The sequence below is a fragment of the Aetokthonos hydrillicola CCALA 1050 genome, assembly GCF_017591665.1.
Classification (GTDB): domain Bacteria; phylum Cyanobacteriota; class Cyanobacteriia; order Cyanobacteriales; family Nostocaceae; genus Aetokthonos; species Aetokthonos hydrillicola.
This window is the reverse complement of the sequence record NZ_JAAKGC010000018.1, coordinates 1-57,671: the sequence shown is the minus strand read 5'-3', so window position 1 is coordinate 57,671 and position 57,671 is coordinate 1. Positions and strand designations below refer to the sequence as shown.

Sequence of the window (57,671 nt, the reverse complement as noted above, 5' to 3'; positions counted from 1 at the left end):
ACAAACTGCAACAGTTGCTAGGATTGTGAGGATCATCTGAGCAGCTCCCCCTCCAAGAGCGATCGCCTGAACTTTTTTGAGTTCATTTAACGAAAACTCTACTCCTAGGGCAAATAATAAAAAGGCAACACCGAACTGAGCAAGAGTTTCTACCTGAATTAATTCTTTGATCAGCCCAAGTCCAGTAGGTCCAATGACCATACCACCAATCAAGTATCCTAATAATACAGGTTGTCGCAAAAGTGCCGCGACTAGCCCCCCGCAGGCTGCAACCCCAAAAACCGAAACTAAATCGACTATTAGTCGAAAATCTTCTTGCACAGGTTTAAAGACAAACTATACATAACATATAAACTTAGCTTAAACCAAAATTCATCCCACACTGCCACTTCGTGGTCAGATGTGGGATGAATTTTGGGGTGATGACGAATTGACTATTAACCAAATCAAACCGCAGGTTTGACAGGACGAATAGTCGATGAAGAATCACCATTCTCAAGTTTAAGCGAGTCTATAAAATCCTCGATTATTGCGGTCATTGTTTTATCCTTCTGCGCCGCATATAACCTAAACTTATTTAATCTTCGTTCGCTAATCCGAATTTGTAAATATTTACTTTTCATATTGTTATGTCAACGTCACTACAATAATGTTATACTAATTCCAGCAAGAAAAACAAGGAGGTGATTCCTACGCTGCTAAATTACCAATACAGAGCTTACCCGGATACTAACCAAAAACTAGAATTAAATAGCTGGCTAAGAACCTGTCAGTATTGGTACAACTGGCAGCTAGGAGATAGATTCAATTGGTGGGAATTAAACAGGAATTATGTAATTCTTCCACAAGGAGAATTCTGCTTAATCTCCTGCACTGTCACCCCTCCAACTCTGAGAGACAATCCGGATTTTTACAGCCAGAAAAAGCTGTTACCAGAATTCAAAAAAGACTTAATAAAAGTTGGTCACTCTGGAGAATTACTAGATTTTAAATCTGTACCATCTCAAACCCTGCAAGATGTCTCAGATAGAGTCAAAAAAGCGTTTGATAGGTTCATTGTTGGCGACAGCAACGGGAAAAAGAGCGGCAAGCCTAGATTCAAAAATACGGCTAGTTTCCGCACCATGAAAATTGAGGGTCAAGCCCTAACCATTGAACGAGTAGAAAAAGACTGGTTATTTCTGTCAATTTCAAAACTTTAACCCGGCGCATTTATGCCGGGGATGAAAGCTAATCATAGAAGAAATTTTCACATTCCTGATGTAGCATTGATGAAACCGCGAGGAGATTCAGTGATGGTTCAACCGCTACGAGTAGTAGTTGTGGGTGGTGGTGCAGCAGGCTTTTTTGGGGCAATTACTGCTGCACAAACCAATCCCCAAGCTAAAGTGACTTTACTAGAAGCCAGTCGCGAGCCTTTGGCTAAGGTTCGCATTTCAGGTGGCGGACGTTGTAATGTCACTCACGCTTGCTTTGAACCATCAGAATTGGTGCAAAATTATCCAAGAGGTGGAAAAGCTTTATTAGGCGCTTTCACTCGCTTTCAGGCTAAAGATACAGTATCTTGGTTTGCTACTCACGGAGTACCGTTAAAAACGGAAGCTGACGGGAGAATGTTTCCCATTACAAATACCTCACAAACAGTAGTCAATTGTTTAAGAGATGCAGCCTTTTCCAGTGGAGTCGAGTTACGTACAGGTATACCTGTTATTTCAGTGAAATTGCTGAATATTGAAGATGCTGAAACCACTACTCGCTTTGAGGTAGTGCTGAAGTCAGGAGACAAATTGACGTGTAATCGCCTACTCCTAGCTACAGGTAGTAATCCAGTAGGTTACAAAATCGCCCGAGATTTGGGACACACTATTGAACCACCAGTTCCCTCTTTATTTACCTTTAATATTCGTGATGAAAAGCTCAGAGCATTAGCTGGTGTAAGCGTTGATTCTGTGCGCTTACGCTTAACTTTACAAGGATTACCTCCGCTAGAACAAACTGGACCATTGCTAATCACCCATTGGGGTTTAAGTGGTCCGTCTGTGCTAAAACTTTCTGCTTGGGGTGCTAGAGGACTGCACTCCAGCAATTATCAAGCCAATTTACTGATTAATTGGCTACCTTATCTTACAACGGAACAAGTGCGGCAGAAACTCTTAGCCATCAAGAATGAATGGGCAAAGCGACCCATGATGTTACATCGTGGCGTTTATTTACCCCACCGTCTTTGGCAATACATTGTTTCCCGTGTAGGGATTGCAAAAGAAGACCGGTGGGCAGAATTATCTAATAAAACTCTCACTCAATTGATTCAAGAGCTTACACAAGGACAATACTTAATTAGTGGTAAAGGAGTATTTAAAGAAGAGTTTGTCACCTGCGGTGGTGTCAACCTCAAAGAAGTCAACTTTAAAACAATGGAAAGTCGGTTAGTTGCTGGTCTTTATTTTGCTGGAGAAATCTTAGATATCGATGGTGTCACTGGTGGCTTTAATTTTCAAAGTGCTTGGTCAACGGGTTATTTAGTTGGTAAAGCAATCGTAAATAGAAAGACTTAATAACCAAATACAGCACATTCAGAGTTTATGAGGCGCAATCTTTGCCCGTATGGAGTATACTTGGAGTCTGCTTTGTACGTTATCCTACTTATGAGTAACCAAAAAATGCTAGAATGCCGATTTTCCGAAAAAAAACTTGATTACTATGCAAATCAAGGATTGAGAAAAGTTCAGGGATGGTTTGCTGCGGATAGTGCTTTAGTGATAAGACAACTGGCTACAGCACAGAATCACTTCATGATTACTGGTGGTGTCGGTGAAATTGGTGTACATCATGGCAAATTGTTTATCTTACTTCATCTGATGCTTAGAAAAAATGAAAGGTCTTTTGCAGTAGATATATTTGATAAGCAGGAATTGAACATTGATAAATCTGGTAAAGGTAATTTAAATATATTTCTGAAAAATGTTAGAGATTTAGGTGGAAACCCAGATTTAATCGATATTTTTGAAAAGTCTTCTCTTAACGTTTCTGCTGAAGAAATTATCAGTAAATCCGGCAAAATAAGGATATTTAGTGTTGATGGTGGACATACAGCAGAATTAACACTAAATGACTTACTTATTGCAGAGCAATCTATTTGTGATGGAGGGATAATCATAATAGATGATTATTTTAATGCTCACTGGCCAGGTGTCTCTGATGGCGTATTTCAATTTTTTCAGAAAAAAAAATCAGATTTGATACCTATAATTATTTCACCTAATAAAATTTTCTTGACCCATACAAAGTATGCAAAAGATTATCAAAGTTTTTTAAAAGAAAAGCTGTTTCATATGTATGAAAAGTCATCTATCTTTTTCGGAAGCGAAGTTTTAATTTTTGACAGTCCTAAGTCTCGGTTGGATGAGATAAGAAAAAGTGCTTTTTATAAGAAAATTAAAAATTATAAACTGTTCAAATCTTTAATTGTACCTTATGCAAAAAGAATTATTAAAAGTCCGTGATCAGGGTTATAGCTTGGACGAGGGCTCACAAATGTAGGTTTTTTGTAATTACATCTAGAAGCAGGTGAGATTGGGTAGACATAGTGGACAAGGAAGAGATTAAAACCTACGTAGGTATACTATTTTTTTATAGTTTTGAAGTAAAAAAACTTCCTTGTCTACGTTCCTTCCTTGTCCTCCGAGTCTTGCCAACACCCAAGAGTAAAAAACCTACCCTTGTGAGCCACTCCCTATCTCTTTTTCAAAACGCCTGGTTCTTGCTGCATGGGCAAAACATCTAAAATATCAGTTTGAGAACAATATTTCAGGTCTTCCAGACTATTCAACCGTAATAAGCGTTTACCATGACTAGCGTGGTGGAAAAGTTCTAGTAAATTATCTTTCCACTGAGAGTAAAGGGCGATCGCGCTCATCACTTCATCGTTACCTGCTAGCTCGTCTAGTGATAAGTTGGTTTGCTGCACAATACTATGAGCGATCGCACCTGCACAAGCCGGTTAGTTCCGGGACTTTATTTTGCTGGAGAAATCTTAGATATTGACGGTATCACTGGGGGCTTTAATTTTCAAAGTGCTTGGACAACAGGTTATCTAGTCGGGTTAGCAATGGCAAATGGAAATTCCTGATAACTAAAACATAACTAATCCATATTTATTCCTTAACCATTAACTATAAATATTCTTAACTTTGGACTATTAAAGATCTTATTAATAAACCTACTTGATTGATTAGACGAATTATGGGTATTTGCTGGACTTTACTCTGATAACATTCAGCGTAAATTCTAAAACAACGGTAACTTTATCTGCGATTGCCATATTAGGTTTGATAGAAAGATCGCCGTTGTTCTGTTAATAGGGATCGAATGGTGTGAGGATAATAGAAAATAATGACTAAAAGGCGGCAGATTTCTCCTCTAGCTTTGGGTGTATTTTTGGCGATCGCTCCCATGATTGGAACACCTGTTTTGGCTGGGGGTGTTAAAAAGCAAAATACTGAAATTCAGAAGACTGAAGCTACTAGTGAACATGGGGTAATTAATCAGCTATCTGAGGAAAACGCTGATACTTCAGAAGAACAAGTGAATTCTGTTTCTCAACTTTCAGATATAAATCCTACAGATTGGGCATTTCAAGCACTACAATCTCTTGTTGAACGCTACGGGTGTATTGAGGGTTATCCGAATCAAATGTATCGGGGTAATCGTAGCATGACCCGTTATGAATTTGCTGCTGGCGTTCATGCTTGCTTGGATCGAATCAATCAACTGGTTTCTACTACAACCAGTGATGTGGTTAAAAAGGAAGATTTAGTAACACTAGGAAAACTACAGGAACAGTTTGCTCCAGAATTGACTGCTTTGCGAGGTCGAGTTGACGCTTTAGAAACTCAAACAGCAATTGTGGAACAGCAGCGTTTTTCTACGACAACTAAACTAAATGGTGAAGCTATTTTTGCTTTGTCAGGATTTGCTGCTGGGCAAGATTCTACTAATCGTGATATTGCCAAAGTCACTACCTTTAACGATCGCATTCGACTTAACTTTGATAGTAGTTTCAGTGGTAAGGACTTACTAAGAGTTCGCCTGCAAGCTCTGAATCTCAATTATTTTTCTAGTAGAGCTGGTACTGCAAGTAGGTTACCAGAAGGCACTTTAGCTTTTAATGCTGAAATTGGTGATGATCCGCCAGAAAATAATGGAGTCACTCTAGATAGCCTTTATTACCAGTTTCCTGTTGGCAAGAAAACTATATTGACTTTATTTGCCAATGAAGGGGAAGTTGAAGATTTTGTCAATACCATAAACCCTTTTTTGGATAGCGATGACGGCGCAAGTGGTGCTTTATCGAGGTTTGGTAGTCGCAATTCAGTCTATTACTTTGTCCCCCCAGGAGCGGGGGTTGGGGTTAGACACAGATTCTCCGACTCAATAGAATTGAGTTTGGGTTATCTGTCTAATACAGCATCAAGTCCTGGTCGAAAAGACGGTTTGTTTAATGGTTCTTATGGAGCGATCGCTCAGTTAACTCTCCAGCCAAGTGACAGGCTGCTTTTTGGTTTGACCTACGTTAATGCTTACGACAACCTCAATGACGACCTTGCAGTTCCAGGAACAGGAAGCAAAAAAGCAAACTTAGGGTTAGTCACTGATAGACCTGTTTCTAGTAACGCTTACGGTTTAGAAGCATCTTTTAAAGTCAACTCACGCCTTTATATTAATGGTTGGGCTGGTTATACTGCAACCCGTGTTTTGAAGGTAGGGGATGCAAGTATTTGGAACTATGCAGTTGGTCTTGCGTTTCCTGACTTGGGTAAAAGAGGTAATTTGGCAGGTATTATCGTTGGGATGGAACCTCGAGTCACTGGTGCTGATAGAGCGATCGCTGGTGCTTTTACTCCGAGAAGAGTTGAACCTCAAAACCGAAATTCAGCTAAAGATCGGGATACTTCAATACATATTGAGGCTTTTTACAGCTACGCCCTTTCAGACAATATCACCATTACCCCTGGCTTGATTTGGTTGACTGCTCCTAATCATGACGCACGTAACAGTGACGCTGTACTTGGAGTTATTAGAAGCACTTTCACCTTCTAACTTGACAGCAATTCCAATCAAGAAAAAACAATTTAAATGGAAGGAACTCTCATGAATAAAACTACATTTCGTACATTCTTCTTAAGAGGGTCTTTGACATCTGTCTTACTGTTAACAACCGTTTACTGCGGCTTTATCCGTCAAGCAAAAACACTTGCTGCATGTCCTACTAATGCTTCAAGAAATCCTTACAACCTGACTACAAGCGCTAGCATTGCAGCACCCCACAAAATTCAGGTTTCTTGGGAAGCGTGTCAAAAAAATGATTTTTACGAAGTTAGCTGGAGTGATAATAAAGAAGACACAGCAAAAATCAACGACCCAGCAGCACGTAGTTGGACATACACCAGAGCAAGAGATTTAGCAAGGTACACATTCAGAGTTCGCGGATGTAACGCTGCTAAAGATACTGCTAAAGAAGCAGATTGCACCCCTTGGTCTGAAGTCAAAGTTCAAGCACCTGATTGGTAGCAGTTGAGTAATGATTTGAGTAAACAAACCTAGAACAGGGAATAAGGGGGAAACAGCTAACAATTTCCTACCCCCTACTCCCTATCGCCTATCCCCTTTTCAAAACGCCTGGTTCTTGCTGCATGGGCAGAACATCTAAAATATCAGTTTGAGAACAATATTTCAGGTCTTCCAAACAATTCAACCGCAATAGGCGTTTACCGTGACTGGCGTGGTGGAAAAGTTCTAGTAAATTATCTTTCCACTGGGAGTAAAGGGCGATCGCGCTCGTCACCTCATCGTTACCGGCTAGTTCGTCTAGTGGTAAGTTGGTTTGTTGCACAATGCTATGAGCGATCGCACCTGCACACGCGGTATCCTCTAAAGAGAAACTGCCTTCCCAACCTGAACCAACTATCCACACTGTTTCCGGTTGCTGTTCCAACAGATATTGGACGACTGCTGCACGATTAGTAAAGGCGGCTGCAAGAACAATTTTTGCATTTTGTACTCGTTGTAAAGCACGAGTGCCATTGGTCGTGCTGATAAACAAGCGCTTTCCCTTCACAAGTTCTGGTGTACAATCCAAAGGAGAGTTACCCAGTTCAAACCCTGGAACTTTTGCTCCACCGCGTTCTCCAGCTCGTAGCCGTTTGTCTTTTGACCAAGATTCGCTAACTTCCATGAGCTGGTCTAAATCGCTGAAGACCTGAACCGCCTCACCACCAACAGCTAAGACTTTAGCCATTGTCGTGGTAGCCCGAAGGACATCGACTGCGATCGCGCATTCTGGCACTTTATCCGTTGGAGTCAATTCTGGCGTGTGGTAAACGAATAGCTTCATGCGCTGGATACACCTTACTTTACATTAAAGACTGTCGAAATTACATTTTACCCAGTTGCGCCCCCATCTAAAATCTTAAATCGCTATGGCACCTTTACCTGACTACCGTCCTAAACAATTATCTGTTGGTCCATTGGAAGCAGAAATCTTAAGTATAATTTGGGAACTTGGTTCAGCTACAGTTAAGGATATACACGATCGCATTCTTGCTGATCCCAATCGGGAATTAGCCTATACTTCTGTAACGACCGTGCTACGACGCCTTACCGACAAAGGTTGGCTTGCTTGCGACAAAAAAAAACGTGCATTCTATTGGCGACCGTTAGTCACAAAGCCCCAAGCCGACGTGATCAAAGCACACGAACAGTTACAGCGTTTTCTAGCTGTGGGTAATCCTGATGTTGTTGCTGCTTTTGCAGATAGTCTTGATGAAGCTGCAAGCGACCAAATACAGGCGATCGCAAAACGCATTGAAGCTGCACGGCAAGCAAGGGAGGAAAAATAATGCATTTGATAATGATTTTACTGGCTTTAGCAGTTGCTTATTGGATAAGGTATGGGCCAACTGATTTTCAAGGCAATTGGAATGTAAAGTGGCGGCGATCGCTATTCTTATTTCTTTTCCCTCCCTTGCTAATTTTCACCACAGTAATTTCCCTTTTGTGTATGGGCCCTCAAGGTAAAATGGGGGGATTACAAACAGGCTGGTTTAGCTATGTATTAGCATTAAGCTGTCTTGCATTTTTCACCATTTTGTGTATTAAACTAGCATGGCAGGGATGGCAGTCTGTAAAATCTGCTCGTGGCTGTCCATTGGTTAATTTTGGAGATAGACAAATCCGACTACTGAACACAAAAGCACTGTTTGCAGGTCAAATTGGTTTTTGGCAACCTGAACTTGTCCTGAGTGAAGGATTACTGCAAACTCTCTCCCCAGAGCAATTACAAACTGTCCTCGCCCATGAGCAAGGGCATTATTATTACCGTGACACATTTTGGTTTTTCTGGCTAGGTTGGTTGCGTTCTTGTACCGCATGGCTACCAAACACAGAGGCTTTGTGGGAAGATCTGTTAGTTTTACGTGAACTACGTGCTGATGCACACGCAGCACTACAGGTAGATCCCTTGGTACTGGCAGAATCTCTTTTATTAGTGGTTAGTACTCCGCCTTTATCCTCAGAAATTTGCTGTGCAGCAATGGGTTCACCCAGCTTAGATCGTCTAGAACAGAGAATAAATGCTTTATTAGCACAACCAGATCCAACGACACAAATTCAATCACAGTCCTGGAGTTACTTTCTTTTAGCGTTATTACCTTTATTCACCATAGTATTTCATACTTAATAATTTGTTCGTAGTTGCGCGCAACTACGAACCAAGATCCGTTAATTGGTTCAACGCTTTGGCCAAATACTCGTAGTGTTCGATGGTATTATAAATCTGTGCCGAAATACGCACCAACAGACCAGATTTTTCTGGACATGGCATGATTGGTACTTCAATACCAAATTTATCAAATAACTCATTATGAAGAGACCAATCAAATACCTTATTATCGGCAGACCAAGAATTTCTCTTTTGTAAAGCTTCCGGCAACGGGACTACAGCCATTGAGCCAATCATCTCTTCAGGACAAGGTAGCGATACACACAGAGCTTCCGAAATTAATTCTCTTGCCTTCAACGCAAGTTGATGATTTCGCTGCATTAACTCCGTCCATCCACCATCGAGCAACGAACCCATAAACTCGATCGCCTCTGGTATGCACAAATAAGCAGTAGGATCATCAGATCCCATCCAATCAAATTCTAGATGAAATCGGCTTTTATCGGTTCGTGGTGAGTTTGCACCGTGGCTAATTGTTAATGGACGAATTTCTGGTTGTTTATCTTGTCGTACATATAGAAATGCTGCTCCCTTTGGTGCACACAGCCACTTATGACAATTCCCAGTATAATAAGCAGCATTAATTTCTGAGACATTGAGAGGAATCATTCCCGGCGCGTGAGCACCATCTACAACTGTATCTATACCCCGTAACTGTAGCTCCTGAACCAATTGCTTAATAGGGAAGATCAATCCTGTCTGGCTAGTAACATGATCTAAAAGCGCTAATTTTGTTTTTGGTGAAACTTGCTTGATAACTGCTTCAACAACCTGCTCTGGTGAGTCAATAGGGAACGGGATCTTTGCCACCACTACCTTTGCACCTGCGCGGCTAGCAACAAAATCAAGTGCATTACGGCAAGCGTTATACTCGTGGTTAGTTACAAGTAATTCGTCACCAGAATTGAAGGTGAGGGAACGTAAGACTGCGTTAACTCCAGTCGTCGCATTTGGGACAAATACTAATTCTTGAGTATCAGCACCAACAAAGGCTGCTAATTTACTCCTTGCATGGTTTAGTAACCCTTCCCATTCTCGAACAAAAAAACGCACAGGTTCTTGTTCTAGTTGCGATCGCAAACGTTGTTGCGTTTCTAACACCGTTTTAGGACAAGCCCCAAATGAGCCATGATTGAGAAATGTGACAGCAGGGTCAAGCTGCCAAAACCTACTCCAGCTTGTTACTGAGAAATCAAAAACTTGGGACATAAATTTTGACAGCTTCCGACCCTTATATTTTATAAGAAAGTAGGCTGAAAACCCTGTGGCTTTAGCCCAGGGGACGCCCTTCTCCTGTCGGAGAGTGTTCATGTTTGTCAGAATTGCGGCTACACAACTGATAGAGATGTTGCAGCCGCTCAAGTCGTCCTCATGAGAGGGTGTGCAGCCGTAGGGCATACGGTTAAGATGCTTGCTGAGGGTAAATTCATTGGAATCCCTGTGAAGCAAGAATCCCCCGGCTTCTAGCCGGTGGGAGTGTCAACGGTAAATGAGTCGAGCAGCGTCACGCCTTTCGTTCCAGACACAATCCACTGTGCGTACTCCGTAGCGTCTATTACGAATACGATAAACATAACGATATCCAATAGTACGTCCATCACGATAAACGGGTCTGCCACCACGAGAAGCAACTACTGAATAACCATTGTTCCTAATAAGTCGATCGCAGGTGATCTCCCCATTTGCAGCATTAGCAGGAAATGTAGGCATCATTCCCATAGAAATAGTGATCGCACTAACTACAGGTAGGAAAATTTTTGTTGTGTGTTTCATTGCTGAATTCCATGTTACGAGATAGGAGTGGTGAATTAGCCCACACTAACCGCAAGCGCTATAGTGTGGGCTTTTAATTTTAATGGTGACTAACTTGTTTCCTTACGAGTTATTGGTCAAACATTTAGGTACAATCTGCGGCATATGCCTCAAAAGCAGCTAAATGATTGGTGACAAATAAAAATCTCACAAGTATCTAAAAGTTTGCTTTTAGATACCATGAATTATCATGCCTCATATAGGATTACTAGATATTAATTACCACTTTTTCAAAAAACTTTCTTGACTCTATGGGTAGAATTTTATGATAAAAAATATGGAATTTGAATTATCTCTATTGATAGAGTTGAGCTTATACCTACAAAGCATTGGTTCGGCAACACGCACAAGACACTAGGCGGTAAGCTAAGCATACCCATTATTGATGATTAATGTATAATCACTCCCTTTATGAAGAACGGAGGATTGACAATACCACAAATGCAAATTCAACTTAAGAAAAGTCAAAACTTGTTGCTAAATATCGACTTACGGTGGTGTCTAGAGAGAGAATAAATATATAGAGAGATTATACGGACAGCTTACAAAAATATAACTCCTACTGTAATTTAGTAAGCTTCATCTGGGATCTCTCACCAATATTTGCAAATGGAGGTGGAAAATGATGTACGATATTCCAATTCCTAACGGGATCACTTACCTCATTGTCAAAATCTGTGTGCTGATTTTGGTAATGCTCTTTTGGTTGAGCGCTACTGCTACCCCAGTTGCATGAAGAATGAAAAACGAGGACTAGAGTTGTGAATACCACTGTTAAATATGACTTAGAGGTGATTAAAGAGGAAGCACGTCAACTGATCGACAAGGGACTTGTTGACCGTCAGCAGCCAATTTATGCTCTCTGTAAATACATCCCTGGTCGTGATTGGGTGTGTGTTGAGGTGGAGTTAGAGAAAAATGACTTTTTGCTTAGAGACCGCATTATAGACTTACTCGGTCGTGAAGACTGGGATGAGGACTAATAGCTGACAGATAACCAGAAAAAAAGGCTTAAATTGCAAGCAGATGAGGCGGGTGTGACTGTTGAAATTGAGCAATGTAGTGGTACTCCAGGTAAAACAATTTGCGATGTTGCTCGCACTTGGAATGCTGACCTGATTATTGTAGGTCGTCGTGGGTATTCGGGAATGAGAGAGATATTTTTGGGTAGTGTCAGTAACTATGTACTGCATCATGCACCTTGCTCAGTTTTGAGCATACAAGGATCTATGCCTGAAAAACTAGAAGTTAATGAAGGGAAAGCAAGCGTAACTTCTCTGTAAGTTTTTGGGTGCAACATCGATATCCTAAACCACCATTAGCCATGTGCCAGATTTTGGCTAAAAATCCTGTCAATCTGGGTCATTTAAGACCTTAAAAATATTGTTCAATAATTCTTGGATAGTATACGGTTTATCCAAAAATGCTTGCACATTAAGACCAGTAGATTCTAAAAGCTTGTAGTTAGATACTCCACCGCTAATGGCAATAATTTTGACTGTGCGATTGATTTGTTGCAAAACGCGAATAGCGCTTAACCCATCGATCAACGGCATCTGTATATCCATCAACACCACACTAATTTCTTGTTTGTGTTGGCTGTAGACAGAGAAAGCTTCAACACCATCACAGGCAGTCAAGACTTTGTAGTTGAACTCTTCTAGTGAGGTTTTGACGATATTTCTAACAGATGCTTCATCATCTACAACCAAAATTAAGTCGCCATTACCTCTAAACAGCAGTGAATCATTAGCTGGCTGTTTTGCTGATGTCTCAGTAGCTCTCAAGTATACCTGGAATTGGCTGCCCCTTCCTACCTCACTAGATACAGTGATAAAACCGCCATGATTTCTGATGATACCCATACTAGTTGAAAGTCCTAATCCCGTACCTTTGCCCAATTCTTTTGTTGTGAAAAAGGGTTCAAAAATACGCTCCAGTACTTTTTGTGTCATACCAGATCCTGTATCTGACACAGTAATAACTACATAGTTACCTACTGTAGCCTCTAGATTCATCCTGGCATAATTTTCATCAACGTAGAAATTTTCAGCAGAAAGACTAAGGGTACCCCCGTGTGCCATGGCATCACGAGCATTAATACACAGGTTCATCAACACCTGATCTATTTGGGTGGGATCTGCCAAAACTGTCCAAAGATTTGGCGTTGGCATGTGAACGCTGATTTCAATTGATTTAGGGAATGTACTTTTAACAATTTGCTCAACTTCTTTCAGCAGATCTTTTGTTTGTAAAGGAATTGGTCGCCTCCCCTCTGCTCCTTGTGCAAATGCTGTAATTTGCTTGACTAGTTCGGCACCACGTTTGGAGTTGTGTTCTAATATTTTCAGTAGTTCTAGTTGCTGCTTATTCTGATTTACATGGGGAATTTTCAATGGCAGTAGTTGAGCGGTTGCTAGAATGGGGGTCAGTATATTGTTCAAGTCATGGGCAATACCACTTGCTAGAGTCCCCAAGCTTTCTAGACGTTGTGCGCGATAAAACTGGGTTTCAAGTTGTTTTTTGTCAGTAATGTCAGTATTAACGGTGAGGATCGATTTTGGTTGTCCTGCATCATCGCGCATGAGTGTCCAGCGGCTAGAAACGATGATTTCTTGTCCAGATTTTGTGATTTTATTGACCTCACCTTCCCATTCTCCATGCTCAATAACGTTTCTGAAAGCCTTTTCTAAAAATCGTGATTTTTGCTTGTACAAAAACTCGCAATCATGTCTACCAAGTACTTCTGCTACTTTCCAACCATATAAACGCTCTGCCCCACAGTTCCAGTATAAGATGCGACATTCTAAATCGCGGACAAAAATGGCATCTCTGGTGACATCAAGCAAAGCAGCTTGTTCGCGAATTTTCTCTTCAGCTTCTTTGCGATCGGTGATATCCTCTGCCGTACCACCATAGAGATACACTTCTCCTGCTTGATTCCGAATCTTAAAACCCCAATCAACTATCCAGCGCACCGAGCCATCAGGTCGCACAATTCGGTATTCTACACGGTTATATTCTCCTTCGCGTCCCTGTTGCAGTATTGTTCGGATGTGATCGCGATCATCTGGATGAATTGCCTCTAACCACGAGTCTGGTTGCTCGCGGAGACTTTGGCAAGAGCGACCCCAAATGGTCTCGTAAGCAGGGTTAACGTACAGATTGTCGAGCGATCTTGGCTTACCAATCCAAACCACAGCATGGTTATTTTCAGCAAAATGACGAAATTTTTCTTCGCTCTGCTGTAGTGCAAGTTCTGCTTCTTTGCGAGCAGTGATATCTGTCAGAGAGCCAATGTAACCAACCAGAGAACGGTTGGTGCCAATTTCAGGGACAATCAAACAGTAAAACCATCGGATGCTGCCATCTGGGCGCACAATTCTAGCTTCATTTTGATAAGGGGTTTTTGGCTCCCCAGTTTCAACCCATTGGTTCCATGAAAGAATAGTAGGTTCTTGGTCATCAGGATGTATAGCTTGTAACCATTGCCTCCCCATCGCTGCCTCTGCTTGCCTACCCGTCATCTCACTCCAACGAGCATTAACATAGGTGCATTGACCTGTGGTATCAAACCAGAAAATGGCAACAGGAGAGGCTTCTATCAAACTCATATACCGATGTTTGCCTTCCTTTAGGGCTGCTTCGGTAGCTTTTTGAGCAGTAATATCCAAAACAAAACCATTCCAAACTACGTCTCCGTTGGACTGCTGTTCTGGTTGAGAAACCGCCCGCACCCATCTTAGACAACCAGAAGGTGGTAGCAACCGAAACTCAATATCAAAGCTTTCTAACCGCTTTGCAGAGTTGAGATTGGCTTGGCGCACTTGTTCCACATCCTCTGGATGGATCATTGCCCATACCCGTCCAAAATCTTCTTGTAACTCCTCTGGTTCTAATTCATAAATATCACGACATTTAGGACTGATGTAGGTAAAGCATTCGGAACCATCGTTATGAAGAACATACTCGTAAAGCATCGCTGCAACATTCGAGCCTAGCCGTTGCAGTTGCCTCTTTAGCTGTACCAGTTCCGCTGATTGGCGTGCTAATAGCAATTCCAATTCGTCACGAGTAGTTTGTAATTGCTGTTGTTTTTGCTCAATCATCTGATAGGCAATCTCCAATTCCTGATTCTTCTGGAGCAGCTGTTCTTTATTTAATTGCAGTTGCTCCACCACTACCTGTAATTCTTCATTCATAGCACGGATTCCTTAACTATTTATTAAGAATTCACAACTTGCTGCAAAACACTTTTGACAAAATCTAAACACCTGCTAGCAGTGTGACAACGAACGTATTCCTGTTGCTACGCATAACAATCACCCGCTTTTCTAAGCTTTATCGAATCTTGAACTTCTTGCAAAGAGAAAAATAACAAAGTTAAACACAAGTATCATGGAAATGTCAAGAATCTTATTGATAACAGGTGCCAGAAAAATCTTCTAAATTTTTAGACTGTAAATTTTGTCTATTGTCTTACTGAGTTTATAAAAAACTTGTGAGGAATTTGTGAAGTCTCACTGCATTACTTTTACATGAAGTTTTACAATCTGTCATAATTCACAGAAAGAATTTCTCTACACACCTTAAATAGTACTTCAGGAAAGGCGCTCACTGGCGATAATATAGAGAAGTTGCTCAGCAAAGTTTTGAAATAAAAATCTCAAGTGTAAAAGCAAAATTATGGAAATCAAATCAGTTGCAATAGATCTCCCTCAAGATACTAATATTATAATTGGTCAAACCCACTTCATTAAAACAGTTGAAGACTTGTACGAGATTATGGTGGGAACTTCTTCTCAAGTGAAATTTGGCATTGCTTTTTGTGAAGCATCTGGATCATGTTTGATCCGAGTTGCAGGTAATGACAAAAATCTTGAAGAAGCCGCAGTGAAAAATGCAGCTAATTTAGCATCAGGACACAGCTTTGTCATTTTGCTACAAAATGCTTATCCCATCAACTTTTTAAATGCGATCAAGCAATGTCCGGAAGTTTGTACTATTTATTGTGCTACAGCTAATCCAGTGCAGGTGATTGTTGCTGAAACAGAACAGGGACGAGGCATTCTAGGTGTGGTAGATGGATTTTCTCCAAAAGGTGTAGAAAGTGCTGATGATGTCAAGGTACGCAAGGATTTTCTACGTAACATTGGTTACAAATTATAATAACTCTTTGGTGACAATCCACTGTGTTACAGGTGCCATAGCTCGCCATCCCAAAAATTTTCCTACAGGCTCAGCACGTTGGATCGCAATCCGAGTTAAATGACCACCTTTGTGCTCGTGCCATTCAAATAACTTCTGCTCACCTTCTACTGTTACAACATTAGCAACTAATCGTCCGCCTGGGCGTAAAGCTTTCCAACACTCCTCTAAAACTCCATCTGCTGTGATTCCACCACCAATAAAGATCGCGTCCGGTGTGGGTAAGTCTTTAAGAGCAGTTGGTGCATTACCCTCTATAATTTGTAGGTTTGGAGTACCAAGGGCAGCAGCGTTATCGGCTATGTACTGTAGCCTTGATGAGTTTTGTTCAATTGCGATCGCGCGACATCTTGAATGCGATCGCATCCATTCTATAGAAATTGACCCACAACCCGCACCCACATCCCATAAAAGTTCACCTGGTATAGGCGCTAAAGCTGATAACGTGACTGCTCGTACCTCGCGCTTGGTTAGCTGTCCATCGTGGTGATAGGCGCTATCTACTAATCCTGGTAGTCTTGGTAAACAGATAGCTTGAGGATCAGCTTGACAATGAACTGCAATTGTGTTCAGGCTTGCAAGTTCTTTTTCACTCCAAGATGAAGCAGTACCTTCTACAATTCTTTCCTGAGTTCCACCCATGCGCTCTAGTACTATAATATGACTTTTGCCAAAACCACGTTGAGTTAACATTTCGGCTACAAGCACAGGTGTTGATTTTCCCTCACTCAAAATTAACAACCGTGCGCCATCATAAATATAAGATTGCAACAGAGAAGGTGGACGACCGTTTAAGCTTAAAGTTTCCACCTCAGTTAAAGACCACCCAAGTCTGGCACAAGCAAGGCTAAAAGCAGAAGGTGCTGGAATAATTGTCATTTCTGTGACTGGAACGAGTCGCGTTAAAGTCACGCCAATGCCATAGCACATTGGATCCCCACTTGCCAACACGCAGATTGATTGACCGTGACGATGGATGATTTCTTCTACCGAAGTGCTAATGGGGGATTTCCAAGCTAGTTTTTCACGCTTATCGTCTATGGGGAGCATTGATAAATGGCGATCGCCCCCAACAATAACTTCGGCTTGATCAACCAACGAACGTGCTACTGGACTTAACCCCAGTAAACCATCTTCACCTATACCTATAATAGATAGCCATTTGTGTTTCATATCAAAAAAGCGTAAACAAATCATTAGTTCGTAGTTGCGCTTTAGCGCAGTAAAGCACAACTACAAGCCCTTTAATTTATGTTACAAAATTTACATAATTTTATTTTTCCGCACCAACCTAATTAACCGTTACATTCCTGTTCTGTTATTGCACAGAAAGATTTAATATTTTACCTTGGGTTGATTCCAGAATGGAGTCTCGGATAAAGGAACTAGCATTAATAATCTCAATCCCAATTAATTCTCCTGCGTCATTCAGTTCAGCAGTAATATTTGGACTAATTTCTACACTGTTAGCTTCCGGTTCATCAGAAATAGGACTTACGCACTATACAAATCTAACATGATGTGTATTAACGGATAATGGTTGTTTCAGACCTGTAGGGGCGCAAGGCATTGCGCCCTTACAATGGACGGGAACACCTTCATTTGTGGAAAAATCTTTGGTTGAGGTGCTATTAATTCATACCCCATATCTGATGATTTCTGTCAATGCGTAAGTCCTAAGAAATAGTCAAGTGAAGAATGTCATCGCGTTTACCCCAGAGAGTTGAGGTGAAATGCAAAGTGATGAAGCGAGTTGAACAGCATCAAAAGCTCTTAGGGGGTAACGACTGACGAGTTGTCCTGCTATTTGTATAACCGATGGCAGTAATTCAACTTTTTGATACTGAGTATCGAAGTGGTAACGAAATGCTTGCAAAATTTGGTTAGCTTGATTACCAGAAAGGCTACCCTCTCGCTGGCGACGAGCCAATGCGCTAAGAACCTCAACCCACGCAATTCGGGCAACGATCAACAAATTACCAGCTTCTTGAGCAGTTAACGACTGAATCCAAGTGGTTCCTATTTCTGAAACATACCGTTTAAGCAAAGTACTTGTATCTAAAAAGATAGCTGTTACCACTCACCTCGATCCTCAATGATTGTTTCTGAAAGTGGTTGACCAGCAACGTGAATAGACTGTACCATTGCTGCGAAATCAGCATCAGAAATCGGTTCTGCATTGCTAGGAGTGGGAGGTGTAAGTAACCCAGACTCATACAGAGGCGCAAGCAACGCTAAGAGTTCAGTCATGGTTTGTTCAGGTAACACTTGCAGCCAAACCGTTTGGCGTTCAGACAAATGCACTGGGACTAGAGGACGTAAAACTCCGTTTTCGTAAATTGCCGGAATCGCCTTAGCCATCGAAATTAATTAACCTTTAATCTAAGGGTATTCTATACTAAAAATGGGAGCCTATTTTGGAATGACAACAACGCACCGCCACAAATTCAAGGTGCGTTACTACAGTCAATTTACATTTCTTCATGTACATTGAATTTTTCTTACCGACTTACTTATAACGATACAACCTGAACAATCTGAAAAACTGGTACTGGCTTACAAAGGATTTAGGGATGGCGTGAAATACCTCAATACCGCCAAATTTTTACCTTTGTTAATGTATGCCTGAAAATGGATCGCGCTCTTTATCAACTTCATTAGGTTGCAAATCTAATTCAGTGCGAAAAACCCGTCCCTCTTCTAAAAGGCATTCTGGAGTATTTGATTTGCATTCCCAATATGGAACTTCACCCACATGCAATCGGAGCATACCTCTTTCATCAAGACTCACACGATATTGGCAAGGGAATTCTGGAATCATATCCGGTTTGCTCAGTTCACCAATTCTAACCCATTTGTGGTCTTGTGTTTGGGTATCACGGATATAAAACGTGTGCTTACTGTTTCTTGGAAAATCGGGTAAAGGCTTACTAATTAAACCGTTTACTGGCGGTTGGTTGCTGTCGCTGCTATAGTGAAACTTTTTGAACTGAGTATTACCCTTGGTAGCCGCAAAGACTAAATGATAAGCAGTTGGCTGATCCACATTAACAGCAATATCCCCATGATTCAATTTTTCTAAAGAAAACAGTGCTTGTGTTTCTCTGCTTAAATTAATTGCTTCCATGATATTATCATTATTATCGTCAATTAAATAATGAGGTTCTTTTCGACAAATTAGAATGCTGATATTCAGCATTAAGTCAATTTCAAACTGAATTTGAATTATCGTTTCAAAAGCTTTTTCGCTCAGATCGGGTTGCCACTGCTGGAGTTCTTTGAACAGATTGTTACCATCGAAGCTACCCCAAAGTTGTAGTTGCCCATGCTCGTAGTCTTGACGGTAAATAATGTTGCTCGACTGGATTTCTAACCAATTATTACGAACCTTTGCTACCTGATCATTGGGAGAGATTTGATAAAGTTCTTGTCCAGCTTTAAATATCTCTAAGAAATCTTCACTAGTTTGGGTTTTACGTTTAAAGTTACAGGGCAGATAATAAGACAAGTTTTGAACATTAATCCGTAGCTGATTAGCTCCCTGACGTAGCAGTGATTTAGCTTTTTCCAGGCTGCTGAATTGCAATTGTCTCATCCTTTCGACGTAGCAAGCTCCTACTGAAGTAGCTAGCTTGGCAAATTCTGGTGCAAAGGCAATACGCTCTGGATTCCACACGAAGTGATCGGATTTGCTAAATTCTTGGTTGATTTCCCGCTGAACTATGTCAAGATTGCAAGTTCTGCTAGATAAAATCAACCAATCAACTTTTTCTTTTTTTGTGCTATCATTATCATCAGTATTATCCTCTCTACTCAAACGACTTTTCATTAGTCCTGACGCAATGCCGATTACTTCTGTAATCACTGAAAATGCCGCCCGGTCAAGTTGCTCGCTGTTAAGGGTGACGGAAAAGTTATTAAAGTTTTGTTCCTTTTGGATGTATTCAATTCCAGTTTGCCTGAGTAGTTCGGAAATTTGCTGCTCAGAGAGAGTGAAGGTTAAGGGAGAACTATTCTCTGGTAGTTTTTTTCCTAGTTTGAGTTTGGCGTCTTCAGCATGATCCCAGAGAGTATAAAAGGTTTGCAAGCGTTGCGGAGCATCTTTCCAACGGGTGGGTAACACTTGCTCTGCTGTATCTAGTGCATCTTTGTAAGCAGCAGATTCACGTTCTGGGTATTGTTTATCTATACATTTTAAAAGTGAGCCTTGCTTGTATTTATCTTTTTCGAGAAAGCGCTCGTTGAGATTAGGAATTAAATCCTTGAGTTTGTCACTTTGCAACTTACCTGTGGCGATCGCACTCAGCAAACAGTCAACTATTGCCACCTTCAGCAATCGAAACATTCGCAGAGTAATTAATTCTCCACCCAATTGTAAATGACCAGAAGAGCCCAGCAATTTAGGAGTTATTTCATAATATCTTCCCCCAAGACCTCGATCTTTACTATCCTTAAATGAGGGAGTTATATCTTCTAAAGTCAGTTTAATTAAAGCTAAGTCAGTTGTTCCCCCACCAATATCCAAAACGAGGACGTTTTGTGACCAATTGCCACCTTCTCGGCGACAACGGGTCTTGAAGTACTCCATATCGATATTGAGACCATCCCAAAACTCTCGCAAAAGGTAGAATATTACTATGGCAGTAGCTTCGTCAACAGTTTGCACATTCCTAATGCCAAGGGGTTCGACAAGCTGCTTTACCTGCTTGCGAACAAGTGGTGGTGCTATTGTTGGGTAAGTGACTACCGCCGTCTGGAACTCTCCTTCAGAAAATTTACGACTTGAATTTTTGCGGTACTCATCGGTTAGCTTAATTAAATGCCCCCAGGTAGCTTGGATCAACTCGTTGACTGTAATTTTTTTTTGTTGTCCATCTACAGTCACTAAGAATTCCCGTTCTTGACCAAAGTAGCGTTTGGGTGAATGATGAAACCTGCTAATAATTTCTTTTGAGGAATTACTTGTACTTTGAGATATCGCTTTGTTTTTGTTCCTCTTTGCTTTTTCACCCATCGTTACCTCTAAAGGATTCAGACTTATAATTTCCAACTCGCTAGGAATTTCTTGACTGCGCTTGTCCAGATCGAGAAGAACCGGAATCAGCTTTTGCGACTCTAGGGTAAATACGCGGAACACCTGATGATATATTTGGTAAAGCTTTTTGCTGACAGATCTACGAAACCGCTCACTTCTGCCTAAACACAGTTCGATTTGGCGAATAGCTTCTAAAGATCTCTGTTGGCTGTCACCTTGAAAAACTTCATGCAACTGACTTGATTCTATTCCCAAATTTTTGCTAATGTCACCAATAAACTTTTCCCACTCGCTAGGGTTGACATCTGGATCTGGTAAAGCAACACTTGCAGATGAACCCAACCATTCTGCTAAACTTTGAAGCAAATGCGTCTGTTGTTCTTTGGGCAAAAGTTCTGGAATTGGTTCTCCAATTGGATCAAACAGTGTCACAGTGGAATAAGATGTGCCTAGATCTATAGCTAACCAACCGGGATACGGTTTTTCGTTTAAATAAAGATAAAGATGGCACTTTCCCTCAATCTGCTTTAGTTGAGACAGCAGTGGGTTGCCAGCAGCGTCGGAATCAAAATACTTGACTACAACCTGCAAAGTACAATCGACTGGCTTTATCAAAGGTTGATTAAGCTTACAAGAACCTTGATTTAATCGCCATGGATAATTAAGGGGTTCTAGTTTTGCTGTTTCAAAGTCTTTGTAAGCTTTTTTAATCTCGGTTGCTAGTTCTTCTGGCGTTCCCTTTATAAAGTAGGTGACACCAGAAATGTAAGGTGTATTCCTCCCTTTGGCAGCAAGTTCAATTATTGGCAGTTCCAAAACAAGAGGGTTATTCTTTTTCGTTCGTAACTGTAATTGATCTATAACCCGAATTTCAACAGGCATTTCTATTGTTCTCAAAGATAGAGTTTAAGTTTTAATATCTGGAAATTATGAATTTGCGGTTGTCAATCACTAACTATTCTCCCTTTCCTCAACTAGAAGTTTCAGGAGCAGGAATTAAGGCAATTTTCGAGAGAACAGGCGATACAGAATCAGCTTCATGAATTTCTTGTTTTTCCCCAGCGATGTATCTTAGTAATTTTTCGTTTCTTAGCAAGAGATCTAATTCAGGAGCCAATGAATTTAATATATTTAAAATCGGCAAATCAACTTTCTTCTTGATTTGGCTTACATATTCGCTTAGATGTAGACTAAGGCTAGTAGTGAACTTATCTCGTAGACGCAGTATTTGAATTAGGTGCTTTCGATCAGAATTAGAACTATTTTGCCTACACTCTATATCCCAATCAAAAATTTGACCACTTTCGTGGTTTTCATCTTTAAGTGCTAGGGGAAATATTGTTTTTGTCTCAATAGAGTTCTCGTCTTTAAAAGTTTGTTCCGTAATATATGCTTGCCATTTTTCCGGGTTGTAAGCTCTATACACTACAGAAAATATCTCAGCTTCTTCTTCACCAATTTTGTTCTCTATTTCTGTTTCCATTGCTTCACTAAAAATTCCTTGAATGTATTGAATTTCTCTAGATAATTCATTTGAAAAATTGTTTAACAAGTTAATGATTGCTGATTGAATACAATCACGAGCAAAGTTTTGTAGCTGATTAACAGTCTGTTCAAATACATCATAAAAGTCATCGCTCCTTGTAGGGATGTTATCAATAGCCTTCCTTTTTCGAGCAAATGAATTGTCCTTATCTTCCTTTGTAGCTGGAAGTACGATTATGCCATTTTGTGCTTGTTTGAACAACAAATTCCACTGCTTCCAGTCAAGGATTCTATAAGTAACTTCATCTTTGATGACCTCGTTAATAGGAATTCCTCTTGCGTCTTTGAGCGTCTCTTTTGCTAAATTATTTTTGAAGCTATTGTAGGTGCTTTTCATTTTTCCAATAGAGGAGCGCAATTCACTCAAAGCTGGACTTTCTTCTAAAGATATACCTAAGTTTGATAATATCGTTTTCAGGTCATTTTGTTGTTTATGCAATTTCTTGGCAGCGCTAGTGGTCTCATCACATAATTGCTTCAGACTGTGAGCAGCTACGTGGTTAAATATCAACTCTTGTAGTTTACCAATACCGCCATCGTATGCAAAGTAACGAAGCTGTTGACCAAGAGAACTGTGTGGGTCTGTTGTTAAAAGACGCTCGCCTATGCTTTGCCACTTGTCACGCATCCGTTTAGACTGTTGTAGAGAAATATCATTTTGATCTCCCAATTTAGCTAAAAACTCTTGAGAGCCTACTTTCACTGAAGGGGAAACTTGTGCTAAATTTGCCAGACCTATCAATTGGTCTAACAAAACGATGCGATCTGGTTTGCTTGTAAATGCTGAGGCTTGGTCAATGATAGTTCTTAAAACAGGAAGTTCTTGGTAAATACTCTTTTCTGTTAAGGGATTGTTGGCAGAATTATCAATCAGTTGGTTGAGTTTTTGTTCTTCTATGGGAAGTTCATTAAATCGACCCACTCCCACTAGAATAAAATCTTTGAGGTTTTGTGTGGGTCTTTTTTGCCTAATCATGTTGACGATTTTATTGGCGTTATCACTTCCTGGTCTTTTCCCATTCAGTAAGATGAGAATCGTCTGCACTTTTTCTAATTCTTGTAGTGACACAAACGTATCTCTGACTCCCGAATCTGCTGCCCCCAATCCCGGAAAATCTAGGATAATAAACTTTGCTGCATCTTGTGTTGTTCCGAGATTCCAAATTTCTTTGGAGATTTTGACATAAATATTTACTCGCCGTATCAGTGAAAAGCTGTTTTGTAATAACTCTGGTGAAGGTTGATTTTTATTCACAGATAGCTTTGCAACTTCAGGTATATCTTCAAATTTGAGAGATTGTTTTACTGGTGATATACTGGTTAACTCTAAACCCTCACGAGCAGTAGTGTGAGTAATTGTGAGACTCTCACCACACAAAGAACCCCCATAGGAAACACAAGCACGAATAAAAATGACTAACTCTCGCAGCAGAGAAAGTAGATCTGTGTTTTGAGTCTGATTCCATGCTGACTCACACCATTTTTCGTAAAGATTGAGAGTTTCCTCATTCAATGTTGTTGAATTTACTTTAGGGAAAGGTGGAAGTTCTGATGCTTGTCCCCGTTTCCTTGCTTCGTCTAACATAAAGCCTACGCATTCTTTCACCTTTTCGTGAGAAAGATACTCTACAGTAAAGTTATCAAACTCTGTGGTTTTGAAGCCCTCTTGCTGAACTAAGTGGATGGCTGTGACGTTGCCTGTGGTAGGTAGTTCACTGAGTGGTAAAGCATCTGCGTAGCCAATGAGACTACCAACCAGCAAGGTTTTACCACTACTAAATTCTCCCATGATGGCGATTTTCACAGAGGAGGACGCAAGTTCCACGGTTTTATTGGCAGCGTCCTCAAGGTTTTTGAGACACTCTTGAAGTTCGCGGTTGTCTAAAACCTCATTTGGTGAGGATGAATTTTTAGGTAACGAGTTTATTTCTCGGAGTACAGCCTCGCCATACTCTTTGTATTTGTATAGGTTTGCTAGTGTAGAATATTCAAACTTAACTTCTTTTGGGAGTGGCTTTTGAAGCTGAAGAATACGTACGATTAATGATTCTTTTTGTGAAGGGCTTTCTATTTTTGACAATTTTTTGAATTCAGATATTGCCAAATTCTTATCATTAAGAACCGAATTAACCATTCCATGAGAGTAAATAAAAAGAGCCTTATAATCTTTTAAAGGTTCTTTTAAGCTTTCTATTAAAGATGTCAGTCGTAGTAGCTCATATTTGTCCTGCTTTTGTTCGTTGTACTCGCTGAGTTTTGAAGCAAGTTCACGGGCTACTCTACCTGGCGCTACAAAAGCTCTTGCTGTGACTTGTTGGGCTTCAGCAAAGCTGCGTTCATAGGGATCCTGACTTTTAAATGTTTGCTCTATGTAAGCTTGCAAAAAATACGACAATTCTTTTATGCGCTGCTGCCCAAATCTTGGAGATTCTTCTAATTTTTTCAGCAGTAAACTGCGTACTGCTCTATCCATCTCGTAAAGTTCATATCCAACCTCATCAACTAAAGTAGACAGTAACAAGTTTGCTACTGCTATCCAAGGAATCTCCAACGCTTTACCATGAACATCTTGCTGAAAGTTTGCCCAGATGCGATAAAGTAAATCCGGTGTGAGTGCTATGGGAAAAGCAGCATGATAAGCTAAAAACAGGATTTTGTCTCCAAAGCGCCCATGAAAAGACTCAATACGTCGTTGAGCAATTTCAGTACTCATATCGTCCGTCCTTCAAAATTTGTAGGGCGTCCTCTTAGTACACCGATCGCATCTAGAAGTCCTCGGCGACTAAATTCAAACATTGGAACAATTCTGTTGATCTGTTCTGCTGTTGTGTCTTTCCAAGACTCTTTCGGCATAGGGTTTAGCCAAGCTATATAACGTATCTTACCTTTCAATTTATCAAGAAAATTTTTAGTTAAGTCAATTCTTTTCTGGCTGTATCCTCCCCTAGCTGCACCTGCATCACTAAAAATTAAAACTGATGAACGTTCAGTGCGTAGTGGAAGAAGAAACTCTTCTATTGATTCGGCTTCTTGGCGGTAACGGTCACAATAGAGATATTGAACTGGACAATTTTGAAAATAGTAGATACCTGCTTCTTTTATGCGTCCTCCATGTAAAAGCGTTTCTGCTAGCTGACGGGATAGTAGATGAAATGGCACCATTGAACCATCTTGATCGAGTAATAAAAATAACTCAGCTTGATTCACACGGGGAGGTACTAGTACCAGATCTAGTAACATACCTTGGTACCCAATTTGCTTAACTGTAGCTTCTAAATCTAACTCTACTGGTAGTCCTTGACGCACTGGACGCCTTAGGTAACGCCAGCTTTGTTTCATCTGTCGCCCTGTGACTGGAAAGTATTCTCCTGTTAACATGAAGCTTTCCATTGATAAGAGATTAACTCCTACTTTCTCATCTTCAGTTTCAGTTTCAGTTTCAGTTTCAGTTTTTAATTTTGACCCCAAATCAAAGCTAGACCAAGTTAATTCAGGGCTATCAGTGCTGGAGTAAACATTGCTTGATTCCGTCTCGTTTCCATCCGGTCTTGCTTGGGCTAGCGAGTCATCTGCATTTGCGGTGGGCGAGATTGGTTGGTCAGGCTTGTTATTTCTCGGTTCTGGTGTTGCTTGTTTTAAAGGCGACGATACTTGCTCAGGTTTGTTATCTACAGATTCTGGTATTGCTGGAGATTTAGACTCACTAGGAGCAATGAGTGTTTGGGATTTTGTAATAGAAGATGATTGCTTATTTTCAACAGATGAAGTAGGACTTGGGGTTTCTAAAGTAGGTACTAGTTCTTCAAAGAGAAGGTCGTATGAACGCTGATCCTCAAATGACTTTACCCATATTGCTTGACATAAACGCTTGAGGGAAGGACGGTCAGTACCAAAACCTGCTTGCAAAGCTTTTTGTAGTAGTTTATATTCATCAATACCTATACGTAACCCAGCCTCACGCAACTTTATAAATAACTCAAGCAGTGGCAATTCTTCTGCTTGAGCTTCTTGAGTCTGCGAGGCAATTTTCTTACTCACGAATTGCCTTCCAATTTTATTAGCTTTGCGAAATTTTGGTAGTCCTCCCAGGATTTTAACAAGACACCAGGATGCAACTCTTGATCAAACAACCTTGATACTTCCTTATTCTTATTCTTATCCTTATCGATTTCATAGATGATAGCTTTAACCCAATCTAACAATTCACTAGTACTGACTTTTTTGCCAGATTTTCCGTTCTTTTTCTCCATTTCCTCGCGTAAGTGTGAGAATTTATTGACAATTTCTTCTAACAAATTGTTAGATTGCAATTTTTCTTGTTCATTTATTTTTTTTTCATGTTCGAGATGAGCATTAATAATTTCTTTTAACCTCTCTGGTTTAGGAAACTCCATGTAATGAAACAAACATCGTCGCAAAAATGCGTCTGACAAAGCTTTTTCATCATTACTAGTAATAAAAATAATAGGTGGATACTTAGCAGTAATTTTTTCTCCAGTTTCTTCTATCTCAAATTTAAATTTATCAAGTTCTATTAATAGATCATTAGGAAAGTCAATATCAGCCTTATCGATTTCGTCAATTAGCAGTACTGTCCGCTTCTGTTTATTGTTGATGGCTTCTCCTAACGAACCGTATTTTACATAATCACTGGGATTTTCAAACTTTTTTATAGTATTGTCCCTCTCAGGTTTTGATAAGCGATTTGCACTAAGTAATTGAGCATCTCGCAAGCGTCCCACTGCATCATAAGTATACAGACCATCTTTCGCCCGACTAGTGGATTTTATATTCCACTCTTTGTAATCCAGATTGAGTTCATAAGCCACAGCGCGAGCTAATTTTGTTTTTCCACATCCAGGCTCTCCTTTTAGGAGAAGGGGTCGTTGTAGATGGATAGCTAGGTTAACCACTTTTACTAGTTCAGGACTGGGTATATAAGGATACAAGAATTGTCCATCGTCATCCTTATCACCAGGTTTTGGGTTAACTGTACCTGTGTATGTGTATATTAGTTGTTGTTCAGCCATAGACCCTCCAAATGATACCAGTCATACCCCCATTCTTTGCATATATATTGTAGTACTGACAGAGGTACACCACCGTGACATTCTTTCGCTAGAATCTCGTCAACGTTTTTGTCATTGTCAATTCTATCTCTCAATTTTTTTGGTAAATCATCGATTTTATGGTTCACCCATTCCTTCAAAATGTTACAAGATATTTTTTGAATTTTTGGTAATTTTAGTATTAAATGAGGCTCATAGTTATTTTCATAAAAATTATCATGGGGAATATTCCATTGCTCTACACTGCCTTCTAAATCAACTACAAACAGCAATAGCTTATGCTGATGTGAACAACTATAAGAATTACATACTTTTTTAGTTAGTGGTTTCCATATTTGTTCAATGAGCTTTTTTATCTCGTCTTGCAGGTGTTTATTTACTTCCTTAATAATGATAATTACACTTTCATATTTCAAATTATTACACATAGCTTCGATAATTTTCTCTGCTTTCTGCTCCCCTTTTATCATATCTTTATCTTTAATCCCATATTTTTCACCTAGTTTGTGCCAAACGCGCTCAATAATATTAGAAGTATTATAAGAATAAGTCTTTATATTTATATCAATCGGAATTTTATTCACTTGTTGATATTGAGTAATTAACAGTACTAACCTGTTTAATAGCCATTCTTGTCCATAACCTTGTTCGCCATGAATTATGCAAACTCCTACTGAATACTCGTCTACAAATTTTCGAAATGATTTTACTTGTTCCCAAAAATCTAGATTAAGTAAGTGCTTGTATACTTCTCGTGCATCTGCATCTAATTTAGATTTGTTATGGTTATTTTCTCGCTGAATCAATAAATCAGGAAAAATCTGAATTATTTTTTCCAATTCCTTGATTTCAGTAAAATTAGTATTTTTTAATTTCTGATAAAAATCAGAGAAAAACTCTGAAAGCCTATCTAACTGTTCTAATTTGAAAAGCTCATCAAATATTTTTTCAAGAGTCTCAGGAAATGAATGTTTTGAATGTTCGTTATCAGAAGTTTTCGAATTTTTTTTAGAACAACAGATCAAAGAATAAGATTGTTGCATTTGTGAAAGATATTGTGGCTCGTAAGACTTAAGTATATGCTTTAAGGTAATAGCAGTATAAGCAAATTTTAGTGTTTGATTTCCAGGAACATACTCATGCGCTTTGCTCATCAGGTCTTGAACATATTCTTTATTATTTGCGTCATTAACTAAATCCAAGGCTATCATATTTAAAGTAGTATTAGGACGTTTTATTTCATTAATATTTTTGTCCAGTTCATAGGTTACAAATTCTTCAAATTTATATTCATTTCCTAATGCCTTACACAAACCTTCTACGAGTAATTTCTTTTCAGTACCATTTAGTTCAAATTTTCCCATATACAAGCGGTTAATAATTATCAGTTAATAATACTTTTGTAACTAAGATTTCTATAGCAATCCTATTTGAGTTGTAAATTGTCCAATGTTTCACTCTTAAAAGTTGGAGCGGCTTGGCGCTTGATTGTCCAGTTTTGTCCAGGAAAAATGTAGCGGTACAGATTGACCAAATGCGGTAAACTTCAATCCTTTGGTTTTACTGCAATACCAAGTACCATTCTTGAAATTGCCTACCTTGAATTGGATAGTTTGGCTTGTTGCTATACAAGACTTGAATTTAGCTTCACCTCCATCTTTTTTGGCTCTATTAAATGCGTCGTATGCTTCAAAGCAAGCCTCTTGATGAATTGTTGATTTTCCCTACTTTAATGAGCGGTATATGACTCTCCCCGGAAACACTTCCTTGTCGATGCGAGCATATACTCGTAGACACGCCTGTACCTCTCCTGGAATACCCCCAACTTTCAATGGTAAATCATAATCCGAAGATAATTTGTGTATGTCAGCATAAACTCCTGATAATTCTTGAATTCGCACATCATGACCTTTATCCTTTACTTTTTTAACTTTCTCAATAAGTATGCGTCGTGTTCGTTTCTGTAATTCGCTCGACGAAGAGTCAGAATCAGCAGGTGGGACAAACACAAGAGAATGTATTGCTTCATCTACGTTTATCCAAGCCTTTAAAACCGTTACTGGCTCTCCACATTCTTCAGCTTTTAGTGTACGTAGAAAGCGTTCTTTGAGAGTTTCAATATACTTATGGCGCTGTTCTGGATTTGAATCCAAAGGCATAGTATCAAATTTATATACAGTTTCTAAAGCATGGTGCAAATCTGGTTCTATATTAATAGAAGATATACAAATAGATACTAAGCTTGCTAGCAATTTCAGATCCTCAGACAAACGCGCATATTCATTTTCTTGTAAAATTTGCGAATCTAAGGGTACATTGTTAGATAAGGATAAGCCCTTGGCCTGGATAGTTCCTTTAAGTCCGGGGTAAATATCTTGATTATCTGTGAAGTGAAGTTGTAGAATATTTGATTCATCTATTTCAGCTTCAGCTTCTTTAGCTAGTTCCGAAGCACGTTCTCTCCAAGATTTAGCCATTTCCTTTGGAAGTCGTAATAGTTTATGTTGAATTTCGTTCCATAACTCTGGATCTGTCTGACTACGAAGTTGGAAATCACCCAAATATTTAATCAGGTCTTTGTCAGAATTAAAAGCATCCCGGAGATGGCTTAATTTTAACTCGTTAGTGAATGTAGAATCAGGCAAACTACTAGGAGGTGATGTGATTGATTGTGTATCTTCCAAAAAAGAATCTTCTTTTGCGCTTACCACTATATTCTGGCTTTGGTTAGTGGCGCTATCAAAAGAAGATAGTTGTAAAAGGCTTTCGAGTTCTTGCAGCACCTCACAGCATATCTCGGCTCCTGGGTCTTGTGATAATATTGCTGGAGCTTCCTTTAAAAAAGCCTCTATTTCCTGGAATCTAGACCGTAAAAACCAAGCGATCGCAGAATCTTTTTTTGCCAAAAGCTTGTGTAGGTGCTGCATAAATATCGTCTCCAGTTTTACCTTTTTTAATGTATTGTTAATGTATGCCTGAAAACGGGTCGCGCTCTTTATCAACTTCATTAGGTTGCAAATCTAATTCAGTGCGAAAAACCTGTCCCTCTTCTAAAAGGCATTCTGGAGTATTTGATTCCCAATATGGAACTTCACCAACGTGCAATCGGAGCAGGCTTTTTTCATCGAGACTCACACGATATTGGCAAGGGAAATCTGGAGTCATACCGGGTTTGCTCAGTTCACCAATTCTCAGCCATTTTTGCTCCTGTGTTTGCGGATCACGGACATAAAACGTATGCTTACCGCTTTCTGGAAAATCAGGTAAAGGTTTACTAATTAAACCGTTTACTGGCGGCTGCTTGCTGTCGCTGCTATAGTGAAACTTTTTCTTTTTGAACTCAGTATTATCCTTGGCAACTTCATTATCCTTGGGAACTTCAAAGACCGGATGATATGCATTTTGCTGATTCGCAGCGTTTGACTCTAACACATTAACAGCAATATCCTGATGATTCAATTTTTCGGAAGAAAATAATGTTGATATATCTGTACTTGTATGATTTGCTGTTATTGCTTTTGTCAAATCAATGACATTATCATTATTATCGTCAATTAAATAATGAGGTTCTTTTCGACAAATTAGAATACTGATATTCAGCATTGAGTCAATTTCAAACTGAATTCGAATTATCTCTTCAAACGCTTTTTCGTTCAGTTCTGGTTGCGATTTTTTGAGTTCTTCCCATAAATTGTTACCATCGAAGCTACCCCAAAGTTGTAATTGCCCACCCTCGTAGTCTTGACGGTAAATAATGTTGCTCAACTGGATTCCTAACCAATCATTACGAACCTTTGCTACTGTGTCACTGGGAGAGATTTGATAAAGTTCTTGTCCAGCTTTAAATATCTCTAAGAAATCTTCACTAGTTTGGGTTTTACGTTTAAAGTTACATGGCAGATAATAAAACAAGTTTTGAACATTAATCCGCAGCTGATTAGCTCCCTTACGTAGCAATGGTTTCGCTTCTTCCGGACTGAATTTCAATTGTCTCATCTTTTCAGCGTAACAAGCTCCCGCAGAAGTAGCTAGCTTGGTAAATTCTGGTGCAAAGGTAATACGCTCTGGATTCCACACGAAGTGATCGGATTTGCTAAATTCTTGGTTGATTTCCCGTTGAACTATGTCGAGATTGCAAGTTTTGCCAGATAAAATCAACCAATCAACTTTTTCTTTTTTTGTGTCATCATTATCTTCAGTATTATCCTCTCTAGTTAAACGACTTTTCATCAGTCCTGACGCAATGCCAATTGCTTCTGTAATCACTGAAAATGCCGCCCGTTCAAGTTGCTCGCTTTTGAGGATCACGGAAAAGTTATTAAAGTTTTGTTCGTTTTGGATGTATTCAATTCCAGTTTGCCTGAGTAGTTCGGAAATGTCCTGCTCAGAGAGAGTAAAGGTTAAGGGAGAACTATCATCTGGCCGTTTTTTTCCTAGTTGAAGTTTGGCAGCCTCAGCATAATCCCAGAGAGTATAAAAGGTTTGCAAGCGGTGCGGAGCATCTTTCCAACGGGTGGGTAACACTTGCTCTGCTGTATCTAGTGCATCTTTGTAAGCAGCAGATTCACGTTCTGGGTATTGTTTATCTATACATTTTAAAAGTGAGCCTTGCTTGTATTTATCTTTTTCGAGAAAGCGCTCGTTGAGATTAGGAATTAAATCCTTGAGTTTGTCACTTTGCAACTTACTTGTGGCGATCGCACTCAGCAAACAGTCAACTATTGCCACCTTCAGCAATCGAAACATTCGCAGAGTAATTAATTCTCCACCCAATTGTAAATGACCAGAAGAGCCCAGCAATTTAGGAGTTATTTCATAATATCTTCCCCCAAGACCTCGATCTTTACTATCCTTAAATGAGGGAGTTATATCTTCTAAAGTCAGTTTAATTAAAGCTAAGTCAGTTGTTCCCCCACCAATATCCAAAACGAGGACGTTTTGTGACCAATTGTGATCTTCTCGACGACAACGAGTTTTAAAGGATTCGATACCGATATTTAAATAGCCACCAAATTCTCTCCAGAGAAAAAACATGACCACAGCTACAGCTTCGTCGTAGGCGGTTTGCACATTCCTAATGCCAAAGTCTCTGACAAGCTGCTTCACCTGCTTGCGAACAAGTGGTGGTGCGACTGTTGGGTAAGTGACTACCGCCATTTGAAACTCCCCTTGAGAAAATTTACGACTTGGATGTTTGCGGTAGTTGTCGGTTAACTCGATCAGATGCCCCCAAGCAGCTTGAAGCAAATCTTTGACTTTAATGTTTTGTTTTTCTTGTTGTCCATCTACAGTCACTGAAAAGTCTAGTTCTTGACCAAAGTAGCGTTTGGGTGAATGATGAAACCTGCTAATAATTTCTTTTGAGGAATTGCTTGTACTTTGAGATATCGCTTTGTCTCTGTTCCTCTTTGCTTCTGTACCCATCCTTACCTTTAAAGGATTCAGATTTATAATTTCCAACTCGCTAGGAATTTCGACACTGCGCTTGTCCAGATCGAGAAGAACCGGAATCAGATTTTGGGATTCTAGGGTTGGTACGCGGAACACTTCGTGATATATTTTGGAAAGCTTTTTGCTGACAGATCTACGAAACTGCTCATTCCTGCCTAAACATAGTTCGATTTGGCAAATAGCTTCTAAACATCGCTGTTGGCTCTCACCTTGAAAAACTTCATGCAACTGACTAGATTCTATTCTCAAATTTTTGCTAATCTCACCAATAAACTTTTCCCACTCGCTAGGGTTGACATCTGGTAAAGCAACAGTTGCAGATGAACCCAACCATGCTGCTAGGCGACTGAGCAACCGCGTCTGTTGTTCTTTGGGCAGAAGTTCTGCAATTAGTACTTCAATTGGATCAAACAGTGTCACAGTGGAATTAGATGTGCCAAAATCTATAGCTAACCAACCAGGAAATGGTTTTTGCTTTCCATTGCCATTGTTTGGCTTTAATTCCTCAGAATTCATTCCATTGATATTTTTTTGCTTTAATTCCTCAGAATTCATTGTATTTTCCTTGAGTGATGTTGATTGAGATGAGGGTGGGTTTAATTGAGATTTTTGTGCTGATACTTGCTGCAACAAGACGGGTACTTCGTTTAATTCAGCTTTGAGTGCTAATATTTGCTGTGTTAATTCGGATACTATCGCCTCCCAGGTTAAATAAAGATCGCACTTTCCCTCCTGCTTTAGTTCAGACAGCAGCGGATTGCCAGCAGCGTCGGAATCAAAATACTTGACTACAACCTGCAAAGTACAATCGACTGGTTTTATCAAAGGTTGATTAAGCTTACAAAAACCTTCATTTAATCGCCATGGATCATTAAGGGGTTTTAGTTCTGCTGCTTCAAAGTCTCTGTAAGCTTTTTTAATCTCGGTTGCTAGTTCTTCTGGCGTTCCCTTCATAAAGTAGGTGACACAAGAAATGTAAGGTGTATTCTTCCCTTTGGCAGCAAGTTCAATTATTGGCAGTTCCAAAACAAGAGGGTTATTCTTTTTCGTTCGTAACTGGTATTGAGCTTTAACCCGAATTTCAACAGGCATTTCTATTTTTCTTAGAGGCAGAGTTCAAGTTTTAATATCTGGACTGAATTTTTGGTTGTCAATCACTAACTATTATCCCTTTCCTAAACTAGAAGTTTCAGGAGGAGAAATTAAGGCAATTTTCGAGAGAACAGGCGAGACAGAATCAGTTTCATTAATTTCTGGTTTTTCACCGGCAATGTATCTTAGTAATTTTTCGTTTCTTAGCAAGAGATCTAATTCACGAGTCAATCGATTTAATGAATCTAAAATTGTCAAATCAGCTTTCTTATTGATTTGGCTTACATACTCGATTATGTGTAGGCTTATGCTAGCAGCTATCTCATCCCGTAGCCGTTGCACTAGAAGAACTTGATTAGAGGTTTGAGTATTAATTTTTTTGTATTCTAGTGCCCAATCAAAAATTTGACCGCTTTCGTGTTTTTCGTCCTTACATGCTAGGGGAAATATTGTTTTTGTTTCAATAGACTTCTCTTCTTTAAAAGTTTGTTTTTTGATAAATGTTTGCCATTTTTCCGGATTGTAAGTTCTAGACACTACTGAAAATATTCCAGATTCTTCTTGACCAATTTTCTCCTCTATTTCTGTCTTCCTTTCTTCAATAAGAATTCCCTGAAGGTATTGAATTTGTTTAGATAATTTCTTCGATAAATTATTTAATAAATTGACAATTGATTCTTCAATACAATCACGAGCAAATTTTTGTAGCTGATTAACAGTCTGTTCAAATACATTATAAAAGTCGTCGCTCTTTATTGGGATGTTATCAATAGCCTTCATTTCTCGAGCAAATGGATTGTCTTCCTCTGTAGCTGGAAGTGGAAGTACGATTATGCCATTTTGCGCTTGCCCGAACAGCAAATTCCACTGCTTCCAATTGAGGATTCTATAAGTGACTTCATCTTTGATGACATCGTTAATAGCAACTCCTCTTGCGTCTTTGAGCGGCTCTTTTCCTAAATCATTTTTGAAGCTATTGTAGGTGCTTTTCATTTCCCCAATAGAGGAGCGCAATTCACTCAAAGCTGGACTTTCTTCTAAAGATATACCTAAGTTTGATAATATCGGTTTCAGGTCATTTTGTTGTTTATGCAATTTCTTGGCAGCGCTAGTGGTCTCATCACATAATTGCTTCAGACTGTGAGCAGCTACGTGGTTAAATATCAACTCTTGTAGTTTACCAATACCGCCATCGGATGCAAAGTAACGAAGCTGTTGACCAAGAGAACTCTGTGGGTCTGTTGTTAAAAGACGATCACATATGCTTTGCCACTTGTCACGCATCCGTTTAGACTGTTGTAGAGAACTATCATTTTGATCTCCCAATTTAGCTAAAAACTCTTGAGAGCCTACTTTCACTGAAGTGGAAACTTGTGCTAAATTTGCCAGACCTATCAATTGGTCTAACAAAACGATGCGATCTGGTTTGCTTGTAAATTCTGAGGCTTCGTCAATGATAGTTTTTAAAACAGGAAGTTCTTGGTAAATACTCTTTTCTGTTAAGGGATTGTTGGCAGAATTATCAATCAGTTGGTTGAGTTTTTGTTCTTCTATGGGAAGTTCATTAAATCGACCCACTCCCACTAGAATAAAATCGTTGAGGTTTTGTTTGGGTCTTTTTTGCCTAATCATGTTGACGATTTTATTGGCGCGATCGCCTCCTACAGTTGTGCCATTCAATAAGATGAGAATCGTCTGCACTTTTTCTAATTCTTGCAGTGACACAAACGTATCTCTGACTCCCGATTTTGCTGCCCCCAATCCCGGAAAATCTAGGATAATAAACTTTGCTGCATCTTGTGTTGTTCCGAGATTCCAAATTTCTTTGGAGATTTTGACATAAATATTTACTCGCCGTATCAGTGAAAAGCTGTTTTGTAATAACTCTGGTGAAGGTTGATTTTTATTCACAGATAGCTTTGCTACTGGAGGTATATCTTCAAATTTGAGTGGTGATATATTGGTTAACTTTAAACCCTCACGAGCAGTAGTGTGAGTAATTGTGAGACTCTCACCGCACAAAGAAGCCCCATAGGAAGCACAAGCACGAATAAAAATAACTAACTCTTGCAGTAGGTAACGTAGCTCTGGGTTTTGAGTCTGATTCCATGCTGACTCACACCATTTTTCATAAAAATTGAGAGTCTCCTCATTCAATGTTGTTGAATTTACTTCAGAGAAAGGTGGAAGTTCTGATGCTTGCGCCCGTTTCCTTGCTTCGTTTAACATAAAGTCTACGCATTCTTTCACCTCTTCGTGAGAAAGATACTCTACAGTAAAGTTATCAAACTCTGTGGTTTTGAAGCCCTCTTGTTGAACTAAGTGGATGGCTGTGACGTTTCCTGTAGTGGGTAGTTCATCGTGTGGTAAAGCATCTGCGTAGCCAATGAGACTACCAACCAGCAAGGTTTTACCACTACTAAATTCTCCCATGATGGCTATTTTCACAGAGGAGGACGCAAGTTCCACAGTTTGATTGGCAGCATCCTTAAGGTTTTTGAGACACTCTTGAAGTTCGCGGTTGTCTAAAACCTCATTTGGTGAGGACTGGTTTTGAGTTAACAAGTTTATTTCTCGGAGTACAGCCTCGCCATACTCTTTGTATCGTTCCAGTTTTTTTAACATTATTTGGGATTCGGGATTTTCTGGCACTTCTATGTTTCTTCTTGGTGCCAAGCTTTGCTTTTCATCCTCATTGCTTTGCTCTTCGGATCTAAGAGGCTCTGATTTCGCTTGCTCAGTTATATTTTTTTTCGTTTCTAAGCTTGTTTGAGATGGGGAATTACTTGAAACTGCCCTTTCCGGCTTTGTACCATGTTCTGGAGTAACTTGTAAAGGTTGTGGCGTTTGGATCTCTTTAAGCCTTTGAGCTATTTGTGTGTCTAAACTTGTCAGTATTTTCTCCGTAATTTCCTTTAGCCTTACTTCCAGTTCTTGTGAATTCAACTGTTGATCTTTTTCCTGAATTGGTTCTGAAAGTCCGATCTCATTATCCTCAACTTTTAAGTTAGGAGTCCCTTTTGACAGTGTTTTAATCTCATTCAACACCTTCTGAATGAGCTCTTCCATCACCTTCTGAATGAGATCTTCAATCTTTCCATTATTACCTTTAATATCATTTTTAATAAGCTCATTAATATCATTTTTAATAAGCTCATCTCGTTTGTCTAATATTTCTTTAATTTTCTCTATGATTTCTTCATCTTTGATTTGTACTCTCGGTGTGGTATCGTCCGGTGTAGGAGCTAGCAATTGTTCTCGTAACTTGTTTCCCAAAATCGGGACTATTTCTTTTAGTACGATTGGTGCTAGTTGCAGCGCGAGTTTTGCCAATACGTCTAACATCCAACGAATCTCCTATTACGTTTAGTCACAAATTTTTTGCTAAGCACAGGGGAAGCAACAACTTCCCGCCGAATAAACATTGCCTGTAAGTAGCATTCGAACCACGATATACGCGAAACCTAAGCTACTTCTACTTTTATGTAGGTTCAAGTCCAAATCGGGTTATACACTTTTATGAAGTCAATATAAGGTTTGTGTTGTAAAAATTGTTAAAACTTCCTGACAAAAAATTGGGTGTTGGGTGTGGGTTCCCTACACCCTCTGGCGATAGTCTAGGTTGACTGGCTAGCTTGGAAAATTGTACCTTCAAGGATTCAAGTGCTTGATGGATGGTTTTGAGTTTGTAGGCGTTTTTTAGCTTACTGTCCACTCTAGTAAAATCAATTATGCGCATTATGAGGTGCTACCATAGGTCTTAAAACTACGTCTCTTTCTATATAGGTTTTGGTTTTTTGAACTTATGCACATGCAGTTGGCTGTTGTGTTGGAGAAAAGGATTTCAAAAATAAAATTCAAGTTGGCATCCATCCAATTGATAAATTTCATCAAAGTCATGCTAATTAAGACTTTTAGGAATTGTACAGCAGTTAGTGGTTCCACAGATGAATTATTAGCTTAAGTTAAGCTTAAATTCGACCAAGGTTTAAATTTGGTACGATCCTAGTACGTTACTCCCGATAACTATGCTGTTAGGGGAATTTCTGAATATTGGATTGTTAACCCCAACTCTCAAACCAATCTAAAGATCTACTCACCATCTACTCCCTGCGTTGCACGGGGAAGGAGTTTCAATCTTGCAATCTGGATTTACCGCCTGTCCTGGTTTATTTTATACCACCCCTGCCCAAGACGGGATATTATCTCGTATAAGAATACCAGGTGGAATGATTAATAGTAACCAATGCCGCGTACTTGCAGATATCGCTGATGAGTATGGGGGTGGCTATGTGGATCTCACAAATCGAGCTAACGTTCAAGTTCGAGAAATCAGTACAAACATAGACCACGAAACACTAAAGCTTTTACAAGATTCAGGGTTGGGTTCGCGCAATACACATGTAGACCATATCCGTAATATTATGAGTAGCCCAACCGCTGGGATTGATCCTCAAGAGTTGATCGACACTAGCTCGCTTGTACAAGCTTGGGATAATTACATCACTGAACATTCTCACCTATCGGGACTATCAGCAAAATTTAGTGTTTGCTTTGACGGTGGAGGGTTAGTACGAGTGTACGATCGCCCAAATGATATCGCGTTTGCTGCCGTTAAGGTTGATGATAGTGTCTACTTCCGCTTGTATCTAAGTTTAGGTGAAAGGGGAGAATCCCCCACGGATATAGGGATTTTATTGAAACCAGAAGAATGTTTACCTGTCTTGGTAGCTTTGGCTGATGTTTACCTAAGTCACCTCGACACCACCAGGAGACGCAAACCACGCTTGCGGGAAGTGCTGAGTAATTTGGGTTATGAAAATTATCTCCAAGAAGTTGAGCAACGTCTACCTTTTGCGCTACAACGTGTTAATAATCTAGAGTGCTATCCAACACCTGGCGCTAAGTATGGACATATTGACGTTCACCCTCAGCGTCAAGCTGGCTTATCCTACATTGGTGTTGTGCTTTCTCTTGGTCGTCTAACCACTTTACAAATACGTAGATTAGCAGATTTAGCAGAACGCTATGGTAGCGGTATAATTAGGCTGACCCCTTGGCAAAATCTATTGATCTCAGATATTCCAAATGAACAAGTTCCATCTGTTCAAAGTGAAATCGAAAGCTTAGGGTTAAATTGGTCGGTAACTCATATTCGCAGTGCGCTAGTTGCTTGCTCTGGTAGTACAGGATGCGGATCGGGAGCAACTGATACTAAAAATCATGCAAGAACCTTGGCAGAGTATCTTGAGCACATCAAGCTAAATCAGCCTGTTAATATCCACTTTAGCGGATGCAATAAATCTTGCGCTCAGCATACTAAAAGTGATATTGCTCTGGTTGGTGTGAATATGGAGCATGAGGAGAGAACTGTCGAGGGTTATCATGTTTATGTTGGTGACAGTGAAGAGAAATTTGGTCGAGAAATTTACCAATATGTAAGTTTTGCAGAACTGCCGAGATTAATAGAACGGATGCTAAAAGTGTATAAAATAGAATCTCTGACGCCTAACGAGTCTTTTGGAGATTTTGCCAATCGACACGCAACCGCCACCCTCAAGCAGTTATTCACCTAGCCCTTAACTCAATGTTCGACTACATTAAAGATGGCAACGAAATATACCGTAATTCCTTCGCTATCATTAGAAGAGAAGCTAAGCTAGACGTGCTACAACCTGATGTCGCAAAAGTGGTAGTACGTTTGATTCATGCCTGTGGAATGACGGATATTGTAAATGACATCGGATATTCAGCAACGGCTGTGGAGTTTGGACGAGAAGCGCTCTCCAAGGGAGCGCCTATTCTCTGTGATTGCCGGATGGTAGCTGAAGGCATTACACGTAAACGGTTAAAAGCAGATAATCAGGTTATCTGCACATTAAATGAGCCAGAAGTATTAGAAATTGCTCAACGTCTAGGTACTACCAGGTCTGCTGCTGCGCTAGAATTATGGCGATCGCACTTAGAGGGAGCAGTTGTAGCAATTGGTAACGCACCTACAGCACTATTTCGATTGTTAGAAATGCTTGATACGGGAGCACCATTACCAGCTGTTATTCTCGGTTTTCCAGTTGGTTTTGTTGGTGCGGCTGAGTCTAAAGCTGCACTGGCGGCAAATAAGAAAGATATCCCATTTTTAACTTTATATGGTCGGCGTGGTGGGAGTGCGATCGCAGCCGCAGCCGTAAATGCACTAGCCACGGAGGAGGAATGACACGAAAAACTGCACCTGCTGTTGTAGTACTTGGGGAAAATAGTATCGCAGTTGCAAGGCAAATCGTCAGCGTTCTTCCAGGGTCAACGATCTATGGCTTAGCAAATCGTACCTCAGATGTTGATGTTAGCTTTACCAATTTCGGTGAGACATTGCGCGAGTTGTTTGCTAGTGGAACCCCACTAATTGGCATTTGTGCTGCAGGTATTCTCATTAGAACTCTAGCACCAATGCTTTCTGATAAACGACAAGAGCCACCTGTCCTAGCTATTGCTGAAGATGGTAGCGCAGTAGTACCGTTGCTAGGTGGACTTAATGGGGTAAACGATTTAGCACGTTGTATAGCTGATGCACTTAATGTTAAACCAGCAATCACAACAACTGGAGATGTTCGTTTTAAGATAGTGCTGGAAACACCCCCCAATGGATACCGCTTGGCAAATCCTGAACAAGCGAAGACCTTTATGTCAAACGTGCTTGCAGGTGCAACGGTGAAATTAGACGGTAATGCGCCTTGGTTAAGTAGTAGTGCGCTGCCAATAGATCCTAACGGAGATTTGACCATCCACATTACCGAACACGAAATCACTCCTGAACCTAATTCCCTTGTCTATCACCCAACAACTGTGGCGATTGGAATAAGTGAAACTGCTCAAGGTGTAGATGACACAGTGAGTTTAGTTCGAGAGCTACTAGCAGATGCTAAGCTTGTAACCGCATCAGTGGCAGGAGTATTTGCAAGTATATCAGCATCGACTAATTCGGGAATCCAGGCTGTTGCTAGTACTTTTAAAGTTCCTACACGCTTTTTTCGTACCACCGACTTAGACAGATTTTTATCACAAGGTTATAGTTCTGCTCAAGCAGCAGCATTAGCAGCAACAGGTGGATCAGGTCAACTGATCTTTTCCCAATCTTCCGACTTTGCTATCGCCATTGCAGGAGAACCACTAGACCCGAACACTATCGGTCAACCACGGGGTCGTTTAGCAATTATTGGTACAGGTCCCGGTAGTTCACAGTGGATGTCGCCTGAGGTGAAAGAAATACTCAAAGCAGCTACAGACTTAGTGGGATACAAAACTTATCTAGATTTAGTGGGTTCTCTTGGGCATGGTAAAATACGGCATGAGTCTGATAACCGCGAAGAAGAAGCACGGGCGACCTTAGCGCTGGATTTAGCAGCCCAGGGGCGATCAGTTGCAGTCGTATCTTCTGGTGACCCTGGTATTTATGCTATGGCAGCAGCTATTTTTGAGGTAATTGATCGTTATGCTAAGCCAGAATGGAATAGTATTGACATTCAAGTTGCGCCTGGTATCTCAGCAATGCAAGCAGCAGCAGCAGCCATTGGTGCACCTTTAGGTCATGATTTCTGCGCGATTTCTCTTTCTGATATTTTGAAACCTTGGTCAATTGTTGAACAAAGAATCACAACTGCTGCTCAAGGTGATTTCGTAATTGCCTTCTACAATCCTGTTTCAAAAGAGCGCAATTGGCAACTCGCACAAGCTAGAGATATTTTACTACGTTGGCGCGATCCTAAAACCCCAGTTGTGTTAGCGCGAAATCTTGGAAGATCAGGGGAAAGTGTTAAGGCGATCGCTCTTGATGAATTAGTACCAGAAGCAGCAGATATGCGAACAGTTATTCTTGTTGGTTCGACGAAGACAAGGACAATACAACGAGGTGATGGTGGGGTCTGGGTTTATACGCCACGTCGCTACACAAACTGAAGACTCAAAACACTCGCTAGACACCAAGAACTTATTACTATCCTCAGCTTGTGATGAGTAGTGAAGGTTGGTTCCAGCTACCAGAAAATACGAAACTTTCTAAGGGTTTACGACTACGAGGTGATAGTTCTCTCTGGAGATTCTTTTCATTTAAGGTTTGGGGATCGCCTAAATAACCTAACGCGATCGCCGCCGCTGGCTGATAACCTTGAGGGATGTTATACACCTGTATAGCCTTATTTACATCAAATCCCGCCATTTGGTGGATAAATAACCCCAGTGATGTTGCTTGGATAGCCATCTGAGCCGACGCTGCTCCCACATCGTGAAAAGCGTGGCGATTTTCTACCCCATTACGCTCAAAATGAAGCTTTGCCACCGATAGCATTAATACCGGAGCATTTTTTGCCCACGGCTGGTTACCTTCTGCCAGACAGCTTAGTAGAAGCTCAAATTCAGCCTGGTTATCTCTCGTAGCTATTATAAAACTCCACGGCTGCTCATTGTAGGAAGAAGCAGCCCAGCGTCCAGCTTCTAAAACACTGAGTAATTTCTCTTGCTCAACAAGCCGTTCTGAAAAAGCTAGAGGACTCCAACGCTTCGAGATTAAATCTTGAACAGGATACCGAGTAGCAGCTGATTTATTTACAGCCAAATTATCAATATTTTGCATTGGACAACTCTCATACAATAATGTTTTACTAAACCCAAAATAGCATAGTTATTATAATTATGGTTGTCTCTATATCATGGCTTTTTTTTAGTCTTTCAAGAAAGAAGAGTGTTTCCGAAAAAATTACTTTGTCAGCAAATTATTGGAAGCAAAATTTATGCCACTAAATCTGCAAAAGGAGAAATTTTATCTCTTAACAAAGTTATTATTTTCCGTCTAACACTCCCTTTTCCTTTGAGTAAGCCTGGTTTCTCTTATACTCTTATGAAGTTATACAGCGATTGCTACTTCGTAGAGATTATTGTGAGAACACAACATTATCGTACGGTTAATCATGTCGTTCATCTACCTAAAAAAAGAGCCAGAAGAGCGAAAGAATCTGCACTTATTCTACAAAGTAAATTGATAGTTATTATTCAAAAACTATTGAACCGCTTAGTAGAATAAGCTAACTCCGCGCGGTTTTAGAAGGAGAAAATTGTCCGTATAGTGCCTGTGATAATCGTGTGATTACTGCTTTGATTGGCAGGATTAGAGATGACTTGAATCAGTGGTGAGAGACGAATGTTGTCATTCACTGGGTAGTTATAGAACCCTTCAATGTTGGTTTGCGTTGCATTCCCAATAGCTTTCTCAATAAATGGCTGACCCACCGCAACCCCTGCTATGGCACCAGGGACAAACAGATCCCGGGTGGAAATCCCTGCCATCCAGTAGTTAGGATTAATATCGCCAAATACCGTATCACTAAAACTGCCGTAGCCATAGCGACCAAATAACGCTAGCTTTTGGGAAATTGCGAACTCAACGTTAGCTCCAGCCACATCAAACCGTCCGTTGAATAATTTACCACCACTATATTCGAGTCGCGCGGCAAAAGTTTTTGAGGGGGAGTATTCTAGTTCGACTGTACCTTGGTAAGGATCTCCAAATAAACCGCGACTACCTCCACCTCTGGGATAAAGCAGGCTAGACGCTGGGAACACTCCTGGTACAAAAGAAGCGCTGCTGCGATTGGGATTCGCTGCATCTGCTGCTACATACAATGCTCGTAGCTTAAACGGTCCTTTGCCAGGATTCCAGTCAACTACTGCTCCAGCGGAGGGAGCATTTATAGGAAAAAGCAGGAAGTTGTTGACCAATGAATAAGTGGAGAAGTCTATAATCCCACTAGCATAGTTATTCAGGTCTATATAGTCAGTAGCGACTAAGCTTGGACCGAGAGTTACCCTAAGATTCTTGGTTGGGTTGAAGCTGTAGTAGAGTCGAGAAACGCCTAATTGATTATTGGGAGTACCCCGAATTGTGTACTCTAAGACGCTACCGAAATTTGGTTCTAAAAATCCGGACGGGTGATCTTTACCGAGACCGCTAACTGTATCTAACCGCAGCTTTAGCAGATCTGTACCAGTGAAGCTGGTGTTTAGATCCACCGCAGCTCGATAAAAAAACGTGGTATTTGGCTGCTTTGTGGTGATCTCTGCACCCTTTGGATCAACGATGCGATCGCCGCTGAAGCCACCTGCACCTACAGCAAAAATGGCCTGACCTGAAAGTTTTGTTGTGGTTGAGAACTGTTGACTTTCTAATTCCGCAATCTGAACTTCCTCAGTATTGATTCGACCGCGCAGTGCGACAAGTTCAGATCCAAATTGTTCTTGTAGTTTTTGCAGCTTAGCTAAATCCTCTTTCTGAATCAAGTTAGCTGTACCAGTAGCAATCAATTCCCTCACTTTGTCAAGGCAAGTATTTAAGCCTGCTGCAAACTCATAGCGAGTTAGAGCGCGATTACCCCGGTAAACACCAATAGGCTCCCCTGTAATACAGCCATAGTGTTCTATTAAAGATTGGAGTGCTTGAAAAGCCCAATCGTTTGGCGATACATCCGAAAGCTGACTGACTGAGGTAACAGGGTCCTCGATAGTATTTGCCTGATTTTGGACGTCATCGCTTATGATACTAGGACCCGTCTCAGTAGAAGCGGGAGTGGGAGTTGTGATCAATGCTTTAATATCATTGATATCCTCGGGGCTCAAAGTAAGAGATTGAGGTGTTGCAGCTAGGGTAACACCAGTATGAGCTATGAAACTAAAAATGCTTATACTACCAGCAATCCATCGGTAAAAGTTCACGCAATAGGACATAAGAAATCTTACAATTTACAGCCGGTTTCATTTATTCATGATTACACTTTTTTGGACTTTTTTTTAAGAGCTTGCTACCTTTAAATCGAGCCCCAAAAGGTGCGTTTTTTTTAGAAGCTTAATGTATCAAGTCTGTACGTAGATAAAATGAACTTACATTACCATAAACTTGCTGTTCAAGCAAGTTAAACTTTTACTATGAAAAATCGCTGCAACCTATTATGCGCGATTATTGTATATTAATGAGTTTTGATTTGCCAAAAGTAATTTCCAGTAAATTTCTCTTTAACTAATATAAGCAACCTGTGGAATGAACTTATTGTTCTGCTTTCCACAGGTATGATAATCTTTTTATAAAGACAGATTTGTAGATTATTTAGTAGCAAGTATTCTGTATTTGTCTAAGTTGTTGCGCATTTAATTTTTATATCGAACGCGGGCTGTCCGGCCCGCAATACAAGAATTTTACGTTTTTGTCTTATACAAGAGAGCTGCACACTAGCTTATTGACGATAATAAACTTAAAATCAACGAGCAAGATCCATATAGAATCGGCGTCTTTTTAAAGCGGCGAGATGTTAAGTAACCTATGACAGATACTATTCTCTAATTTAACCCGCTCAAAGGAGTCGTTAAGGTTAATCGTTGTTTCACTACCGCCTAAAAACAAGCAGCCATCAGGTCTTAATAACTCCTGCACCTTGCCGAGTATAGTTTTCCTAGTTTCTATATCAAAGTATATTAAAACGTTTCGTAAAAAAATAACATCCATTCTAGGCAAAAAAGACCAAGACTGAATGAGATTGATTTGATGAAACTCAACCATTTGGCGAATTTCTTCGTTGATTTCCCACTCGTCACCTTGTTGCTGAAAGTACTTGTCTCGTAGTTCTTGAGACAATCCCCGATTAATTTCTAGTTGATTGTAGCGACCTTTCCGAGCACGTGTTAAAACTTTGACAGAGAAGTCGCTGGCGATTAGCCGCAGTTTCCAGTTTGCAAGTATTGGGAACTCTTCCCGAATTAGCATCGCGATGCTATAGGGTTCTTGTCCACTGGAGCAAGCAGCACACCAGATATTGAGGGATCGCTCACCCACCCGCTTGTTTACAAGTTCTGGCAAAACAGATTTTTTCAGCGCCTCAAACGGATGGCGATCGCGAAAAAAAGATGTTTCGTTGGTTACCAGCGCCTCAATCACCTGTATGTGAAGACCACCGAATGGTTCAGTTTTTAGGTGCGCCACCAAAGAAGCAATAGAATCGAATCCTGCTGACTCTGCCAAAGATCCTAAATGTAACTCGGCCAGATATTCTTTATCTTTATCTAAAACAACTGCTGAATGTTCGCGAACTAGTTTACGCAGATAGGCAAAGTCCATACTGATGACGCCCTTAACCGGTTTGTCCTTTGCCGGTTTATTAATATATGTAACCATAACGTAAATTTGTAAAAAAAAATAAATATCATGCTCTATTATGCTTTATTCGTCCTATAATTGTATCCGCCATTTGGTTTAAAGGAAGGACTTGATCCGCAAGTCCAGCATTTGCAACAAATCCAGGCATTCCCCACACCACACTGCTAGCTTTGTCTTGAGCTAAAATCTGACCTCCTACAGAGCGAATACACTCGCAACCATGTAAACCATCTTGACCCATACCAGTTAACACAACTGCGATCGCGCCACTTTGATAAACCTCTGCAACCGAACGGAACAGAACATCCACCGAAGGGCGACAGGAATTTTCTGGTGGTGCTTGGTGTGTTACAATTTGCACATCTTCACCAGAACGCTCTACAATCATGTGAAAATCTCCTGGTGCGATCCAAGCTTGTCCAGGCTTTAGCACAGTCCCGGGAATGGCTTCATCGACTTGAATTTGAGATATCGACGCAAGTCGCTCTGCTAAAAGTTTAGTAAACATCGGCGGCATATGCTGAACAATCAAAACGGGAACTGGGAAATCTGCTGGTAAGTGAGGTAGCATAGTAGCCAAAGCATTAGGGCCTCCGGTAGAAACACCAATTGCAATAACATCCACTCTCTGTGTTAATGATCGAGTGGGTGTCGCTATTAGCTCAGGAGTTACGGGGGGTACTAACTTCGTAGTACCTGAACCGAAGAGTTTGATTTTAGGAACCAAATCTTCCCAAATATGTTTGTTCGCTGCCTCTACGCTACCCAGATTACTTGGTTTAGTTGCATAATCAGTAGCACCTAAAGATAGAGCTTCCAGAGTTGCACTAGCTCCAGCGCGGGTGAATGTGCTAAACATAATCACAGGTAAGACTGGATAGCTCTTGCGAATAGCTGCCAAAGTTTCTAACCCGTCCATATCTGGCATTTCTATATCCAAAATGACTACGTCAGGATTAAGCTGAGGAATCTTGGATAAAGCAATAGAACCAGTTGCAGCAACACCGACTACTTCTAGTTCCGGATCGCTAGACAGCAGCTTAGAGATCCGGCTACGAACTACTACCGAATCATCAACAACGAGTACGCGAATTTTTAACATGACTTAATATTTGAATTTGCTAACAACTTTCTGCAAATCCACTGCCATGCTTAACAGTTCACTTGCTGCTTGAGACGTGTTGCTTGCACCAATTGTAGTGCTTTGCGCATTTATGGCGACTATACTAATACTTTTAGCAATATCAGCAGACCCCTTTGCTGCTTCGGAAACATTTCGAGATATTTCATTGGTTGTAGCAGTCTGCTCTTCTACAGCACTGGCAATTGTATTCTGTATATCATTAATCTGGTTAATTACACCAGTTATTTGAGTGATGGCACTAACAGCATCATCTGTATCAGTTTGAATTGCTTCAATTCTCTGGCTAATATCCTCAGTTGCCTTTGCAGTCTGCCTTGCTAATTCTTTAACTTCAGTAGCAACAACAGCAAATCCTTTACCTGCATCCCCTGCTCGTGCAGCTTCAATGGTAGCATTTAAAGCCAGCAAATTAGTTTGCTGAGCAATTGAGGTTATTACCTTAATAACTTTGCCAATTTCAACACTGCTTTGACCAAGCTTAGTAATTGTTTTGTTTGTGCGATCAGCCGTTTTAACGGCGTTAATTGCTACCTTAGCTCCCTCAGACGCATTTTTTGCAATCTCTCTAATACTGGCGTTCATCTCTTCTACAGCAGTAGCTACACTCAGAGCATTTGTACTAACTTGTTCAGCAGAGGCTGAGGCTGAAGTGGCTTGTTCTGAGGTCTGTGTAGCGTTTTGAGTCATTTCTTTACTCACCGCCGTCAACTCCTCGGATGAAGAAGCTACAGCAGTAGACACGTCAGCCATTTGCTTTAAGGAAGCTTGCAAATTAGCAATCATTTGATTTACATTATCAGTAAGTTGCTTAAACTCTCCAGCATTTTGTGCTTCAATCTGCTTTGATAAATCCCCTTGAGCCACTGCCAAAGTTATCTGGCTGATACTTCTAATTCGTTCTGTAATATTCGTACTCATCTGGTTCATGTTGTCTACCAGTTCTTTCCATATACCAGATGCTTGGTCAAGCGTGATTTGAGAACCCAGCTTACCTTCAATACCAAGTTCACGCCCTAAGCGAGTCATTTCAGAGGCAAATAAATTCAGTTGATCTACTATTGTATTAACGATAGTTCCAACATGCAAAAGTTCACCCTCTAAAGGTCTACCCTCAATTTCCAAAGCCATTTTGTCTGAAAGATCCCCTTGAGCGATCGCACTTAGCACCCTTTGGGCTTCAGTCGTCGGCTTTGCTAAATTATCAACTAGTTTATTAATTGCGTCAATACTGGTTCGCCATAAACCATTAGCTGTTTCTGTTGACATCCGCTCCTTAATTTTTCCTTGTTCACCAACTTTCTGGCTAATTTGAACAATCTGGTCAGCAAAGCTTTCGTTGCAACTCACCCAGTCATTAAATACTTCGGCTATCTCACCCAACCCATCATTATCAACAGGTAATCGAACTGTGAAATCGCCATTTCTAGCTGCTTTTAGTGCTTGTAATAGTATTTCAACTTGGGAAGTCGTTAAATTGTCAGCTTGATTTACCCCATCAGTAGCCATTGCCAAATTCTCCTAAATTTTTGCTTACGAATTGAGAAACGTTACATGTAACGCTTCAACTGCATTTTGACGCCATTTATAGAAATCAGTAGAGCTATCCAATTAATCGCGTCTCGACGTCAAGAATTTTCTTAGCGTCTAAAACGAGCAGAAATCCTTCTTGGAGTTTATACGCTCCTTGTAGCAACTCGCGTATTCTACCCTTAAGTGTTGCTGGTGGAGGTTCAAAATTCTCTTGCTTAATTTGCACAATCTCTCCGATATCATCCACTTGCAAACTGACTACCTCGTCCTCAGCACACACAACTACATTGAAGCCACCTTGCTCATCTACAGACTCAGATACCGAGGGGAAATCACAATTATTCATTTCCAAACTAGATTTTAGGTCAATAACGGTCACGATTTTTCCCCGTAGGTTAATTAATCCGCAGATATCTGATGGCGCTAGTGGTACTCGTGTTATTTCTTGAGAGCGAATAACTTCCTGAACATTTTGCACATTAATGCCAAGGTAGATTCCATTGAGAAAAAAGGTGCAAAATTGTAGTTCGGACATGGTAAAGGAGTTTGGGGGTTAGGGGATAGGGGATAGGGGTTGGTGGTTAAAATAGGGGTAGACGATCTCAATAAGATTCTTAATATCAAGAATTTCAGTTACTTGACCTTGGATAACTGCAAGACAAAGTACACCTGCTCTGGTGGGAGTACCTTTGATGGTGAGTGGTTCTTCTACAATATCAAGGATGCGCTCTACCACTAGTCCTATACTCTGTTGTTGGTTTAAGGTGACAACAACTACCTGAATTATCTCCTCTTCTGCTTTTTCAGGTGGAGAAAGGTTACGGGTGAGGTGATTTAGTTTTGGTACACCGCTATCAGAAAATACACTATGCAAATCTAACAAGTAGAGAATACTACCTTGATGCTGCACGATATACTGGTTTGCTACTTTTTCAACCACAGAAACCCGAAACTCTTCGAGACGGGAAGCGTATGAAAGTGGGATCCCCATGCGTGATTCTTGTGGTCCATCGAAAAGCAATATCGTCTGCCGGGTTTCTTCTTGTTCTTGAGCTTTTAATGCTAAAGTACTCAACAACTGCTTTTGCATTTGATATGTAATGCCAGCGTGCTGTGCAAGAGTGATCGCATCTATTACTAGTGCTATTTTCCCATCACCTAAAATAGTTGCGCCAGTAAAAATCGTGACAGTCTTTAATTGTTTGTCTAGGGGTTTAATAACAATATCCTGGATATCTTGGATTGCATCTACGACTAAGCCAAAATGGTAGCCTTCGGCTTGAATCACCACTATATAAATAGGTTCGTCTTCTACTGGGTTGTGTGGAATTTCCAACTCACGATTTAGGTAGATTAAGGGTAAGAGATCATTCCGCAGCCGAAACACAGGCACATTGTAAAGCATCTCAATGCTGTGGATGGCTTGCTCTGGTTCTAGACGAACAAGCTCTTGTATGCTACTTTGAGGAATAGCAAAACGATGAAGCTCGACAAGCTGGTTTTGTTCGACACTTGTGCTAGTCACAATTAGCGCTGGGATAATTGCTAGGGTAAGCGGGATTTTTATTTTGAATGTTGTACCTTGTCCTAGCTGACTTTGGATTTCGACTGTACCATTTATTTTTTCGATGTTGGTTTTGACAACATCCATACCAACACCGCGCCCAGAAAGGTTAGTGACTCGTTCAGCCGTCGAAAAGCCTGGTAAGAAAATCAAATCCATCGCTTGCTTTTCGCTCATCTGAGCAACTTGTGAAGAACTCATGAGTCCCAGTTGCTGAGCTTTTTGTTTAAGTCGTTCTGGATCGATCCCACTACCATCATCACTAATCTCAATATTCACTTTATCACTTTCATGAAAAGCTTGCAGTAACAATCGACCTTCTTCTGGTTTACCAGACTCTTTCCGCTCTGATGGGGTTTCAATACCGTGGTCAATGCTATTGCGAACTAAATGTGTTAATGGATCTTTGATTGCTTCTATGATACTTTTGTCAAGCTCTGTTTCTGCTCCTTCCATTTCAACTCGAACTTGTTTACCATTAGCGATCGCCAAATCGCGAGTCACGCGAGGAAGCTTTTGCCATATTGTGTTAATCGGCTGCATTCGGGTTTTCATGATTCCTTCGTGCAACTCAGTGGTAATTTGGTTAAGGCGTTGGCAGGTAGCACTAAAAGCTGTGTCTTCAAAAAGAGTGGAAAATTGTACAATTTGGTTGCGCGCTAAAACCAACTCTCCAACTAAGTTCATTAATTGATCAAGCAATCTAACATCTACCCGAATCGAAGAGTCTGATGCATTCAGCGTATCGCTGCTTCCTGGGTTTTCATCAATAGCAAATGAAAGATTTTGTTCCTTGTCGTCTAATCGAGGGGTTTGGGGTGATATGATCGACTCTTGATGCTCTGACAACGAAGCCAACATTTTGATCAGCTTTGAAATGTCGCGATCGCCTTCGTTGCCTTCAGCTTCGATATGAGTCAGTATCTGCCGGATACTATCTACAGTTTGGAGTAGGGCATTGATGATCCCGCTATTCACCTCTATCTGGTGAGCACGCAAACCCCCCAGCAAGTTTTCCGCTGCATGGGCAAGTGATTCTAACTTTGCGAAAGCAAGAAAGCCGCAATTACCTTTAATAGTATGAATAGAGCGATAAATGCTGACTAAAATATCTCTATTGGCAGATGTTTTTTCTAAATTAAGAACGTTTTGTTCTATTTGGTTAAGATTCTCGTAGCTTTCGACTAAGAATGCTTTTACATCATCATCATCTATGTCTGGTAACCCCATAATAATATTAGACGATAAACGCCCTAATATTTTACGTCAATAGTACTCTAACTTGAGAGCCAACTCCGATCTTTCTCAAGCTAAGATAAAATACTTCATTAGGTAGAAGTGTGTTGGCTTTTGCTACTTACCTTTTCACCTAAAGGAATACGACTTAAGACATACATAATAGTTATAGAATAAAAGCATTCAACAGTGGTTATCACCAAGGTAGCCCCTGATACAAGCCCCAGAAATCAGGTTATTACTCTATGATGGTACGGAAATAGAGACAGTAAACAAGGAAAGAACAATGGCATTAGTTCTCGTTATCGATGATGCAGGTTTTGCACGTAGGATGATTTGCAAGTTCCTCCGAGCAGATGGTTATGAAATAATCGAAGCAACCAATGGGCGCGAGGGGTTAGAAATAGTTCGCAATCGCACTCCAGATTGTATTTTGACAGATATTTTAATGCCCGAAATGAACGGATTTGAATTTCTTCAAGCTTTACAAGAAGAAGGATTTCAAATTCCCACTATTATTATTACAGCAGATATTCAAGAACCTTCACGTCATCGAGGCTTAGAGCTTGGCGCTGCTGGCTTTATAAATAAGCCACCCAAAGAAAACGAGCTACGCCAGGCTCTTAGGCAAGTCTTTAGTTTCAAGGAGTAAAGCATTGTATGCAAGAGATCACAACAGAGCAAATGGATGCTTTACGAGAATTAATGAATATTGGTGTTGGTCGTGCAGCCAGTTTACTTAATGAGATGGTGCAATCTCGAATTATTTTGGAAATTCCATTTGTTAAAATATTTGAAGCTGTAGACTTGCAACAAGAATTTACACAAAGATTTAATAACGACTCTTTTGCTGCTGTACGGTTAAGCTTCACCGGTTCATTTGCTGGATCAACGGATCTGGTTTTTCCTACTGAAAGTGCATCAAAGTTAGTATCGTTACTGACAGGCGAAGAACCTGGTTCACCCGACCTTAACGCTGTCAAGATTGGAACCCTAAGTGAAATAGGTAATATTATTATTAACGCTATGATGGGTTCCATTAGCAATGTACTGGATCAGCATTTAAATTATGGGTTACCTATATACTTAGAAGATAATATTGAAAATATACTGTTATTATCAAATAATATTAATGAAGCAAGAGTCTTTGCTTTAGCTCAGGCACGGTTCAAAATTGAACTACTTGAACTGATAGGAGACATTGTTTTGATTTTAGAAATGAGTTCGTTTGATGTGTTGATAAAAGCTATTAATCAAAGTCTAGGAGTGTAATTATAGTAATAATCCGTATAAAATAGTAAAGGACAATAGTGAATAGGTACAGAGGGCATGGAACAACACATTGCGTAATGATGCCGACTTAGACTTCACCAAGAAAAACTAGCTGATCTGATGATGGACGCAAAAATTAGTCAAGCTCAAGAAAAATATAGTCTTCTAGATAGTGTTCCTTTAGGAATGTGTATTATCCAATCAGATCAGATTGTGTTATTTTGGAACTCCTGTCTGGAACAGTGGACAAAAATTCCTAGAAGTAAGATTTTAGGGAGTTCTATTACTGAGCATTTTCCCCATTTTAATCAGCCTTTGTATGCTGATCGATTACATCAAATATTTCAAGGTGGTCCACCTACAATATTTTCTTCTCAACTGCATAAATATATAATCCCTTCTCCCTCCCCTCATGGCTCATATCGCATTCAACATACAACCGTTACTTCTGTACCTGCATTCGATGGGGTGGGATTTTATGCGCTTTTTTCTATTCAAGATGTAACAGATTTAACTTTTTGGGTTAAAGAATATAGAAGTATGCGAGATCAGGCTTTGGTACAAGCCGAAGAATGTCGCCAGGCTCAAGAAATAGCTGAGGCTGCTAACCGCGTTAAGGATGAATTTTTGGCTGTCCTCTCTCATGAACTACGCTCGCCACTTAATCCTATCTTAGGTTGGACAAAATTATTGCAAAAGGGCAGATATGATCAAGCCCAGCAAAAGCAAGCTTTGGAAACTATTGAGCGTAACGCTAAACTACAAATTAAACTAATAGACGATTTGCTGGATGTTGCTAAGATTCTCCGTGGTAAGCTACCCTTGAAGCCTGTTCCAGTTAATCTACTAGCGATCATTGAGGCAGCTTTAGAAACGGTACAAGCCGCAGCGATCGCCAAGTCGATTGTAATTGAGAAGGTGTTATTAAATCCAGTGCAAGTTGCTGGTGATGGTGATCGGCTACAACAGGTTTTGTGGAATTTGCTCTCTAACGCTATCAAGTTTACTCCGAATGGAGGTAGAGTAAAAATTCAGCTAGAGCAAGTCGGTAATGAAGCACAAATCACTGTTAGTGACACTGGCAAAGGTATTTCGGGAGAGTTTCAGCCATACGTATTTGATTATTTCCGACAAGCCGATGCTTCAGTAACCCGTATGCATGGTGGACTAGGGCTAGGATTAGCAATTGTACGTCATTTAGTAGAGTTACATGGAGGTAGAGTATCCGTGTTCAGTCCAGGAGAAAATCAAGGAGCAACTTTCACCGTGCTACTACCAATACTGCAACCTCAACCAGTGCTAGTTAATGAAGACGACACTCTAGACGCTGAACCTGATTTGACAGGAGTCCGCATTTTGGTTGTGGATGACGATCCTGATACCCGTGATCTTCTCACCTTTTTGCTGGAGGACTACGGGGCTGGTGTGATGGTAGTTGCTTCAGCAGGAGAAGCTTTTAGAGCCTTTGAATCTTTTAAGCCTGATGTTTTGGTAAGCGACATCGGAATGCCAATTGAAGATGGATACTCATTTCTACGGCAAATACGCTCTCTCCCACCAGAACAGGGTGGTCAAGTTCCGGCGATCGCGCTTACCGCTTATGCTAAACAAGAAGATCAGCAACAAGCACTCGTAGCAGGTTTCCAACAGCATCTTTCCAAGCCAGTTGAACCTCAAGCTTTAGTTACAGTTATTGCCCGCCTGATTAAGCTAAAGACTGTCACGCTAAAAGCTATGAATTCTTAAGAGTCAGGAGTCAGGAGTCAGGAGTCAGGAGTCAGAACAGAATACTTCATGGCTGAAATTAGGGTTTGAATTTTTCTTAATAGCCACGATTAAAATCGGGTTCTTTGGACTGTAATTCATTCACCCTTCTCCCAATGGATAAGGCTTTATAGGCTGACCGGCAGCACAGAATTTAAATCTAAATTCTGACTCCTGACTCCTGTATTCTGACTCCTTATTTTTAACTCCCCAGACTGGATTCGAACCAGTGACCAATCGATTAACAGTCGATCGCTCTACCGCTGAGCTACTGAGGAATGCAATACCAGTTAGTACTGAACTCTTCTTTGAGAAACTCAAACTCCCCAGACTGGATTCGAACCAGTGACCAATCGATTAACAGTCGATCGCTCTACCGCTGAGCTACTGAGGAATACGATTACTAATATTAAATGCAAGTCATATTATTTGGCAAGTACTTTTGGAAAAATTTTTGGAAAATTTTTTTTCACTAGCCCACATTGTCATAAATCAAGAATCCCACGGCTTTTGGTTAAACTGAGCGTAGCGATAGTTTAACAGCCGTGGGAGTATCAGAACTTCTGAAGTCAAAAACATTTGGGAACAAAATCACCTCACTTCAAGCCCATACGCAATTCAACCAAACGTTGTCTTGCCTTAGCATCAATGGAATTGGCTAAAAATCGGCTCTTAGATTGTTTTGCTGGTTGATATTTACGCCTTACACGACAAACCACAGTTTCTACGTCGTAGCATAATTGTTTTGCGGAGATCCATTGAGCCCCATATCCCTGTACCATGAGCTGCTGTGCCCGATCTGACGTTGCAACAATCATTCTCGAAATCCTCGCTAGGGCTATTTCTTGCCGCAAAGATGCACAAGTTTTTTCAATGTAAGTATCTGCTGTCTGCCCAAAATCAGTATAATGAACCATTAGAAGTTCAGTAATAACCTCTTTGTTGCTAGAGGTATTTTGATAGTGGGCATCAAACACAACTTGAGTTTGATAACCTAAAAATGCACTATAACCAGTTAAAGCTTCAACTAGTTCCCAACGTGCTGCCTCTAGTCCAGCAGAATCACGAGTTTTTTTCAAACAAGGCCAAGCGCCTATTATATTGTAGCCGTCTACTAATAAAACGGCTTGGGGTAAGGGACGGGACATGGGTTTTAATCACTATTCTCGCTAAGTTAACAAAATTCATTCATAGTTTTCATAGTAGTTGAAACATAGATTGTAACACTATGTTACAATCTACAAAAAATTTTTAGTAAAGGGGCAATGGGCAATGGGCATTGGATAAAGAGCATTTGGTATTGGGTATTAAATTAAGGACTGAGTATCTACTAAATTCAGAGTGTCATTTCTTCTCCTATGCCCCATGCCCCATGCCCCATGCCCCATGCCCCATGCCCCATGCCCCATGCCCATTATCAACAAGCCTGATCCAGATCCATGAGACGCTGTTGAAGGCGCGCTGTATCTCCTTGATCTATTAACGAGCCTCTTTCCATTAAGAAAGCGCCGTCGCAGTAATTTAGCTCATTTAGGCGATGAGTTACCCAAAGAGCTGTCATACCTCGAGTTTTGACTAACTCGCGAACACTAGCTACTAATTCTAGTTGGCTATCTGGATCCAGTAAGGCAGTGGGTTCATCTAACAGTACGACTTCACACTGACGGGCTAAAGCACCGGCGATCGCAACTCGCTGTTTTTGTCCACCACTTAAAGCATAAATAGGACGGCGTTGCAGTCCCAGCAAATTCACTGCACTTAGCGCCTCCTCAACTCGTTTTCTCACAGTTGCAGGTGGTAGTTTTTCCTCAACCAACCCAAAAGCTACATCAGCACCAACAGTCGGCATTACCAGTTGATGGTCAGGATTTTGAAAAACAAACCCAACAGGATGTGAAACTCGAATTTCTCCAGACTCAGGAGTTAATAACCCCACCAATAGTCTAAGTAAAGTTGATTTACCACTACCGTTTGTACCCAAGAGCATCCAAAATTCACCCTTGGGTACTTCTAGAGAAAAAGATTTTATGACTTTTTCTCCCGACGGCCAACTAAAGTTTAAATTTCTGACTTCAATGCCCAGTTCCGTCATTTGTACACCAAGCTGATTACTCGGTTAGGGCAAAAAAGCCTGGTGGTCTAGCACCACCTGCAGCTGCACCATCTCTTTGAGAGATTTGTACGCCAGAAATTTCACTAGCACGAACTGCGATTTTTTTCTCTGTCTTGCCCTCACTTTTTAGTTCCACAATATCTGGTTTACCAGTACGTATTGCTGTCAAAATTAACTGGTATATTTCTTCAGCAGCTTCAGGTGTCTTACTCTCTACCGAGAGAGGGAAAGCAGTGTTTCTTACGGTTAAGTCTATGTTGAACATTTGGTGTTGATCAAATTTAACTTTGACACCCATTTTAGCGTTAGCTGGGGATTGGGGCATGGGGCATGGGGCATGGGGCATGGGGACTGGGGGAGAAAATAATACTTAATTTAATAAATTGGCATTTGGGCTTGCTGTGCTTGCTTTGCCGTATTATCCGCACTCACTGGTAGCAGTTAAATTTTAAGTAAAGTTAAAATTGGAGTTGAAAAATTAGTAATTTAGACATAATATTATTAGAAAGAGTAAACAAATGTTAACTCTATTGACAAATAGAGTGACGCTATGTATACAGGCTATTGCTTCGTGATAGTCTATATACAGAGGAAAAAAATCCTGTACTTATAAAATTCGGAGATTCGTTCTAATGACGATCGCAGTAGGACGCGCCCCCAGTAGCAGAGGGTGGTTCGATACTCTCGATGACTGGTTGAAGCGCGATCGCTTCGTATTCGTAGGATGGTCAGGGATATTACTTTTCCCCTGCGCATTCCTAGCTTTAGGAGGTTGGCTAACCGGTACAACCTTTGTGACATCATGGTACACCCATGGTTTGGCATCATCCTACCTAGAAGGATGTAACTTCTTGACAGTAGCAGTATCAA

Annotated in this window: 44 protein-coding genes, 2 tRNA genes and 3 pseudogenes (1 of these 49 running past the window's edge); 19 read left to right on the top strand and 30 right to left on the bottom strand. The window is 40.4% G+C overall.

Annotation, left to right across the window (positions count from 1 at the left end):
* Window positions 1–321: the start of a cation:proton antiporter gene (locus G4P69_RS11800; protein ID WP_208349931.1), read on the bottom strand. It extends 2,016 nt beyond the left edge of the window; 321 of the gene's 2,337 nt are visible here — the first part of the coding sequence; its start codon is at window positions 319–321; its stop codon lies off the left edge, out of view.
* Window positions 322–683: 362 nt separating this feature from the next.
* Between G4P69_RS11800 and G4P69_RS11795 the strand changes: the two genes are divergently transcribed.
* From G4P69_RS11795 to G4P69_RS11785, 3 genes are all read left to right on the top strand, one after another.
* Window positions 684–1,202, top strand: a complete 519-nt coding sequence (locus G4P69_RS11795) for a helix-turn-helix domain-containing protein (RefSeq protein ID WP_310833497.1) — start codon at window positions 684–686, stop codon at window positions 1,200–1,202.
* A 93-nt stretch (window positions 1,203–1,295) separates the two neighbouring features.
* Entirely contained in the window at window positions 1,296–2,555 is a 1,260-nt protein-coding gene (locus G4P69_RS11790) for a BaiN/RdsA family NAD(P)/FAD-dependent oxidoreductase (RefSeq protein WP_208349985.1), read from the top strand.
* Window positions 2,556–2,645: 90 nt separating this feature from the next.
* A complete protein-coding gene (locus tag G4P69_RS11785; RefSeq protein WP_208344169.1) occupies window positions 2,646–3,503 on the top strand; it encodes a class I SAM-dependent methyltransferase in 858 nt (285 codons plus the stop codon).
* A 230-nt stretch (window positions 3,504–3,733) separates the two neighbouring features.
* On the opposite strand, the pseudogene G4P69_RS11780 reads toward G4P69_RS11785, so the two are convergent.
* A pseudogene (locus tag G4P69_RS11780) lies at window positions 3,734–3,997 on the bottom strand (2-phosphosulfolactate phosphatase); the annotation flags it as partial.
* On the opposite strand from G4P69_RS11780, the pseudogene G4P69_RS11775 reads away from it, so the two are divergent.
* From G4P69_RS11775 to G4P69_RS11765, 3 genes and pseudogenes are all read left to right on the top strand, one after another.
* Window positions 3,983–4,129: pseudogene (locus G4P69_RS11775) on the top strand (NAD(P)/FAD-dependent oxidoreductase); the annotation flags it as partial. The pseudogenes G4P69_RS11780 and G4P69_RS11775 sit on opposite strands and share 15 nt — an antisense overlap.
* A 263-nt stretch (window positions 4,130–4,392) precedes the next feature.
* Window positions 4,393–6,099 (top strand): iron uptake porin, encoded by a 1,707-nt coding sequence (locus G4P69_RS11770; RefSeq protein ID WP_243902566.1) that lies wholly within the window; start codon window positions 4,393–4,395, stop codon window positions 6,097–6,099.
* 51 nt (window positions 6,100–6,150) lie between these two features.
* Window positions 6,151–6,570 carry a hypothetical protein gene (locus G4P69_RS11765; protein WP_208344168.1) on the top strand — a complete coding sequence of 140 codons (420 nt, stop codon included), beginning with the start codon at window positions 6,151–6,153 and terminating at the stop codon, window positions 6,568–6,570.
* An 88-nt stretch (window positions 6,571–6,658) separates the two neighbouring features.
* Here G4P69_RS11765 and G4P69_RS11760 read toward each other — a convergent pair whose 3' ends face one another.
* A complete protein-coding gene (locus G4P69_RS11760) occupies window positions 6,659–7,393 on the bottom strand; it encodes a 2-phosphosulfolactate phosphatase family protein (RefSeq protein ID WP_208344167.1) in 735 nt (244 codons plus the stop codon).
* A gap of 85 nt (window positions 7,394–7,478) precedes the next feature.
* Between G4P69_RS11760 and G4P69_RS11755 the strand changes: the two genes are divergently transcribed.
* Entirely contained in the window at window positions 7,479–7,898 is a 420-nt protein-coding gene (locus G4P69_RS11755) for a BlaI/MecI/CopY family transcriptional regulator (protein ID WP_208344166.1), read from the top strand.
* Complete coding sequence (locus tag G4P69_RS11750; RefSeq protein ID WP_208344165.1) at window positions 7,898–8,737, top strand: M56 family metallopeptidase; 840 nt, start codon at window positions 7,898–7,900, stop codon at window positions 8,735–8,737. The genes G4P69_RS11755 and G4P69_RS11750 overlap by 1 nt, the downstream gene beginning before the upstream one ends.
* A 24-nt stretch (window positions 8,738–8,761) precedes the next feature.
* On the opposite strand, the gene G4P69_RS11745 is transcribed toward G4P69_RS11750, so the two are convergent.
* Together G4P69_RS11745 and G4P69_RS11740 are read right to left on the bottom strand one after the other, a co-directional pair.
* Complete coding sequence (locus tag G4P69_RS11745; protein ID WP_208344164.1) at window positions 8,762–9,988, bottom strand: aminotransferase class V-fold PLP-dependent enzyme; 1,227 nt, start codon at window positions 9,986–9,988, stop codon at window positions 8,762–8,764.
* A 270-nt stretch (window positions 9,989–10,258) separates the two neighbouring features.
* The gene (locus G4P69_RS11740) at window positions 10,259–10,552 is read right to left on the bottom strand and encodes a hypothetical protein (RefSeq protein ID WP_208344163.1); all 294 of its coding nucleotides are present in this window, start codon (window positions 10,550–10,552) and stop codon (window positions 10,259–10,261) included.
* 800 nt (window positions 10,553–11,352) lie between these two features.
* Here G4P69_RS11740 and G4P69_RS11735 point away from each other — a divergent pair.
* The gene (locus G4P69_RS11735; protein WP_208344162.1) at window positions 11,353–11,574 is read left to right on the top strand and encodes a DUF4327 family protein; all 222 of its coding nucleotides are present in this window, start codon (window positions 11,353–11,355) and stop codon (window positions 11,572–11,574) included.
* Between the two features lie 33 nt (window positions 11,575–11,607).
* The gene (locus G4P69_RS11730) at window positions 11,608–11,874 is read left to right on the top strand and encodes a universal stress protein (RefSeq protein WP_390691905.1); all 267 of its coding nucleotides are present in this window, start codon (window positions 11,608–11,610) and stop codon (window positions 11,872–11,874) included.
* 69 nt (window positions 11,875–11,943) lie between these two features.
* Here the strand turns inward: G4P69_RS11730 and G4P69_RS11725 are convergent, their stop codons facing one another.
* Window positions 11,944–14,793, bottom strand: coding sequence for a hybrid sensor histidine kinase/response regulator (locus G4P69_RS11725; protein ID WP_208344161.1), 2,850 nt, complete (start codon window positions 14,791–14,793; stop codon window positions 11,944–11,946).
* 484 nt (window positions 14,794–15,277) lie between these two features.
* Between G4P69_RS11725 and G4P69_RS11720 the strand changes: the two genes are divergently transcribed.
* Window positions 15,278–15,760: an adenosine-specific kinase gene (locus G4P69_RS11720; RefSeq protein ID WP_208344160.1), complete on the top strand. Its 483-nt coding sequence runs from the start codon at window positions 15,278–15,280 to the stop codon at window positions 15,758–15,760.
* Here the strand turns inward: G4P69_RS11720 and cbiE are convergent.
* From cbiE to G4P69_RS11660, 12 genes are all read right to left on the bottom strand, one after another.
* Window positions 15,755–16,972 (bottom strand): precorrin-6y C5,15-methyltransferase (decarboxylating) subunit CbiE, encoded by a 1,218-nt coding sequence (gene cbiE / locus G4P69_RS11715; RefSeq protein WP_208344159.1) that lies wholly within the window; start codon window positions 16,970–16,972, stop codon window positions 15,755–15,757. The genes G4P69_RS11720 and cbiE overlap by 6 nt on opposite strands.
* Window positions 16,973–17,117: 145 nt before the next feature.
* Complete coding sequence (locus G4P69_RS11710; protein ID WP_208344171.1) at window positions 17,118–17,288, bottom strand: DUF2283 domain-containing protein; 171 nt, start codon at window positions 17,286–17,288, stop codon at window positions 17,118–17,120.
* Between the two features lie 198 nt (window positions 17,289–17,486).
* The gene (locus G4P69_RS11705; RefSeq protein ID WP_208344158.1) at window positions 17,487–17,879 is read right to left on the bottom strand and encodes a type II toxin-antitoxin system VapC family toxin; all 393 of its coding nucleotides are present in this window, start codon (window positions 17,877–17,879) and stop codon (window positions 17,487–17,489) included.
* Window positions 17,873–18,160, bottom strand: a complete 288-nt coding sequence (locus G4P69_RS11700) for an antitoxin family protein (RefSeq protein WP_208344157.1) — start codon at window positions 18,158–18,160, stop codon at window positions 17,873–17,875. The genes G4P69_RS11705 and G4P69_RS11700 overlap by 7 nt, the downstream gene beginning before the upstream one ends.
* Before the next feature lie 253 nt (window positions 18,161–18,413).
* Entirely contained in the window at window positions 18,414–21,716 is a 3,303-nt protein-coding gene (locus G4P69_RS11695) for an Hsp70 family protein (RefSeq protein ID WP_208349922.1), read from the bottom strand.
* Window positions 21,717–21,804: 88 nt separating this feature from the next.
* Complete coding sequence (locus G4P69_RS11690) at window positions 21,805–25,092, bottom strand: P-loop NTPase family protein (RefSeq protein WP_208349917.1); 3,288 nt, start codon at window positions 25,090–25,092, stop codon at window positions 21,805–21,807.
* A complete protein-coding gene (locus G4P69_RS11685; RefSeq protein WP_208344972.1) occupies window positions 25,089–26,417 on the bottom strand; it encodes a hypothetical protein in 1,329 nt (442 codons plus the stop codon). Before G4P69_RS11685 ends, G4P69_RS11690 begins: the two co-directional genes overlap by 4 nt.
* Complete coding sequence (locus tag G4P69_RS11680; protein ID WP_208344973.1) at window positions 26,414–27,409, bottom strand: AAA family ATPase; 996 nt, start codon at window positions 27,407–27,409, stop codon at window positions 26,414–26,416. The genes G4P69_RS11685 and G4P69_RS11680 overlap by 4 nt, the downstream gene beginning before the upstream one ends.
* A complete protein-coding gene (locus G4P69_RS11675) occupies window positions 27,391–28,812 on the bottom strand; it encodes an effector-associated domain EAD1-containing protein (protein ID WP_208344974.1) in 1,422 nt (473 codons plus the stop codon). The genes G4P69_RS11680 and G4P69_RS11675 overlap by 19 nt, the downstream gene beginning before the upstream one ends.
* Before the next feature lie 360 nt (window positions 28,813–29,172).
* Entirely contained in the window at window positions 29,173–30,375 is a 1,203-nt protein-coding gene (locus G4P69_RS11670) for a hypothetical protein (RefSeq protein WP_208344975.1), read from the bottom strand.
* Window positions 30,376–30,412: 37 nt separating this feature from the next.
* Window positions 30,413–33,991, bottom strand: coding sequence for an acetate and sugar kinases/Hsc70/actin family protein (locus G4P69_RS11665; protein ID WP_208349911.1), 3,579 nt, complete (start codon window positions 33,989–33,991; stop codon window positions 30,413–30,415).
* 72 nt (window positions 33,992–34,063) lie between these two features.
* Window positions 34,064–37,336, bottom strand: coding sequence for a dynamin family protein (locus G4P69_RS11660; RefSeq protein ID WP_208349905.1), 3,273 nt, complete (start codon window positions 37,334–37,336; stop codon window positions 34,064–34,066).
* Window positions 37,337–38,130: 794 nt separating this feature from the next.
* Here G4P69_RS11660 and cobG point away from each other — a divergent pair.
* Genes cobG through cobJ form a run of 3 tightly spaced genes read left to right on the top strand, consistent with a single transcriptional unit; the run spans window position 38,131 to window position 41,941 of the window.
* On the top strand, window positions 38,131–39,567 hold the full coding sequence (gene cobG / locus G4P69_RS11655) for a precorrin-3B synthase (protein WP_208345395.1): 1,437 nt from the start codon (window positions 38,131–38,133) through the stop codon (window positions 39,565–39,567).
* Window positions 39,568–39,578: 11 nt separating this feature from the next.
* Window positions 39,579–40,205: a precorrin-8X methylmutase gene (locus G4P69_RS11650; RefSeq protein WP_208345394.1), complete on the top strand. Its 627-nt coding sequence runs from the start codon at window positions 39,579–39,581 to the stop codon at window positions 40,203–40,205.
* Window positions 40,202–41,941 (top strand): precorrin-3B C(17)-methyltransferase, encoded by a 1,740-nt coding sequence (gene cobJ, locus G4P69_RS11645; protein WP_208349897.1) that lies wholly within the window; start codon window positions 40,202–40,204, stop codon window positions 41,939–41,941. The genes G4P69_RS11650 and cobJ overlap by 4 nt, the downstream gene beginning before the upstream one ends.
* A gap of 43 nt (window positions 41,942–41,984) precedes the next feature.
* Here cobJ and G4P69_RS11640 read toward each other — a convergent pair whose 3' ends face one another.
* Window positions 41,985–42,614 (bottom strand): nitroreductase family protein, encoded by a 630-nt coding sequence (locus G4P69_RS11640; protein WP_208349893.1) that lies wholly within the window; start codon window positions 42,612–42,614, stop codon window positions 41,985–41,987.
* 108 nt (window positions 42,615–42,722) lie between these two features.
* Between G4P69_RS11640 and G4P69_RS11635 the strand changes: the two genes are divergently transcribed.
* The gene (locus G4P69_RS11635) at window positions 42,723–43,061 is read left to right on the top strand and encodes a hypothetical protein (RefSeq protein WP_208345114.1); all 339 of its coding nucleotides are present in this window, start codon (window positions 42,723–42,725) and stop codon (window positions 43,059–43,061) included.
* 17 nt (window positions 43,062–43,078) lie between these two features.
* Here the strand turns inward: G4P69_RS11635 and G4P69_RS11630 are convergent, their stop codons facing one another.
* From G4P69_RS11630 to G4P69_RS11605, 6 genes are all read right to left on the bottom strand, one after another.
* Complete coding sequence (locus G4P69_RS11630) at window positions 43,079–44,758, bottom strand: iron uptake porin (RefSeq protein ID WP_208349889.1); 1,680 nt, start codon at window positions 44,756–44,758, stop codon at window positions 43,079–43,081.
* A gap of 562 nt (window positions 44,759–45,320) precedes the next feature.
* Window positions 45,321–46,196 (bottom strand): CheR family methyltransferase, encoded by an 876-nt coding sequence (locus tag G4P69_RS11625; RefSeq protein WP_208345111.1) that lies wholly within the window; start codon window positions 46,194–46,196, stop codon window positions 45,321–45,323.
* A 28-nt stretch (window positions 46,197–46,224) separates the two neighbouring features.
* Window positions 46,225–47,280, bottom strand: a complete 1,056-nt coding sequence (locus G4P69_RS11620; protein WP_208345110.1) for a protein-glutamate methylesterase/protein-glutamine glutaminase — start codon at window positions 47,278–47,280, stop codon at window positions 46,225–46,227.
* 3 nt (window positions 47,281–47,283) lie between these two features.
* Window positions 47,284–48,828 carry a methyl-accepting chemotaxis protein gene (locus tag G4P69_RS11615; RefSeq protein WP_243902933.1) on the bottom strand — a complete coding sequence of 515 codons (1,545 nt, stop codon included), beginning with the start codon at window positions 48,826–48,828 and terminating at the stop codon, window positions 47,284–47,286.
* Between the two features lie 94 nt (window positions 48,829–48,922).
* Window positions 48,923–49,387, bottom strand: a complete 465-nt coding sequence (locus G4P69_RS11610) for a chemotaxis protein CheW (protein ID WP_208349884.1) — start codon at window positions 49,385–49,387, stop codon at window positions 48,923–48,925.
* 18 nt (window positions 49,388–49,405) lie between these two features.
* Window positions 49,406–51,646, bottom strand: a complete 2,241-nt coding sequence (locus G4P69_RS11605) for a chemotaxis protein CheA (protein ID WP_208345303.1) — start codon at window positions 51,644–51,646, stop codon at window positions 49,406–49,408.
* A gap of 292 nt (window positions 51,647–51,938) precedes the next feature.
* Between G4P69_RS11605 and G4P69_RS11600 the strand changes: the two genes are divergently transcribed.
* The 3 genes from G4P69_RS11600 to G4P69_RS11590 all read left to right on the top strand — a co-directional run bounded on the left by G4P69_RS11600 (window position 51,939) and on the right by G4P69_RS11590 (window position 54,670).
* Window positions 51,939–52,304 (top strand): response regulator, encoded by a 366-nt coding sequence (locus G4P69_RS11600; RefSeq protein WP_208345304.1) that lies wholly within the window; start codon window positions 51,939–51,941, stop codon window positions 52,302–52,304.
* Between the two features lie 8 nt (window positions 52,305–52,312).
* On the top strand, window positions 52,313–52,924 hold the full coding sequence (locus tag G4P69_RS11595; RefSeq protein WP_208345305.1) for a chemotaxis protein CheC: 612 nt from the start codon (window positions 52,313–52,315) through the stop codon (window positions 52,922–52,924).
* Between the two features lie 120 nt (window positions 52,925–53,044).
* Entirely contained in the window at window positions 53,045–54,670 is a 1,626-nt protein-coding gene (locus tag G4P69_RS11590) for an ATP-binding response regulator (protein ID WP_390691891.1), read from the top strand.
* Between the two features lie 224 nt (window positions 54,671–54,894).
* Here the strand turns inward: G4P69_RS11590 and G4P69_RS11585 are convergent.
* From G4P69_RS11585 to G4P69_RS11565, 5 genes are all read right to left on the bottom strand, one after another.
* A tRNA-Asn gene (locus tag G4P69_RS11585) sits at window positions 54,895–54,966 on the bottom strand.
* Between the two features lie 44 nt (window positions 54,967–55,010).
* Window positions 55,011–55,082 (bottom strand) — tRNA-Asn (locus tag G4P69_RS11580).
* Between the two features lie 202 nt (window positions 55,083–55,284).
* Window positions 55,285–55,836: an NYN domain-containing protein gene (locus tag G4P69_RS11575; protein ID WP_208349880.1), complete on the bottom strand. Its 552-nt coding sequence runs from the start codon at window positions 55,834–55,836 to the stop codon at window positions 55,285–55,287.
* 269 nt (window positions 55,837–56,105) lie between these two features.
* Window positions 56,106–56,780 (bottom strand): energy-coupling factor ABC transporter ATP-binding protein, encoded by a 675-nt coding sequence (locus tag G4P69_RS11570; RefSeq protein WP_208349876.1) that lies wholly within the window; start codon window positions 56,778–56,780, stop codon window positions 56,106–56,108.
* A gap of 16 nt (window positions 56,781–56,796) precedes the next feature.
* Complete coding sequence (locus G4P69_RS11565) at window positions 56,797–57,066, bottom strand: hypothetical protein (RefSeq protein ID WP_208349979.1); 270 nt, start codon at window positions 57,064–57,066, stop codon at window positions 56,797–56,799.
* 367 nt (window positions 57,067–57,433) lie between these two features.
* Between G4P69_RS11565 and G4P69_RS11560 the strand changes: the two are divergent.
* A pseudogene (locus tag G4P69_RS11560) lies at window positions 57,434–57,671 on the top strand (photosystem II D2 protein (photosystem q(a) protein)); the annotation flags it as partial.

Excerpts from the sequence above, each read along its gene's own strand:
- G4P69_RS11760 (WP_208344167.1), bottom strand. The coding sequence starts at position 7,393 with ATGAAGCTATTCGTTTACCACACGCCAGAATTGACTCCAACGGATAAA.
- G4P69_RS11785 (WP_208344169.1), top strand. The coding sequence starts at position 2,646 with ATGAGTAACCAAAAAATGCTAGAATGCCGATTTTCCGAAAAAAAACTT.
- G4P69_RS11570 (WP_208349876.1), bottom strand. The coding sequence starts at position 56,780 with ATGACGGAACTGGGCATTGAAGTCAGAAATTTAAACTTTAGTTGGCCG.
- G4P69_RS11670 (WP_208344975.1), bottom strand. The coding sequence starts at position 30,375 with ATGCAGCACCTACACAAGCTTTTGGCAAAAAAAGATTCTGCGATCGCT.
- cobJ (WP_208349897.1), top strand. The coding sequence starts at position 40,202 with ATGACACGAAAAACTGCACCTGCTGTTGTAGTACTTGGGGAAAATAGT.
- G4P69_RS11745 (WP_208344164.1), bottom strand. The coding sequence starts at position 9,988 with ATGTCCCAAGTTTTTGATTTCTCAGTAACAAGCTGGAGTAGGTTTTGG.
- G4P69_RS11725 (WP_208344161.1), bottom strand. The coding sequence starts at position 14,793 with ATGAATGAAGAATTACAGGTAGTGGTGGAGCAACTGCAATTAAATAAA.
- G4P69_RS11630 (WP_208349889.1), bottom strand. The coding sequence starts at position 44,758 with ATGTCCTATTGCGTGAACTTTTACCGATGGATTGCTGGTAGTATAAGC.
- G4P69_RS11770 (WP_243902566.1), top strand. The coding sequence starts at position 4,393 with ATGACTAAAAGGCGGCAGATTTCTCCTCTAGCTTTGGGTGTATTTTTG.
- G4P69_RS11675 (WP_208344974.1), bottom strand. The coding sequence starts at position 28,812 with ATGGGAAAATTTGAACTAAATGGTACTGAAAAGAAATTACTCGTAGAA.
- G4P69_RS11680 (WP_208344973.1), bottom strand. The coding sequence starts at position 27,409 with ATGGCTGAACAACAACTAATATACACATACACAGGTACAGTTAACCCA.
- G4P69_RS11720 (WP_208344160.1), top strand. The coding sequence starts at position 15,278 with ATGGAAATCAAATCAGTTGCAATAGATCTCCCTCAAGATACTAATATT.
- G4P69_RS11695 (WP_208349922.1), bottom strand. The coding sequence starts at position 21,716 with ATGCCTGTTGAAATTCGGGTTATAGATCAATTACAGTTACGAACGAAA.
- G4P69_RS11740 (WP_208344163.1), bottom strand. The coding sequence starts at position 10,552 with ATGAAACACACAACAAAAATTTTCCTACCTGTAGTTAGTGCGATCACT.
- G4P69_RS11610 (WP_208349884.1), bottom strand. The coding sequence starts at position 49,387 with ATGTCCGAACTACAATTTTGCACCTTTTTTCTCAATGGAATCTACCTT.
- G4P69_RS11755 (WP_208344166.1), top strand. The coding sequence starts at position 7,479 with ATGGCACCTTTACCTGACTACCGTCCTAAACAATTATCTGTTGGTCCA.
- G4P69_RS11595 (WP_208345305.1), top strand. The coding sequence starts at position 52,313 with ATGCAAGAGATCACAACAGAGCAAATGGATGCTTTACGAGAATTAATG.
- G4P69_RS11665 (WP_208349911.1), bottom strand. The coding sequence starts at position 33,991 with ATGCCTGTTGAAATTCGGGTTAAAGCTCAATACCAGTTACGAACGAAA.
- G4P69_RS11660 (WP_208349905.1), bottom strand. The coding sequence starts at position 37,336 with ATGTTAGACGTATTGGCAAAACTCGCGCTGCAACTAGCACCAATCGTA.
- G4P69_RS11600 (WP_208345304.1), top strand. The coding sequence starts at position 51,939 with ATGGCATTAGTTCTCGTTATCGATGATGCAGGTTTTGCACGTAGGATG.
- G4P69_RS11605 (WP_208345303.1), bottom strand. The coding sequence starts at position 51,646 with ATGGGGTTACCAGACATAGATGATGATGATGTAAAAGCATTCTTAGTC.
- G4P69_RS11650 (WP_208345394.1), top strand. The coding sequence starts at position 39,579 with ATGTTCGACTACATTAAAGATGGCAACGAAATATACCGTAATTCCTTC.
- G4P69_RS11790 (WP_208349985.1), top strand. The coding sequence starts at position 1,296 with ATGGTTCAACCGCTACGAGTAGTAGTTGTGGGTGGTGGTGCAGCAGGC.
- cbiE (WP_208344159.1), bottom strand. The coding sequence starts at position 16,972 with ATGAAACACAAATGGCTATCTATTATAGGTATAGGTGAAGATGGTTTA.
- G4P69_RS11765 (WP_208344168.1), top strand. The coding sequence starts at position 6,151 with ATGAATAAAACTACATTTCGTACATTCTTCTTAAGAGGGTCTTTGACA.
- G4P69_RS11565 (WP_208349979.1), bottom strand. The coding sequence starts at position 57,066 with ATGTTCAACATAGACTTAACCGTAAGAAACACTGCTTTCCCTCTCTCG.
- G4P69_RS11690 (WP_208349917.1), bottom strand. The coding sequence starts at position 25,092 with ATGAGTACTGAAATTGCTCAACGACGTATTGAGTCTTTTCATGGGCGC.
- G4P69_RS11700 (WP_208344157.1), bottom strand. The coding sequence starts at position 18,160 with ATGGCTAAGGCGATTCCGGCAATTTACGAAAACGGAGTTTTACGTCCT.
- G4P69_RS11620 (WP_208345110.1), bottom strand. The coding sequence starts at position 47,280 with ATGTTAAAAATTCGCGTACTCGTTGTTGATGATTCGGTAGTAGTTCGT.
- G4P69_RS11575 (WP_208349880.1), bottom strand. The coding sequence starts at position 55,836 with ATGTCCCGTCCCTTACCCCAAGCCGTTTTATTAGTAGACGGCTACAAT.
- G4P69_RS11750 (WP_208344165.1), top strand. The coding sequence starts at position 7,898 with ATGCATTTGATAATGATTTTACTGGCTTTAGCAGTTGCTTATTGGATA.
- G4P69_RS11640 (WP_208349893.1), bottom strand. The coding sequence starts at position 42,614 with ATGCAAAATATTGATAATTTGGCTGTAAATAAATCAGCTGCTACTCGG.
- G4P69_RS11615 (WP_243902933.1), bottom strand. The coding sequence starts at position 48,828 with ATGGCTACTGATGGGGTAAATCAAGCTGACAATTTAACGACTTCCCAA.
- G4P69_RS11590 (WP_390691891.1), top strand. The coding sequence starts at position 53,045 with ATGATGGACGCAAAAATTAGTCAAGCTCAAGAAAAATATAGTCTTCTA.
- G4P69_RS11625 (WP_208345111.1), bottom strand. The coding sequence starts at position 46,196 with ATGGTTACATATATTAATAAACCGGCAAAGGACAAACCGGTTAAGGGC.